Source organism: Roseibium sp. (genome assembly GCF_965229775.1).
Taxonomy (GTDB): domain Bacteria; phylum Pseudomonadota; class Alphaproteobacteria; order Rhizobiales; family Stappiaceae; genus Roseibium.
Map to the genome: position 1 here is coordinate 864,106 of NZ_OZ245929.1, position 57,037 is coordinate 921,142.

Annotated in this window: 53 protein-coding genes, 1 tRNA gene, 1 other RNA gene and 1 riboswitch (1 of these 56 cut by a window edge); of the genes, 16 read left to right on the forward strand and 39 right to left on the reverse strand. The window is 61.0% G+C overall.

Annotated features, from left to right (window positions below; genetic code table 11):
• Nucleotides 1–115 precede the first annotated feature (115 nt).
• The gene (locus ACO07N_RS03715) at nt 116–1,084 is read right to left on the reverse strand and encodes an MBL fold metallo-hydrolase (RefSeq protein WP_421979740.1); all 969 of its coding nucleotides are present in this window, start codon (nt 1,082–1,084) and stop codon (nt 116–118) included.
• A gap of 302 nt (nt 1,085–1,386) precedes the next feature.
• Here ACO07N_RS03715 and ACO07N_RS03720 point away from each other — a divergent pair, with 302 nt between their 5' ends.
• Nucleotides 1,387–2,280, forward strand: a complete 894-nt coding sequence (locus ACO07N_RS03720) for a LytTR family DNA-binding domain-containing protein (RefSeq protein ID WP_421979741.1) — start codon at nt 1,387–1,389, stop codon at nt 2,278–2,280.
• 14 nt (nt 2,281–2,294) lie between these two features.
• Here the strand turns inward: ACO07N_RS03720 and ACO07N_RS03725 are convergent, their stop codons facing one another.
• From ACO07N_RS03725 to ACO07N_RS03755, 7 genes are all read right to left on the reverse strand, one after another.
• The gene (locus ACO07N_RS03725; RefSeq protein WP_421979742.1) at nt 2,295–3,179 is read right to left on the reverse strand and encodes a CheR family methyltransferase; all 885 of its coding nucleotides are present in this window, start codon (nt 3,177–3,179) and stop codon (nt 2,295–2,297) included.
• Nucleotides 3,176–4,396, reverse strand: coding sequence for a protein-glutamate methylesterase/protein-glutamine glutaminase (locus tag ACO07N_RS03730; RefSeq protein WP_421979743.1), 1,221 nt, complete (start codon nt 4,394–4,396; stop codon nt 3,176–3,178). The genes ACO07N_RS03725 and ACO07N_RS03730 overlap by 4 nt, the downstream gene beginning before the upstream one ends.
• 22 nt (nt 4,397–4,418) lie before the next feature.
• Nucleotides 4,419–4,784 (reverse strand): response regulator, encoded by a 366-nt coding sequence (locus tag ACO07N_RS03735; RefSeq protein ID WP_306144202.1) that lies wholly within the window; start codon nt 4,782–4,784, stop codon nt 4,419–4,421.
• A gap of 33 nt (nt 4,785–4,817) precedes the next feature.
• On the reverse strand, nt 4,818–5,315 hold the full coding sequence (locus ACO07N_RS03740; protein ID WP_421979744.1) for a chemotaxis protein CheW: 498 nt from the start codon (nt 5,313–5,315) through the stop codon (nt 4,818–4,820).
• On the reverse strand, nt 5,312–8,110 hold the full coding sequence (locus ACO07N_RS03745) for a hybrid sensor histidine kinase/response regulator (RefSeq protein WP_421979745.1): 2,799 nt from the start codon (nt 8,108–8,110) through the stop codon (nt 5,312–5,314). The genes ACO07N_RS03740 and ACO07N_RS03745 overlap by 4 nt, the downstream gene beginning before the upstream one ends.
• Before the next feature lie 133 nt (nt 8,111–8,243).
• The gene (gene chpT / locus ACO07N_RS03750) at nt 8,244–8,888 is read right to left on the reverse strand and encodes a histidine phosphotransferase ChpT (protein WP_421979746.1); all 645 of its coding nucleotides are present in this window, start codon (nt 8,886–8,888) and stop codon (nt 8,244–8,246) included.
• A gap of 209 nt (nt 8,889–9,097) precedes the next feature.
• Complete coding sequence (locus ACO07N_RS03755; protein WP_421979747.1) at nt 9,098–9,511, reverse strand: YHS domain-containing (seleno)protein; 414 nt, start codon at nt 9,509–9,511, stop codon at nt 9,098–9,100.
• 196 nt (nt 9,512–9,707) lie between these two features.
• Between ACO07N_RS03755 and ACO07N_RS03760 the strand changes: the two genes are divergently transcribed.
• From ACO07N_RS03760 to ACO07N_RS03775, 4 genes are all read left to right on the forward strand, one after another.
• A complete protein-coding gene (locus tag ACO07N_RS03760) occupies nt 9,708–10,313 on the forward strand; it encodes a DUF1134 domain-containing protein (protein ID WP_421979748.1) in 606 nt (201 codons plus the stop codon).
• 141 nt (nt 10,314–10,454) lie between these two features.
• Nucleotides 10,455–11,804 (forward strand): hypothetical protein, encoded by a 1,350-nt coding sequence (locus ACO07N_RS03765; protein WP_421979749.1) that lies wholly within the window; start codon nt 10,455–10,457, stop codon nt 11,802–11,804.
• A gap of 57 nt (nt 11,805–11,861) precedes the next feature.
• Nucleotides 11,862–12,632 carry a DeoR/GlpR family DNA-binding transcription regulator gene (locus ACO07N_RS03770; RefSeq protein ID WP_421979750.1) on the forward strand — a complete coding sequence of 257 codons (771 nt, stop codon included), beginning with the start codon at nt 11,862–11,864 and terminating at the stop codon, nt 12,630–12,632.
• An 11-nt stretch (nt 12,633–12,643) separates the two neighbouring features.
• On the forward strand, nt 12,644–13,597 hold the full coding sequence (locus tag ACO07N_RS03775; protein WP_421979751.1) for a sulfotransferase family protein: 954 nt from the start codon (nt 12,644–12,646) through the stop codon (nt 13,595–13,597).
• Between the two features lie 16 nt (nt 13,598–13,613).
• Here ACO07N_RS03775 and ACO07N_RS03780 read toward each other — a convergent pair.
• Both ACO07N_RS03780 and ACO07N_RS03785 read right to left on the reverse strand, forming a co-directional pair.
• Nucleotides 13,614–13,689, reverse strand: a tRNA-Glu gene (locus ACO07N_RS03780).
• A 152-nt stretch (nt 13,690–13,841) separates the two neighbouring features.
• Nucleotides 13,842–14,198: a hypothetical protein gene (locus tag ACO07N_RS03785; protein ID WP_421979752.1), complete on the reverse strand. Its 357-nt coding sequence runs from the start codon at nt 14,196–14,198 to the stop codon at nt 13,842–13,844.
• Between ACO07N_RS03785 and ACO07N_RS03790 the strand changes: the two genes are divergently transcribed.
• On the forward strand, nt 14,197–15,222 hold the full coding sequence (locus ACO07N_RS03790) for an RluA family pseudouridine synthase (protein ID WP_421979753.1): 1,026 nt from the start codon (nt 14,197–14,199) through the stop codon (nt 15,220–15,222). The two genes, ACO07N_RS03785 and ACO07N_RS03790, sit on opposite strands and share 2 nt — an antisense overlap.
• Nucleotides 15,223–15,397: 175 nt before the next feature.
• Nucleotides 15,398–16,288 carry an RNA polymerase sigma factor RpoH gene (rpoH, locus tag ACO07N_RS03795; protein ID WP_319384083.1) on the forward strand — a complete coding sequence of 297 codons (891 nt, stop codon included), beginning with the start codon at nt 15,398–15,400 and terminating at the stop codon, nt 16,286–16,288.
• A gap of 114 nt (nt 16,289–16,402) precedes the next feature.
• Here the strand turns inward: rpoH and ACO07N_RS03800 are convergent, their stop codons facing one another.
• The 5 genes from ACO07N_RS03800 to ACO07N_RS03820 all read right to left on the reverse strand — a co-directional run bounded on the left by ACO07N_RS03800 (nt 16,403) and on the right by ACO07N_RS03820 (nt 23,599).
• A complete protein-coding gene (locus tag ACO07N_RS03800) occupies nt 16,403–17,344 on the reverse strand; it encodes an ABC transporter substrate-binding protein (RefSeq protein ID WP_421979754.1) in 942 nt (313 codons plus the stop codon).
• A gap of 22 nt (nt 17,345–17,366) precedes the next feature.
• The gene (locus ACO07N_RS03805) at nt 17,367–18,122 is read right to left on the reverse strand and encodes an ABC transporter permease (RefSeq protein WP_421979755.1); all 756 of its coding nucleotides are present in this window, start codon (nt 18,120–18,122) and stop codon (nt 17,367–17,369) included.
• 230 nt (nt 18,123–18,352) lie between these two features.
• Nucleotides 18,353–18,459: riboswitch (TPP riboswitch) on the reverse strand.
• A gap of 338 nt (nt 18,460–18,797) precedes the next feature.
• Nucleotides 18,798–20,594 (reverse strand): hypothetical protein, encoded by a 1,797-nt coding sequence (locus ACO07N_RS03810; protein WP_421979756.1) that lies wholly within the window; start codon nt 20,592–20,594, stop codon nt 18,798–18,800.
• Between the two features lie 245 nt (nt 20,595–20,839).
• A complete protein-coding gene (locus tag ACO07N_RS03815) occupies nt 20,840–22,132 on the reverse strand; it encodes an adenylosuccinate synthase (RefSeq protein WP_421979757.1) in 1,293 nt (430 codons plus the stop codon).
• Between the two features lie 195 nt (nt 22,133–22,327).
• Complete coding sequence (locus tag ACO07N_RS03820; RefSeq protein WP_421979758.1) at nt 22,328–23,599, reverse strand: MFS transporter; 1,272 nt, start codon at nt 23,597–23,599, stop codon at nt 22,328–22,330.
• 169 nt (nt 23,600–23,768) lie between these two features.
• Between ACO07N_RS03820 and ACO07N_RS03825 the strand changes: the two genes are divergently transcribed.
• Nucleotides 23,769–24,680 carry a DMT family transporter gene (locus ACO07N_RS03825; RefSeq protein WP_421979759.1) on the forward strand — a complete coding sequence of 304 codons (912 nt, stop codon included), beginning with the start codon at nt 23,769–23,771 and terminating at the stop codon, nt 24,678–24,680.
• A 116-nt stretch (nt 24,681–24,796) separates the two neighbouring features.
• On the opposite strand, the gene serA is transcribed toward ACO07N_RS03825, so the two are convergent.
• The 18 genes from serA to ruvC form a co-directional block, all read right to left on the reverse strand.
• Complete coding sequence (gene serA / locus ACO07N_RS03830) at nt 24,797–26,383, reverse strand: phosphoglycerate dehydrogenase (protein ID WP_421979760.1); 1,587 nt, start codon at nt 26,381–26,383, stop codon at nt 24,797–24,799.
• A gap of 75 nt (nt 26,384–26,458) precedes the next feature.
• Entirely contained in the window at nt 26,459–27,637 is a 1,179-nt protein-coding gene (locus ACO07N_RS03835; RefSeq protein ID WP_421979761.1) for a phosphoserine transaminase, read from the reverse strand.
• 155 nt (nt 27,638–27,792) lie between these two features.
• Nucleotides 27,793–28,587, reverse strand: coding sequence for an outer membrane protein (locus ACO07N_RS03840; protein WP_421979762.1), 795 nt, complete (start codon nt 28,585–28,587; stop codon nt 27,793–27,795).
• A 214-nt stretch (nt 28,588–28,801) separates the two neighbouring features.
• On the reverse strand, nt 28,802–30,145 hold the full coding sequence (gene glmM / locus ACO07N_RS03845) for a phosphoglucosamine mutase (protein ID WP_421979763.1): 1,344 nt from the start codon (nt 30,143–30,145) through the stop codon (nt 28,802–28,804).
• A gap of 174 nt (nt 30,146–30,319) precedes the next feature.
• Complete coding sequence (gene ftsH, locus ACO07N_RS03850; protein ID WP_421979764.1) at nt 30,320–32,236, reverse strand: ATP-dependent zinc metalloprotease FtsH; 1,917 nt, start codon at nt 32,234–32,236, stop codon at nt 30,320–30,322.
• Between the two features lie 181 nt (nt 32,237–32,417).
• Nucleotides 32,418–33,782, reverse strand: a complete 1,365-nt coding sequence (gene tilS / locus ACO07N_RS03855) for a tRNA lysidine(34) synthetase TilS (RefSeq protein WP_421979765.1) — start codon at nt 33,780–33,782, stop codon at nt 32,418–32,420.
• Nucleotides 33,766–34,728 carry a tol-pal system protein YbgF gene (gene ybgF, locus ACO07N_RS03860; protein WP_421979766.1) on the reverse strand — a complete coding sequence of 321 codons (963 nt, stop codon included), beginning with the start codon at nt 34,726–34,728 and terminating at the stop codon, nt 33,766–33,768. Before ybgF ends, tilS begins: the two co-directional genes overlap by 17 nt.
• Before the next feature lie 256 nt (nt 34,729–34,984).
• On the reverse strand, nt 34,985–35,470 hold the full coding sequence (gene pal, locus ACO07N_RS03865; RefSeq protein WP_421979767.1) for a peptidoglycan-associated lipoprotein Pal: 486 nt from the start codon (nt 35,468–35,470) through the stop codon (nt 34,985–34,987).
• A 153-nt stretch (nt 35,471–35,623) separates the two neighbouring features.
• Nucleotides 35,624–36,940, reverse strand: a complete 1,317-nt coding sequence (tolB, locus tag ACO07N_RS03870) for a Tol-Pal system beta propeller repeat protein TolB (protein ID WP_421984374.1) — start codon at nt 36,938–36,940, stop codon at nt 35,624–35,626.
• A gap of 74 nt (nt 36,941–37,014) precedes the next feature.
• A complete protein-coding gene (locus tag ACO07N_RS03875; RefSeq protein ID WP_421979768.1) occupies nt 37,015–37,944 on the reverse strand; it encodes a cell envelope biogenesis protein TolA in 930 nt (309 codons plus the stop codon).
• Nucleotides 37,945–37,950: 6 nt separating this feature from the next.
• Complete coding sequence (gene tolR / locus ACO07N_RS03880; protein WP_421979769.1) at nt 37,951–38,403, reverse strand: protein TolR; 453 nt, start codon at nt 38,401–38,403, stop codon at nt 37,951–37,953.
• Nucleotides 38,404–38,406: 3 nt separating this feature from the next.
• Nucleotides 38,407–39,114, reverse strand: a complete 708-nt coding sequence (gene tolQ / locus ACO07N_RS03885; protein ID WP_319384100.1) for a protein TolQ — start codon at nt 39,112–39,114, stop codon at nt 38,407–38,409.
• 266 nt (nt 39,115–39,380) lie between these two features.
• The gene (ybgC, locus tag ACO07N_RS03890; protein ID WP_421979770.1) at nt 39,381–39,845 is read right to left on the reverse strand and encodes a tol-pal system-associated acyl-CoA thioesterase; all 465 of its coding nucleotides are present in this window, start codon (nt 39,843–39,845) and stop codon (nt 39,381–39,383) included.
• Between the two features lie 81 nt (nt 39,846–39,926).
• Nucleotides 39,927–42,038 carry a methyl-accepting chemotaxis protein gene (locus ACO07N_RS03895; RefSeq protein ID WP_421979771.1) on the reverse strand — a complete coding sequence of 704 codons (2,112 nt, stop codon included), beginning with the start codon at nt 42,036–42,038 and terminating at the stop codon, nt 39,927–39,929.
• Nucleotides 42,039–42,155: 117 nt separating this feature from the next.
• A complete protein-coding gene (gene ruvB, locus ACO07N_RS03900) occupies nt 42,156–43,196 on the reverse strand; it encodes a Holliday junction branch migration DNA helicase RuvB (RefSeq protein WP_421979772.1) in 1,041 nt (346 codons plus the stop codon).
• A complete protein-coding gene (locus tag ACO07N_RS03905) occupies nt 43,186–43,431 on the reverse strand; it encodes an endonuclease (RefSeq protein ID WP_421979773.1) in 246 nt (81 codons plus the stop codon). Before ACO07N_RS03905 ends, ruvB begins: the two co-directional genes overlap by 11 nt.
• Nucleotides 43,428–44,045: a Holliday junction branch migration protein RuvA gene (gene ruvA / locus ACO07N_RS03910; protein ID WP_421979774.1), complete on the reverse strand. Its 618-nt coding sequence runs from the start codon at nt 44,043–44,045 to the stop codon at nt 43,428–43,430. Before ruvA ends, ACO07N_RS03905 begins: the two co-directional genes overlap by 4 nt.
• Entirely contained in the window at nt 44,042–44,557 is a 516-nt protein-coding gene (gene ruvC / locus ACO07N_RS03915; protein ID WP_421979775.1) for a crossover junction endodeoxyribonuclease RuvC, read from the reverse strand. Before ruvC ends, ruvA begins: the two co-directional genes overlap by 4 nt.
• Nucleotides 44,558–44,745: 188 nt before the next feature.
• Between ruvC and ACO07N_RS03920 the strand changes: the two genes are divergently transcribed.
• A complete protein-coding gene (locus ACO07N_RS03920; RefSeq protein WP_421979776.1) occupies nt 44,746–45,507 on the forward strand; it encodes a sulfite exporter TauE/SafE family protein in 762 nt (253 codons plus the stop codon).
• A gap of 617 nt (nt 45,508–46,124) precedes the next feature.
• Here the strand turns inward: ACO07N_RS03920 and ACO07N_RS03925 are convergent.
• The 6 genes from ACO07N_RS03925 to ACO07N_RS03950 form a co-directional block, all read right to left on the reverse strand.
• The gene (locus ACO07N_RS03925) at nt 46,125–46,871 is read right to left on the reverse strand and encodes a YebC/PmpR family DNA-binding transcriptional regulator (protein WP_306144239.1); all 747 of its coding nucleotides are present in this window, start codon (nt 46,869–46,871) and stop codon (nt 46,125–46,127) included.
• Nucleotides 46,872–46,970: 99 nt separating this feature from the next.
• Nucleotides 46,971–47,801, reverse strand: coding sequence for a TIGR00282 family metallophosphoesterase (locus tag ACO07N_RS03930; protein WP_421979777.1), 831 nt, complete (start codon nt 47,799–47,801; stop codon nt 46,971–46,973).
• Between the two features lie 14 nt (nt 47,802–47,815).
• Nucleotides 47,816–48,394: a 5-formyltetrahydrofolate cyclo-ligase gene (locus ACO07N_RS03935; protein WP_421979778.1), complete on the reverse strand. Its 579-nt coding sequence runs from the start codon at nt 48,392–48,394 to the stop codon at nt 47,816–47,818.
• Between the two features lie 51 nt (nt 48,395–48,445).
• Nucleotides 48,446–48,599: non-coding RNA, 6S RNA (gene ssrS / locus ACO07N_RS03940), on the reverse strand.
• A 91-nt stretch (nt 48,600–48,690) separates the two neighbouring features.
• Nucleotides 48,691–49,071 (reverse strand): cell division protein ZapA, encoded by a 381-nt coding sequence (locus ACO07N_RS03945; RefSeq protein WP_421979779.1) that lies wholly within the window; start codon nt 49,069–49,071, stop codon nt 48,691–48,693.
• A gap of 21 nt (nt 49,072–49,092) precedes the next feature.
• The gene (locus ACO07N_RS03950; protein WP_319384112.1) at nt 49,093–49,389 is read right to left on the reverse strand and encodes a DUF4164 domain-containing protein; all 297 of its coding nucleotides are present in this window, start codon (nt 49,387–49,389) and stop codon (nt 49,093–49,095) included.
• Nucleotides 49,390–49,808: 419 nt separating this feature from the next.
• Here ACO07N_RS03950 and tkt point away from each other — a divergent pair, with 419 nt between their 5' ends.
• From tkt to ACO07N_RS03985, 7 genes are all read left to right on the forward strand, one after another.
• Nucleotides 49,809–51,797, forward strand: coding sequence for a transketolase (tkt, locus tag ACO07N_RS03955; RefSeq protein WP_421979780.1), 1,989 nt, complete (start codon nt 49,809–49,811; stop codon nt 51,795–51,797).
• A gap of 142 nt (nt 51,798–51,939) precedes the next feature.
• Nucleotides 51,940–52,950 (forward strand): type I glyceraldehyde-3-phosphate dehydrogenase, encoded by a 1,011-nt coding sequence (gene gap, locus ACO07N_RS03960; RefSeq protein ID WP_421979781.1) that lies wholly within the window; start codon nt 51,940–51,942, stop codon nt 52,948–52,950.
• Between the two features lie 105 nt (nt 52,951–53,055).
• Nucleotides 53,056–54,249 (forward strand): phosphoglycerate kinase, encoded by a 1,194-nt coding sequence (locus tag ACO07N_RS03965; protein WP_421979782.1) that lies wholly within the window; start codon nt 53,056–53,058, stop codon nt 54,247–54,249.
• 20 nt (nt 54,250–54,269) lie between these two features.
• Complete coding sequence (locus ACO07N_RS03970) at nt 54,270–54,638, forward strand: VOC family protein (RefSeq protein ID WP_421979783.1); 369 nt, start codon at nt 54,270–54,272, stop codon at nt 54,636–54,638.
• Nucleotides 54,639–54,865: 227 nt separating this feature from the next.
• Nucleotides 54,866–55,933 (forward strand): class II fructose-bisphosphate aldolase, encoded by a 1,068-nt coding sequence (gene fba / locus ACO07N_RS03975; protein WP_421979784.1) that lies wholly within the window; start codon nt 54,866–54,868, stop codon nt 55,931–55,933.
• A gap of 383 nt (nt 55,934–56,316) precedes the next feature.
• Nucleotides 56,317–56,958, forward strand: a complete 642-nt coding sequence (locus ACO07N_RS03980) for a thiamine phosphate synthase (RefSeq protein WP_421979785.1) — start codon at nt 56,317–56,319, stop codon at nt 56,956–56,958.
• Between the two features lie 37 nt (nt 56,959–56,995).
• Nucleotides 56,996–57,037: the 5' portion of a tetratricopeptide repeat protein gene (locus ACO07N_RS03985; protein WP_421979786.1), read on the forward strand. 1,062 nt of this gene lie beyond the right edge of the window; only the first 42 of its 1,104 coding nucleotides appear in the window; the start codon lies at nt 56,996–56,998; its stop codon lies off the right edge, out of view.

The following is a 57,037-nucleotide window of genomic DNA, read 5'->3' on the forward strand; positions in this document are numbered from 1 at the left end:
TTTCACGAAAAAGCCCCGGATGGATCATCCGGGGCTTTTTACGTTTGATCTCGAGGTTCTCACCTTTCAAAAAAAGGCCGGCAAAGCCGGCCTTTTCGATGACATCAGGCGTTTCTCAGAGATGCATCTGGTAGGACGCCGGAACGTAGCGGAAGCCACTGCCGTCAACGGCAACGTAGCCGACCGCGGGGAACGGCATGTGGTAGCCGACAAACGGGATACGGTCGGCCGCGAGCATGTCGAGAACGGACCGGCGGGTCGCCGCTGCGGCTTCCTTGTCCATGTCGAAGCGCACTTCCCATTCCGGACGCGCGAGCGACCAGACATAGTGGTTGGCAAGGTCCGCCGCCAGAAGAAGCTGCTGACCGCCGCTTTCAAGCATGTAGACCGTGTGACCCGGCGTATGGCCGTGCGCATCCATTGCAGTGATGCCGGAGGCAACGGAGCCGCCACCGTTCAGGAAGGTCATCTTTTCCGCGAGCGGCTTCACGTTTTTCGTCATCAGCTTTGTGACGCCGTTGGCTTCCGGATCCATCGCAGCCCAGAAGTCAAATTCCTTCTGCGCGGTCACGTAACGCGCGTTGGGGAATGCAGGTGCGCCCCCTTCCATGAGACCGCCGATATGATCCGGGTGCATGTGGGTGATGACAACGACATCGACCTGCTCGGGGGTATACCCGGCGCTCTCAAGGGCAGCGCGCATGTTGCCCCGTGCGGGACGGCCACCTTCCCCGACGCCCGTGTCAAACAGGACGAGTTCGTTGCCGGTGTTCACCAGCGTCGGCGTGAAATAGGCCCGGAACGTATCGGAGGGAATGAAATTGTCGTCGGAATGAGCAACAAAGGCATCCGGCTCGACATTCATGCCGAATGTTTTCTGCGGTTCGCCGACCGTGACGGCGCCGTCCAGGAGCGTGTTCACTTCGAAATCGCCGACACTGTACCGTGCGACAGGCGCTGTCATGGCACCTTGTTTCTCCGCTGCGGCATGCGCGACGCCGGCTGTCGTCAGGCTTGCGCCGGCGATCGCACCACCTGCGCCCAGGAGCGCGGCCCGGCGCGTCAGTTCAACTTTTAATCCCATTTCAGTCTCTCCGGCAGCCTCGACATTTTCAACCTGGACGACCGAAAAGAAACAACCCGAGGCCAATTCAATTTCAGGATTGCTTCTTTCTGAGCAAGTCGCCCCTGCGGTCAAATTGGCGCAATAGCGGCGAAAGGAAACCCGCTTCTTCTTCAAAGACGTGTTATTTCGCGACTTCTTCAACTGGTTGCGTGTCTGAAAAATTTCATTTTTTTCAATAAATTACATGAAATGAATTTCATGCTTCTTGAATGACACGCCGGTTTGGCCATACTTCGGCAGCCGAAATCGAAAGTCTCTTAATGAACCGGAACTACATAATTCAGGCTTTCCTTCTGGCGCTCGCCGCCGCCTGGCTGCTTGCGTCGACACAGATCCAACGGCCGGACAGCTGGCCGCTCGCGGGACTATATCTCTACTGGAGCATCCGGATTCTGCTGGAAGCCGGTCTTTTCGTTGTTTTCCTGGAGGTGTTCGCAAGGTTGCCCGGCGCCCTGGGCCAGACCCGCTGGTCCGTCGTTCTGGCGGCTGTGGTCAGCCTTGTGCCGTTTGCGCTCGCCGTGACCGCGTTCGATCTCATACTCGGCCTGCCCGAACTCAACGAAATGGTCAGAACCAGCGCATCCACGGCAGCGGCAGGAGGCACGCAATCCGTCGGCCAAACCCATATCGGGTCATTCCTGCTGGAAGTCATTTATTTGTCCGACAACCATTTTGTCCTGTGCGCCCTTTTGACGATCCCGCTGTTTTTCCAGGCAGGGCACTCGAAATCCTCAGAAACGGCCCCCGGCACCGCAACGTTCGGAGACGAAATCGAGTCTGCAGGACACCCGGAGGCAGAAAAACCCGTGCCGGAAAGCGGGTATCAGCGTCATCTCGAACCGCCCCTGACAATGCCGGTCCTGCGCGCCGAGGCGCAGGAACACTACGTCCGTCTGACCACCGCCACGGAAAAGCGGATGGTGCTCTATCGCTTCAACGACATTGTTGCCGAATTGCCGGACCAAACGGGAATGCAGGTGCATCGCAGTCACTGGGTGGCATACGAGGCCATGGCCCGCCTGGTCAAGGATGACAGCCGGCTGTGGCTGGAACTGACGGATGGCGAACGTATACCGGTCAGCCGGAAATATGCCGAGGACGTGCGCGGAAAGGTTGATGCACTGGCACCGGATGCAAAAAGGGCGGCCACCTGACCGCCCCTTGTTCCTTATCGCCGGAAAGCGCCGCCGGCGCCGGCGGCAAGCCGCTGCCCCGCCGGTGTCCCGGCCGCCGCCTGGACGGCCTGCTTCTTCTGGAAGAGGCCGCGTTTGCCGGGAACCGGCTTGAAGGCATCCGTCAGGCCGACCACGGTTTCGGCGGCACCTAGCACCAGATAGCCGTCGTCCGGAAGCGTCCTGGAGAGCCGGCCGAGAATTTCGGACTTGGTCGCCTGATCGAAATAGATCAGGACGTTCCGGCAGAACACGATGTCGAATTCCCCGAGATGCGTGAAGCTCTCGAGCAGGTTCAGCTGCTTCCATTCGATCATCGCGCGCATGCCGGCATTGATCTGCCACATGTCGCCCTTCTGGTCGAAATATTTCAGCAGCATCTGGATCGGAAGACCGCGTTGCACCTCGAACTGGCTGTAAAGGCCGGTCTTGGCCTTTTCAAGCACTTCCTGGGACAGGTCCGTTCCAAGCACCCGTGTCCGCCAGCCCGGCATCTTGGCAGCCTCTTCCTTGAGGCAGATCCCGAGCGAATAGGGTTCCTGGCCGGTCGACGCGGCTGCGCACCAGATCTTCAGCTGGCGGCGCGAGCTGCGCGCATCCAGAAGAGCCGGAAGCATCGTGTCCTTGAAATGGTCAAACGGTGTCTTGTCGCGAAAGAAGAACGACTCGTTGGTCGTCATCGCTTCGATGACTTCCGTTTCAAGCGCCCTGTTGCCACCGCGCTGCAAGGTCTGGATGACCGCGCTCAAGGTCTCGAGCTTGGAGCTGCGGGCGATCGGCTGCAGACGGCTTTCGACAAGATACTGCTTGTCATTGGACAGAACCAGGCCAGAACGCGTCTTGAGAAACGTCTTGAGGAATTCGAACTCACCGGGAGTCATCGTGTATTCCCCTTCAAAACGCGTGATACTTTGGGACCGATCTGGTTCAGCGGAAGAATGTCGCAGCACACCCCGGTCGCCGCGGCGGCACCCGGCATCCCCCAGACGACGCTCGTCGCCTCGTCCTGCGTGATGATGCTGCCTCCGCCCGAGGCGATGGTCTTCACACCGTCCGCTCCATCGTGGCCCATGCCCGTCAGGATGACCGCAAGGCTCGCCGATCCGTAGGCTTTGGCAACACTGTCGAACAGCGGATCGACAGCAGGTTTGCAGAAGTTCACCGGCGGACCGTCCGTGAGGCGGATTTTGACCGCACCGGCGTCCTTCTCGACAATCATGTGCTTGCCGCCGGGAGCGACATAGATATTGCCGGGCTTGAGGATTTCACCGTCCTCGCCTTCCTTGGACGGCCTAAGAGCCGCTTTCCCGAGATGCTCGGCAAGGATCGACGTGAACGTCGGCGGCATGTGCTGGGTGATGACGACGGGTACGTCGTTCATCGCCGTACCGACCTCCTTCATCATCTCCTGAAGCGCCTGCGGACCGCCGGTCGACGATCCCACCGCCAGAATGCGCGGGCGCGCCGAGGAATACGGCCGTGTCTTGAATTTCGGTGCAGCTGCGGCGGCGGCAGGCTGCGCAGCGCCGCGGAAACTTGCCCTGGTATCCGTCGCGGGACGCGCCGAAACAGGTCTGACCGGCTGAGTGGTCTTGCCCGCGCGTGTTTCCGCGCGCATGGTCCGTGCCGGGCCGCGCATCCGGATCGCGCGCGCGCCGAGTGCCTTGACTTTCTCGATCAGCTCGCGGCGGAAATCGACGGAGGTGGTGACTTCGGAATTGGACTCGGGCTTCGGCACATAGTCTGCAGCGCCGAGCGACAGCGCCTTCAGGCTGATTTCCGCATTCCGCCTCGTGAGCGTCGAGGCCATGATAACAACCAGGTCGCGCTTCTTGGCGAGCATGAGCGGCAGCGCGGTCATGCCGTCCATTTCCGGCATCTCGATGTCCAGGACGACGACGTCCGGATTGCTTTTTTCGATATCCTCGACGGCGAGTTTGCCGTTCCGGTGAGAACTGACGACCTTCAGACCCTTGTCGTCTCCGAGCCAGCGGGTCAGAAGACCGCGAATGACGACCGCGTCGTCGACGACCATGACCTTGATAGGGTCACTGCCGGGGTTAGCGCCCACAGGAGCACTTCTTTGCGCTAATGCCATAAAAGACTGCCCAAACTCGAAACTAGATAAGACCGACTTCCTGAAACTTGGCTTCGACGATTTCCCTGTCGAACGGCTTCATGATGTATTCGTTCGCCCCGGCGCGAATTGCGCGGGCAATGTGTGCGACGTCATTTTCCGTGGTGCAGAAAACGACCACGGGGTTTTCACCGCCCTCTTCGGTCCTGAGACTGGTCAGGAATTCCAGCCCGTCCATGACCGGCATGTTCCAGTCCAGCAGAATTGCGTCCGGCATTGTCTTCCGGCAGGCGTCGAGCGCTTGTTGCCCGTCTTCCGCTTCTTCGATTTCGAAGTTCATGTCTTCGAGGATCCGGCGGGCCACTTTACGGATGACACTCGAGTCATCAACGACGAGGCACTGTTTCATCACCTGTTACTCCACTCGTGGGCCATTGGCCCGTTACGCTGCTGCCATCGGTTCGGTAAACATTGCGCCCAGAAGACGGTCGACATCCAGGATGACCATCAGCTGACCGTCGAGGCGGTGGACACCACCCGAAATTTCCGCCCAGCGGCGATCCAGGTTCGACGGGTTCGATTCCGCCGACGCGGCCGGAAGGTTCAGGACTTCTCCGACCGTATCGATCACGAGGCCGTAACTTTCCTGCTTGTATTCGATGCCGACCGCCATCATCTGCTCGTCTTCGAGCGGTGGCAGATGCAGCCGGCGGCGCATGTTGATTGCGGTAACGATCCGGCCACGCAGGTTGAGAACACCCTGCACTTCCGGGGCAGACATCGGGACGCGCGTCACGCTTTCCGGCACGAAGACATCATGAACCTGGGAGATCGGCAGGCCGAACAGCTGTCCGCCGATGACCACGGTCACATACTGGATCATGTCGCTGGCGGCGTTCTCATCCGTGTCCGCATTGAGTTTGTGTTCCAGCACACTCATGCTGCTACTCCCAGTTCATTGGAGAAGACATCTTTCAGGGCGGCAATCAAACCGGGCCGGTCGAATTTCGCGACATAATCGTCAAACCCGGCCTGGCGGCCGCGCTCGATGGACGCCGGCGTCACCAGCGACGAAAGTGCGAGCATCGGGATATCGCGGAACCGCGGGTCGCGCCGCAGGGATTCGCAGAACTCGAAACCGTTGATTTCGGGCATCTCGATGTCACTGACGATCGCGTGGTACTTGTCGCCGTTTTCCAGCAGCTCGAATGCCTGCTGCGGGCCGTTACACGTTGTCACGTCGTATCCTGCCGCTTTCAGGACCGGTGTCAGCATGTTGCGGAAGAAGGAGCTGTCATCCACGAAGAGAACTTTCTTCGTCAACGCCTCGATATCCATCTCCTTGCGCATGAACCAGTCTTCGAAAGCCTGCGGCAGGTAGTAACCCAGATCGATGATCTCGGTCGCCCGTTCCTTGACGACCGCGGAGCCGAGAATGCCCGGGCGTTCCGATCCGACCTCGATGTTCATGCGGTCTTCGACGATGTCGACGATCTCGTCGACAACAAGACCCATGGACCTGCCGGCGTCGGAGAAGACCAGCATCGGCTGGGTCCCTTCCGTCTTGTGGCAGTCGCCGTCGTTGACATAGACCAGCGGCATGAGCGCGCCGCGATACTGGACGAGATCCCGGCCGTTGGAACGCTCGATCTTCGACACCTCGAATTCCTCGAGACGCGTGACCAGCGACAGCGGCACCGCCTTGGGTTCCGGCGCACCGGCGCGGAACAGGAGCAGCGAAATCGAATTCTGTCCCGTCATGGCCTTGCGGTGCAGGTCATCCTGCTCCTCTTCCTCGGACTCCGCGACCGAGCTCGATGCGTGGCTCGCCATCGCACCGGCAATACCGTTCGGATCGATGATCATGATCACCGAACCGTCGCCCAGAATGGTGTTTCCTGAGAACATGTTGAGATTGCGGAGCATGGTCGACATCGGCTTGACGACGATTTCCTCCGTGTGGAAGACACCGTCCACGACCACACCGAATGTCTGGCTTCCGACCTGCATGACGACGATGAAACCGTTGTCCTCGTCGATCGCCTTGTCGACATCCTCGCCTTCATAGATGCCCAGAAGCTGGGACAGATGCACCAGCGGCAGCAACTTGTTGCGCAGGCGCAGGACCGGCGTGTCCTTGATCCGCTCGATCCGGTGTTCCGAATTGGTCTGGACGCGGACAAGTTCCACGACCGACAGCTGCGGGATCGCAAAACGGTCGCCGCCCGCCTCGACGATCAGCGTGGAAACGATCGCAAGCGTCAGCGGGATCTTGATGATGAAGCTGGAGCCCTTGCCGGTCGCCGACCGCAGGTCCACGGTGCCGCCGATCAGCTCGATATTGTTGCGCACCACGTCCATGCCGACACCGCGTCCCGAGACGCTGGTGACTTCGGCGGCAGTGGAGAACCCGGCGTGGAAGATGAACTTGTGGATCTGCGAATCCGTCATCTTTTCGACTTCGGATTCCGAGGCCAGCCCCCGTTCCAGAACCTTGGCCTTCACCCTGTCGACGTCGATGCCCTTGCCGTCGTCGCGAACCTCGATGATGATGTGTCCGCCTTCGTGATAGGCGGCCAGGGTGATGATGCCCTTCTCGGGCTTGCCGGCGGCGCGCCGCTCTTCCGGACGCTCCAGGCCGTGGTCGGCCGAGTTGCGGACCATGTGCGTCAGGGGATCCTTGATCATTTCAAGGACCTGACGGTCAAGTTCGGTATCCGCGCCGATCATTTCCAGGTCGATCGGTTTTTCGAGTTCCTGGCTCAGGTCGCGGACGATGCGCGGCAGTTTCTGCCAGGCGTTGCCGATCGGCTGCATCCGTGTCGCCATGACACCTTCCTGCAGTTCGGCAGTCACGTTGGACAGGCGCTGCAGCGGCACCTTGAATTCGCTGTCTTCGTGCCGGCGAACGATTTCAAGAAGCTGGTTGCGTGTCAGCACAAGCTCCGAGACCATGGTCATCAGGTGCTCGAGCGTATCGACGGCAACGCGGATGCTCTGGTTGGAAACCCCACCGCCGGCAGCTTTCTTCTCACCGCCTTCGCCGCCGGCTTTTTTCGCGGCAGCTGCCTTTTTCGGCTGTTCCTTGGGTTCGGCCTTGGCGGCCGCAGGCGCCGGGGCAGGCTCTTCTGCCTCCTCGGGCGCTTCCTCGACTTCGATGACTTCCGCTTCGGCAACCTCGACCTCGATCTCGGTCTCCTGGAATGCGCGTTCCAGTTCGTCGAGGGAGACTTCCCCTGGCCTCAGCGGGCGCTCAAGGGTCTGCTCGGAAGTGTCTTCTGCAGCCGGTTCTTCGGCTTCGGCTTCCTCGGGAGCTGCCTCGGCTTCCTCGACTGTCTCGCCAGCCATGGCTGCATCCGCCTTGGCCGACATGTTCTCAAGCTTGCCGATCAGTTCGCTGTCGTCGCCTTCCGGTTCCTCGCCCTCGGCAGCCTCGAGATCGCCGAGAATATCCTTGATCTGGTCGATGGAGATCAGGATCAGGGACACGGCTTCCTGCGTGACCGGCGCGCCGTCGCGAAACTTGCCCATGAGCGTTTCAGCTGCATGGGCAATACCTTCAAGCCGGGGAAGGCCCAAGAAACCGCAGGTGCCCTTGATGGTATGCACCAGACGGAAGATATTATCCAAAATAGTCGCGTTGTTCGGTTCCTGCTCGAATTTAACGAGCTCTACGTCAACAACATCGAGACTCTCGTTCGTCTCGGTAATAAATTCCCTGAGGAGGTCGTCCATGGCCTGCTCTCACCCGACTTGTTACTGGTTCCGCATCCTGAAACGGATGTCTGGACCGGAAAGTCCATGAGAGTAGGTTGACGGCAAAGAGTTAAGATACGCTGAAACGAGCGGACACTTTTGTCGCAGTCGATCAGACCTTTGGCAGGGCCGTGATTTTTACCAATTCTTCTTGTTTATCTATTGTTAATACCATGTTCGATTCACGCGCCAGAAGCAAAGTATAGATCGGCTGAACCGAATGGGCATCGATCCGTTCGGGCTCCTCTCCGTCAAGCGTTTCCTTCATTCCGAGCGGGATACGCGGATTGAGACCGCTGGCAGACAGAGTGAAGGACGGCGACTGCGGATCACCCTCCATCTCGACCTTGATCTCGCCACCGCGCGGAACGCATTGGTTGGCGATGAGAATGAGGTTAAGCAATAGTTTGACATAATTTTTCGGCATCAGGTGCCGGGAAACTTGCCAAACTAGATCGGATTTTTCGTTTTCCATAAAGCCTGTGGCAACAACCTGGGCATCACCCAGATCGATCTCGGCGCCGGCGGAACCGGCCGCGCCGAACGCAAGGCGCGCGAATTGCAGTTTCGCCGATGCCTGGCGTGCACTCTTTCGAATGAGATCCATTGCGAAATCGCGCATGTCTTCGGAGCCCTCTTCGTCAAGGACTTCAAGACCGTTCGTGATCGCGCCCACCGGGCTGATGATGTCGTGGCAGACGCGGCTGGCAACCAAAGCGGCAAGGTCCAGAGAGGAAAGCTCTTTAAGTGCTGACATGACGTTGTAAGGCTCTTCTGAAAGGGTCTAAGCGAAATGCTGATTCGCCTTGCTTTGCGCAAGCGTTACACATCCGCAAAGCCGCTGCCAAGACAACGCCGCCACGCAAACGGGATCATCCAGATGAAAGTTGCCTGTTTCCCGGATTTCAGCGGAAAAGGCCGACCCTGAGCGGAATCTGTGCTCCGGCAATTGAACGGAAAATGAGTCTATAACGCGGGCGTGCAGCCGGTGCTGCGCGCATTGGATTGCGCTTCCTTGGCCAGCTGCGCCCCGTTGGTCACAAACAGGAAGCGATTTACGACGGAATGGAAAAAGACAAGCCGGCCTTCCACGACCGCGTAGATGAAGGGATTTCCGGCCGTGGCAAACCCTTCGGACAGCGCGTAGCCGCCGCAACCGGCGAACATGGGCGCATAGGTTTCCGGATTGCGTTGAAAGGCGGCCATGTTGCCTTCGTTGACAAAGACCCACTCCGCGCCGCCCCAGGCGATTTCGTTTTCCCTGTCGCCCTTGCGCGGGCGGCCGTCGACGAAATAGCTGACCGGGTCGTGCCCTCCGATGGCATAACCGGTGATCGGGTCAGGAACGAAAAGCTGGGGACGCGCGCCGACTTCATACACAAAAGCACCCAGAAGGGCACAGATCGAAACGGAAAGACATATCCATGTCTTTTTTTCAGGCCAGCTTTTCATCGATTCGGCTATGTAGGGTACCGAGGCTTGCGCGAATCAGTTGATTCTATTGCGATCCAGCGTACGGGCTGAGGCACTTGAAAACAATGCGCCTCATCCGGCAGATGATGAGGAGTCCCAATAAATGGCAAAAAGAGACCGGCAAGTGGCATCCCTGTTGAAAGCTGCGTTTTTGTGCTTTTGTCTGATTGCCGTACCCAACTTCGCCATGGCTCAAACGTCCGGTGCGGAACCGATCGACAGTGCCCAGACCTACGATGAAGACGAGATCCTGAAAACCGGCCACGAGTTCTTCGGCTCCGTCTCCGGCGGTCTCGCCTCCGTCATCGAACGGGCCTTTTCAAGATACGGAGAACCCAACGGCTACATTCTGGGCGAGGAAGGATCGGGAGCGTTTGTCGCCGGCGCCCGGTATGGCGAAGGCCATCTCTACACGCGCAACGCGGGAAACCACAAGGTCTTCTGGCAGGGGCCGTCACTTGGATGGGATTTTGGCGCCGACGGTGCCCGGGTGATGATGCTTGTCTACAAGCTGCCGACCGTGGATTCGATCTACGACCGGTTTGCGGGCGTCAACGGGTCCGCCTATCTGGTTGGCGGTGCCGGCATGACCGTCCTGTTGCGGAACGAGACGATCCTCGTTCCCGTGAAAGCGGGTGTCGGCGCGCGCCTCGGCCTGAACATGGGCTATCTTAAATTCACGCCGAAACCGACCTGGAACCCATTCTGATCGGCTGCTTCCACTACCTTGGACAAACAGGGGTTTGATCCTGCAGGCATTCGTCGGCTCTTGGCGAAACGGCCTGTGTCGTCTAATGATTGAATATGGAATTGGGAGAACCACCGGGAACCCGACGTGATTGAAGCGGTCATGTATATTGCACTGGGGTTTTGCGCGGCCGGCCTGATCGGTCTTGCGATACTCCCTGCCTTCTACCGAAGGGCCTCCCGATTGACCGAAGAAGCCCTGCGCGCCGTCAATCCGTCCAGCTACGCCGAAGTCAGGGCTGCACAGGACCAGGCAAGGGCGCGCCATGCCATCGAACTCAGGCGCGTTGAACGTCAGCTTGACGAGGAACGCGCGAAAGCCGCCAAGCATCACCTGGAAGTCTCTCGCCTGCGAACGGAAATCGATGGCTTGAACCGCGGGCACAAGGCCCAGGTATCCGGACTGGAAACCAGGCTTGGCGAACTGCACGGCGACCAGAAAGCCGTCGATCTGCTGTCCTCCGAGGTGAAAGCACTGAAGGAGAAGCTTGCGGAAACGGAATCCGCGCTCGCCGAGAGCTGGAAGACACAGGCGCCGGAAGCCCCCGCTCAGGAATTTGAAGACACGTCCGGACAAGGCACGGACTGGCTTCCCGCTGCTGGCACCATGGCACTTGCCCAGATTACCGGACTGGAAGCGGAAGTCGCGACGCTCAAGTCGCGCTTGTCCAAGTATGAGCCGGTCGGAAGCCTGCAGGCGGACACGACGGAAAACAGCCCGCATATCTCCAGGCTTGCGGAGCTGGAAGCACAGCTTGTCGACACGGAATCGAAATACGTGACTGCACAGGCCGAAGTAACCAGGCTTTCCCTGCTGCTGGAGGCCGGACAGCCCGACCAGCCCGGCCAGCCTGAAGAAAGCGGGGAACTTTCCAGCGAACAGTTGGAAGAAATCGACGAGTTGAAACGCGTGAATGTCCAGCAGAAGGCCGAACTCGTCGCAAAGGAGCGCTCGCTGGACAGGATGGCAGGTCAGCTTGAGAAGCTTCGCAGCGATCTCGTGCAGGCGCCCGGCCTGATGGAACTCCGGCAGGAATTCAAGGCCCTCGCCGCCCGACTTGCCGGTACCGTGGCCACTCAGGCATCGGCCAGCACCGGGCCGGACGCACAGGCTGCAACTGCCGGAAGCGGCGAAGAACCTGGGAAGAACAGGACGCGGCAGGTGGTCGTGGCAAACAGCAAATCCACCAAGCCGCGATCGATCAAGGTCAGGGCAACGAAAATTGCGCCCGGAAAGAAAGCGGAAGATGCGTCCTCTGCCAAGTCCTCCGAGATCGCGACTGCTGCAGAGGCGCTTGTGAGCAGGATCGTTGCCTCTAATCGCAAGAAAGATACCGAGGAAAAAGACGCGGCGGCGGAACTTGCGCCGGACACCGACAGCAAGGCGGATACCACACCGGAAACCGACCCCGAAGACAGACCCACCAAACAAAACAAGAAAGATGTTGCTTGACCGTCGCGATCACGGGATTGCGCGACGTCGGATCACTCTCCTGAAAGCCTCCCCTGAATGCTGATTGAACGTCACAATGCAATTCTCGAACTTGCGCGACAGATGGGACGCGTGAGCGTTGACGATCTGGCACAACGGTTCGATGTCAGCCCGCAGACCATCCGCAAGGACCTGAACGAACTCTGCGAGCGGCGCTTGCTCGCCAGAACGCATGGCGGCGCGCTTTTGTCCTCGGGCATCGAGAACGTCGGCTATGAAGCCCGCCGTATCATATCCAGCAAGGAAAAGGCGGATATCGGCGAAAGCGTCGCCGCGCTCATTCCGGATAACACCTCCATCTTCATCAATATCGGCACGACGACGGAAGCCGTCGCCCAGGCCCTGCTTCAGCACCGCGGCCTGATGGTGATCACGAACAACATCAATGTCGCCAGCCTGATGCGCGGCTATTCCCAGATCGAAGTGGTGATCGCAGGCGGTGTCTTGCGTCATTCCGACGGCGGCATCGTCGGCGAGGCGGCGGTGGACTTCATGCGCCAGTTCAAGGTCGACTTTGCGGTCATAGGCGCATCGGCCGTCGATCCGGACGGATCGCTGCTCGATTACGATTACCGCGAGGTCAAGGTGACCAAGATCATCATGGACAACGCCCGCCACGTGATCCTCGCCGCCGACAGCACGAAATTCGAGCGGACAGCGCCCGTGCGGGTCGGGCATCTTTCCCAGGTGTCCACCTTCGTGACAGACTATTGTCCGGATCCGAATTTTGCGAAGATCGCCCGCGATGCGGAGGTCAAGCTGATCGAAACAGGGCAGCAGACCTTCTGAACCCCGGCGCGTTGCCGTTCGGTTCGGACCGCAGTGCACCGACAGGAAAGACCAGCCGGCCGGAGGACAAGCTGACCAGGGACAAACACCCATCCGCGCAAGGAGAGCCGGCTTCCGGCCACCTCGTTTTCCTGTTGTCGCCGATCGGCATGTCCGGGTCGAACTATCTCCGCAATCTGCTTGTTGCCGCCGGACTTTGCGCGGTTCCCTCGCACCCGGTGCTGCGGCGCGAGGACTGGTTTGTTCACGGATCCGACCACCTGCAGAGCTACATTTCGGATCTCGCTCATCACTGGACGAATGCCAGCGACGGCACAAGGTCACAGGAGATCCGCGCAACAGGCAACGAGATCCTGGAAGGCTTCGGCAACGTGCTCGCAGGGCTCGCAGCGGCGGATAGCGGCAAGCGGACCATCCTGAAGACACCGAGCACCCGGAACCTGGAAAACCTGGAAATCATGTTCCCCGGTGCCAGGGTCATCTTTCTGATACGCGACGGCCGGGACACCTGCTTTTCCAGGCTCAGGGCCGGATACGAAAAGAACCTTGAGGAGAGCGTTCGCTTCTGGTCGACGAGGGCGAGGCACATGCTGCGTCACGAAGAAAAAAGCCGGACCGGGGGCCACGGTGCAACGCGGCCTCTTTGGGTCCGCTACGAAGACGCCGTCGAAACGCCGGAGACAGTCCTCGACCGGGTTGCCCTCTATCTGGATACCCGTCGCGACACAGCCAACGATGTCGACGCGGGCCGTCTGCCGGTCTTCGGATCTTCCGAATTCGGGCATGGCGAGACTGGGGACTTCGCCAAGGTGACCGTCGCGCGGCCCGATGATTTCAATCCCGTCGGCCGCTGGAAAAGCTGGCCCAGGGTGACAAGGGAAATGTTCCACGAGATTGCCGGAGACGAGCTGATCGAACTCGGCTATGAGGCCGACAACACCTGGTGCACCGCGCCGGACGGATGAATTTCCTGGAAAAGAGTGGCACGCCCAACGGGACTCGAACCCGTGTTTCCGCCGTGAAAGGGCGGCGTCCTAGACCGCTAGACGATGGGCGCGCAGTGGCTCGAAACATGTCTGCATCAAGCCGAGGTCCGTGCGTATAAGGCCGCGCGCCGAAAGACGCAACCCCTTTTTTCGCCTTCCTGTCACGCCCCCCGGAAATCCTGTCAATCGACAGCAGCCTCGACCGCCCTGCTCGCATTGCCGGCTAACGCGCGACAAAATCCGTGCGGCCGATCTGTTTTCCGCTGACGGGATCCACGCGCAGAAGAGCCGTCTTGCTTCCTTCGCGGACCAGAACGAAAACGACGCCGTCGGAGACGGTGGCCTGCAGCACCTCGGCGTCAGGGCCGACAACGATCGTCGACGCGAAGGCATCCTGGGAAATATCGGTGTCGTCGGTGTTGATCTTGTAGAGAATTGCTGCAAAGACAGCAAACAAGCCCGCGAACATGATCAGCGACGAACCGAAAAGCAGACGCTTCAGTCTTGCCTGGATGCGTTCGGCAGCCGGATCGAGCGGCGGTTCGTTCTGGTCCTCGTCCCGTAAGTCAGGGTGTGACATGACAGATGTTTCCCATGAAGATCCGGTCGGCCCCGACACGGATTTCAGATTGACAGTAGATGCAGCCGATGCCGGGAAACGGCTGGATGCGGTTCTGGCAGCGCATCTGGACGCGCTGAGCCGCAACAGGATCCAGTCCCTCATCAAGTCCGGAGACGTCACCGTCGGCGGCGCGAAAATAGTGGAACCGAAATTCCGGGTCAATGAAGGAGATGCACTCACCTTGACGCTGCCGGAACCGGAAGATCCCGAGCCGAAGGGCGAGAACATTCCCATCCAGGTCGTCTACGAGGACGAACATCTCATCGTCGTCGACAAACCTGCCGGGCTTGTCGTCCATCCGGGCGCAGGAAACTGGACGGGCACGCTCGTCAACGCGCTGATCCATCATTGCGGTGACAGCCTCTCCGGAATCGGCGGCGTCCGCCGGCCAGGGATCGTGCACCGGATCGACAAGGACACATCGGGCCTGCTGGTGGTGGCGAAAACCGATCAGGCCCACCAGGGCCTCGCCGACCAGTTTGCCGATCATGGCCGCAGCGGCCCCCTGGAGCGGGCCTATGCCGCGATCGTCTGGGGAGCCCCTGCGAGCCTGAAGGGCACGATCGACGCCAACCTGGCCCGTTCCCAGAGCAACAGGCAGAAAATGGCGGTGGTCAAGACCAGCGGCCGGCATGCCGTCACGCACTGGCAGGTCAGGGAGCGCTTCGGTCCCGCCGAACAGGCGGACCTCGCTTCACTGATGGAATGCCGGCTGGAAACCGGCCGTACGCACCAGATCCGCGTTCACATGGCCCATATCGGGCATCCCCTGATCGGCGACGAGGATTACGGCTCCGGTTTCAAGACCAAGATCAACCGGCTGCAGGACCCTCTCAAATCCGTCGTATCCGGGTTCACAAGGCAGGCGCTTCATGCCGGATTGCTGGCATTCGAGCATCCGGCAAGCGGTGAAACCCTGCGCTTTGAAAGCCCTTATCCTGCTGATTTTGAAGAACTTTTGACTTCGTTACAAAAATTTTAGGATGGATTTGCGCGAACGTGCCATGCAATCGGCAATTTCCAACCTATATTAGACTCTCTTGTGTGCCTTAACGGACACGATTCTGCGTCCGCCTTTCCTCTGACATGGAGTGCTTGCGTAAACCGGAGCAGCTGGAGGCAGGGAGGATGCGACATGACGAAAGGGGGTGCATGATATGGCCCAAAACGTACCGACGCTCACAGCCGGGGAAGGTGGCCTCAGCCGCTACCTGGACGAGATTCGCAAGTTTCCCATGCTGCAGCCGCAGGAAGAGTACATGCTCGCCAAGCGCTACAAGGAGCATGAAGACCCTGAAGCTGCGGAACGCCTCGTAAATTCCCACCTTCGACTGGTTGCCAAGATAGCCATGGGTTATCGCGGTTACGGCTTGCCGATCGGCGAAGTCGTGTCGGAGGGCAATGTCGGCCTGATGCAGGCGGTCAAGCGTTTCGAGCCCGACAAGGGGTTCCGCTTGGCGACCTACGCCATGTGGTGGATCAAGGCGGCCATCCAGGAATACATCCTGAGATCCTGGTCGCTGGTCAAGATGGGCACGACTGCCAACCAGAAGCGCCTGTTCTTTAATCTGCGGCGCCTGAAAGGCAAGATCCAGGCTCTCGACGAGGGCGATCTGAAGCCGCATCAGGTCAAGGAGATTGCCACGCGCCTTGGTGTTTCCGAGGAGGAAGTGGTGTCCATGAACCGTCGTCTCGGCGGCGACGCCAGCCTCAACGCACCGGTGCGCGCCGAAGCCGACGCCGGCGAATGGCAGGACTGGCTCGTTGACGAAAGCGACAGTCAGGAAACCCTGCTGGCCAACCAGGAAGAGCTGGACATGCGCCGCAAGCTTCTGAGCGATGCCATGGATGTGCTCAACGAGCGCGAACGCCGCATTTTCGAAGCACGCCGCCTAGCGGAAGACCCGATGACGCTGGAAGATCTTTCCGGTGAGTTCGGAGTCAGCCGTGAGCGCGTGCGCCAGATCGAGGTGCGGGCCTTCGAAAAGGTTCAAAAGGCGGTGCGCAACAACGCACGGGCACAGGAACACCAGCAGCCCGTCGCCTGACGGCACGAAGGCAAGAGAGACAAAAAACGCCGGGGCGGAGCCCCGGCGTTTTTGTTTTGTGGCGGCGATTGCAGGCCGGTCATGTGAGTGACCGGACCTACTGCGGCCCGCGTGTCACCTGATCTCGACCGCGTAGGTCTCGACCGGAACCACCTTGCTGATAAGCCCCGCCTCCGCCATGAATTCGGCAAAGCGCTGATAACGGCCCTCGTCCAGGGTTGCGGGGCGCTTGGCAAACCGCGGCAGCGTATCCGCCCAGGCGCGCCGGTTCAGTTCGTCGTTCAGTTCCGGATAGGCCTTGATGAAGGCATCCCAGGCATCTTCGGGATGGTTCGTCAGGTAGACCGTGGCAGCCTCGATGGCTGCGAGAAATTTCGCGAAACGCGGATCGCCCGTCTTGTCCTTGTTCACGACATAGATGAGCTCATCAAAGATCGGCACGCCGTTTTCTTCCGGAAAGAACGCGACGCCCTTTTTTCCCTCGATTTCAAGCTGTGTCAGCTCGAAATTGCGGTACGCGCCGATCACGGCATCCACCTGCCCGGACATAAGCGCAGGTGACAGCGAGAAATTGACGTTGATCAGTTCGACATCATCGACACTCAGGTCGACCGATTTCAGCATTTGTCCGAGCATTGCGTCCTCGAATCCTGAAACCGAATACCCGATTGTCTTACCCTTGAGATCCTCAAGCGTCTTGATCGGACCATCTTCCAGCACGATCAGCGAATTCAGCGGCGTCTCGACCAGCGTACCGATCCAGGCAACCGGCAGGCCTTCCTCGATCTGCGCATGCAATGTGGGCTGATAGGAAATCGCGATGTCGCCCTGCCCGGCCGCAACCAGCTTCGGGGGCATTGCGGGATCGGCAGGCTCGATCAGTTCGACCTCCAGGCCCTCTGCCTTGAAAAACCCTTTCGTCTGCGCGGTGATGACAGGCGCATGATCCGGGTTGGTGAACCAGTCGAGCAGAACGGTCAGCTTGTCCGCGGCGTGGACCGGAGCGGTTGCGAGCAGGCCGGCCGCGACAGCCAGGGACAGGACTTTGTTTTTCATTCATTCCTCCAGGAAAAGGCAGTCAGTTTTCGACCTGCCAGGGGACAATCATCCGGGCAAACGCGTCAGCCGCGGCCCGGAGCAGAAGAACCATCACCGCCAGCAGAATGAGGGCCGCGAAAGTTTCATCGGTTTTCACGCGGGCATTGCTGTGCAGCATGACAAAGGCAAGCCCTCCCTTCGCGCCCACCCATTCGCCGACGATTGCCCCGATCGGGGCAAAGACCGCCGCGATGCGGATACCCGAAGCGAGCGCAGGCAGGGCGGCTGGAAGGCGCAGCATCCACAGTTCGGAAAGACGGGGCAGCCGGTACAGCCGGGCAAGGTCGACCAGGCCCGGGTCCATCCGGCGCAGACCGTCATACATGGTTGAAGTCACGGCGAAGAAAATCACCAGGACGGCCATGACGATCTTGGAGGCCAGTCCCCAGCCCAGCCACAGCACCAGGATTGGCGCGATCGCGAAAACCGGAAGGGATTGCGTCACCAGGATCAACGGCAGCAGCGCGGGGCGTGTTACCGGAAACGTCCAGAGCAGAATGGCGCTGAACGCCCCTGCCAGAACCCCCAGCACGAGCCCCAGAACCGTCTCGTACGCGGTAATGCCGGCGTGATGCAGGAAGAAGTCCGGCTTCGACGCGAAGGCAGACCAGACTCGCTCCGGCCCGGGCAGCATGTAGGGTTCTATGTTCAGCGTCCGGACAAGCAGCGCCCACAACGCAATGCAGATGACCAGACCGATGGCCGCCTTGGCGCTTGAGAAAACAAAGGCCTTCATGTTGCGGCTCCGTCCGAAGGAGCCGCAACATCAGCGTCTGCATCAACGGCCAGGTACTGACAAAAGGTCAGATCTGAACACATCAAAGGATCTCCCGTCCGGGAACCGGCACCTCTCGCAATGCATCTGATGCGAGATTTTCCGACCCCTGGGCCGCCTCGGACAGGCACACGATCCGACACGATCATGCGTCCGCCGACACGGCCGAAATTGACATTGGAGATCCGGGAATAGGCTAAGGATTCCGTCCCTTCGCCGGCATGACCCGGATCAGGTTCTAAGGGTTCGGCACCACGCCATCTCAGTTCCGGAAACCGGAACACCCCTCGGACCAAGACGGAACATGCCTTGCCCCGAAGAAAAAGGCAAGCCGTCAAACAGCAACTTTAAAAAGACTAGGGTACGGACTCATAAATGAGACTGAAATGGCATGGGAAATGGCGAGATCCCGTTAGGAAGGGTGTGCGGAGCGGGCTTTCTGCCCGGTCAAGCACGCTGACAACACGGGGTGAAGCCATTTCCATGTCCTTCGGATTTGACCGGATCGCGCCTCCCCGGCGTCGCGAAAGGCTCGAAAATGAACCACATTTCCTGCGCTTCCGCTCCTTGAGGAGAAGCGATCCGCCTCAAACCATTTCGGCCTCATTTATGAGACAGTACCCTAGAGTCCGGACCCTATCCCGCTTGCCAGGCCGCGACGGCCCGTTCCACGGCGTCCGAGCCATCCGCACCCTTTTCCAGAGTCAGAATGCCACGCTTGCCGTTCTCGTACAGCATCGGGATATCGATCCAGCCGCGTTCCCGCAGAAGGTTCAGGTTGCGCAACTGCTCGTTCGGAAGGTTCGACAGGGCAATCCAGAAAAAGCCCGGCTGCACCTTGACTGACGCACCGATCAGGGCATCGCCGCGCGCTTCCTCGGTCGGTTTCATCACCAAGCCGGGAACATTCACGACATCACCGGCAGCAAAGCTTTCCGGGAAATCATACTTGATTTCGACCAGGTGGCTCGCCGGAAGCGAGGTGTCTTCATTCGGCTTGATGCGAATGTCGACCTTCACGTCACGCTCCGGAATGTCGATCGAAGCGGTCAGGACCGATTGCTGCTGACCGTCGAGGTCGGTCTCTTCGGCAACGCCCCAGACAACGGCACCCTGGGAAGCGGTTCCAGCGCCGCCCGCGTCTTCGCCTTCCTCGTAAAGGATCGAGCGCTGTGCACCATCGCCCACAGGAGCCGCCGAAGACGGCGCCGGAGCAGCAGCCTGCTGCTGCGTATCCACCGCAGCCACATCGCTCTGTTGAGGCGCTTGCACGGCCTCGGTTCCCTGGCCGGATGGCACGGCCGCCTCCGGCTGGACCGGGACGGGTTGCACAAGTGCTGGAACCTGCTGATTTCCTGCGGTGATCGCGGGTTCGGCCGGAGCCGGTACGGGCTCGTTGGTTTGCGGATTGATCGTTGTTGTCGTCACTGTGCGCGCATCGGGCGCAATCACTTCTTCATCGCCGCCGTCTAGCAGACGATCGGTGTTTTTCGTGCCCGAGTCCGGGTCCGACTCTGCGACCGGAGCCGGTTCGGATGTCGATACGCCGGTCTGGGATGCATCCGTTGACTGGGTTTCACTTGTACCGGCCTCTTCCCGATTGATCGAAATCAGATTGTCGAGCGGGAGGAAGAAATAGGCACCGGCACCCAGCAGGACCGCCAGCGCGACGACCGCCAGCGAGATCGGGACAACGCGGCTGGAAGACGAACCACCCTTCAGCGCGTCGGATGCACGCGGACGCTCGCGCTTCGGGCGGGTCCTGGGCTCCGGCTCTCCGTCCGGTCCGTCCGCATAAAGCGGCGGTTCGTCGGAAGCGGTCACGTCGCCCGTGTTGTCGGAAACCGGCTGATCTGCTGGTGCCTCATCCGCAAAAACCGGCTCCTGGCGCGGCTCTGGAGCCAATGGCGCGGCGCCGGTTTCTGTCGTCTCGACCGCTTCCTTCGCGTTCTGGACAGCCTGGTTGGCTGCCGAACCGAGGGATTCGGCTTCCGACAAGGTCTCCTTCAACGGAGAGGGTATATCTTCCGCGCCAGCAGTGTCGGCCACCGCTTCGGGCACGCCGGCGGACGGCTCGGACGGAACCTCGGGTTCTGCTTCCACGGGTGCGGACGGTTCGGCCGCTGCCGGTTCCGCTTCGGCCGGCGCAGTTTCCGGCGTTTCCACTGGCGGAGGCGTTGCGGGAGCAGCGGCGACGGCCGCCGGTGTCAGACCGAGGCTTTCGCGCGCGGCTTCCGCCTCGACCTTCCGGATCGCTTCTTCGAGCCGCAGCTGTTCTGCGGTGATCTCGGATGGAGACAGGGGCGGCTCGTAGGCCTTCAACTGGTTGACGATGGCATTGCGAGCACGGCTGTAGACGCTCCGGCGCGCCGCACCGTTGCTTTCGGGCAAAGACGCGATTGTTTTCTTCAGTATTGAATAGTAATCAGCCATCTTCCTGCCTACCGGCCACGTGCATGAATCATTTCCGCCAGCCCAATCACTTCAGGCTTATAGCAAGTTTTTGAAGACCGGTGCCAATTCTTCATACTTGCATGAACTGAAAACCATGCTCGGCTTTATTCTATCACAGTCTAGAGGACGCATTTCGGCGATGCGTCCAAGCACTCGTTTCTTGCGAATGGTGATTCGCAGTTATGTATCAGCCAACTGATATTGACCGCGTTCAACCTCAGATCTCAATCCTGGAAAGGATTCTGCACAAGAATTGTGTCATCTCTTTCCGGGCTGGTGGACAGCAACGCGACCGGTGCACCGATCAGTTCCTCGACGTGACGCACATACTTGATAGCCTGCGCCGGCAGCTCCCCCCATGTCCGGGCACCTTCCGTGGATTCCTTCCAGCCGGGAAGCGTTTCGTAGATCGGAATGACCCGTTCCTGAGCGCCTTGCGACGCCGGCAGGTAGTCGATCCGTTCACCGTCCAGATCGTAGCCGATACAGATCTTGATCTCGTCGAGGCCGTCGAGAACGTCGAGCTTCGTCAGGGCGATCCCGTTGATACCGGAGGTGCATACGGTCTGGCGTACCAGAACGGCATCGAACCAGCCACAGCGCCGGCGCCGGCCGGTCACGGTTCCGAATTCATGGCCGCGGGTGCCGAGAAACTCCCCGACCTCGTTTTGCTGCTCCGTCGGGAAAGGCCCCTCGCCCACACGTGTCGTATATGCCTTGGTGATCCCGAGGACGAAGTCGACGGAACCAGGCCCGAGGCCGCAACCGGTCGCCGCCTGGCCTGCAACGGTGTTCGAGGACGTCACGAAGGGGTAGGTGCCGTGATCGATGTCGAGAAGGGCGCCCTGCGCGCCTTCGAAGAGGATCCGCTTGCCCTTGCGGCGCAGGTCATCGAGCAGGTACCAGACCTTGTCCATGTAGGGCAACACCTTGTCCGCGACGCTCGCAAGTTCGTCGTAGATCGCCTGAGCCGAAACTTCGTCCTGGCCCAGTCCGCGGCGAAGCGCGTTGTGGTGGGTCAGCAGGCGGTCGATCTTTGCCGGCAGCGTGGTCAGGTTCTTCAGGTCCATCAGCCGGATCGCGCGGCGTCCGACCTTGTCTTCGTAAGCCGGGCCGATGCCCCGCTTGGTCGTGCCGATCCGGGTGCCGGTGTTCGAGTTTTCGCGCAGCGCATCCAGTTCCCTGTGAAGCGACAGGATAAGCGTCGCGTTTTCCGCGACACGCAGGGTCTCCGGTGTCACGACGACACCCTGCCCGGCCAGCCGTTCCACCTCTTCGGCAAGGGCGTGCGGATCGAGCACGACACCATTGCCGATGACCGAAAGCTTGCCGGGACGTGCGACACCCGACGGCAACAGGGACAGTTTGTAGCTGACGCCATCGATGACGAGCGTATGCCCGGCATTGTGACCGCCCTGGAACCTCACGATGACATCAGCCTGCTCCGACAGCCAGTCGACAATCTTGCCTTTGCCTTCGTCACCCCATTGCGAACCGACAACAACCACATTCGCCATCTAGTCTTTGCTCTCCTGAAAGCAGATCTGCACCCCCGGAGCCTGTCCGGTGCGCCAACACGACAAGCCCCGGCAACCGGACCGGGGCAAACGGCGCGGACTATAGACAGGTTTGTGCGAGCTTGCGAGTCCGCGCGCGCAGTTTATGTCGTGCCGGGATGCATTTAGGCACTGCTTATAAACGCATCTTTGGCGTCATTTGGGCGCAGAGCCGCTTTCATCGGACTTTTCGCCCCTCGCCAGCCGGTTCATCATCGGCGATGTTCTCAGCAACCAGACGAAACGGCGCCTCTGATCGGCCGGAACCGCATCACGGCGGAACATGCGGACAATGATGAACAGAACCAGCATGAGGTGCAGCGTTGCCGTATAGACGAAGAAGGAAGCCGGCCCGAAAGCGCCCATGAGCACGGAAGCGACGAAAGGCCCGATCATCGCCCCTGTGCCGAAGGCGAGCATGATCCCGGCGGCAACATCGATGAACTGGCCGGGTTTTGCGTGGTCGTTGCCGTGCGCAGCCGAGAGCGAATAGAGCGGCAACGCGAATCCGCCGAACAGGAAGACGCCGATGAACAGCTCGGTTTGCGTCATCGACCGCGCGATGAAGAGGCATGCAGCGCCTGCACCCACTGTGAAGCCGATCAGAACGAACCTTCTGTCGACCCGGTCCGAAACCCACCCGGCCGGATACTGGAAGATCGCGCCTGCAAAAACCCAGATTGCGATGAACGCCGCAACCGTCTCGAGCCCGAGACCGATACTCTCAGCATAGATCGGGCCGATCATGCGAAACGCACCATTCGTGAGGCCGATGGTGAAAATGCCGACAATGGCGACCGGGGAAACCTGCCACAGCATCAGCGGATTGACGAGCCTGGCAGGTGGTGCCGGCGGGTTGCCGCCGCGCGCGAGCGAAATCGGCACGACGGCGAAACAGAACAGAACGGCGAGAACCATCAGAATGTCGGAACCGGATGCCCCGAAGACCGGCAGGATGAATTGACCGCCCATGACCGCGCCCAGGTCGACGATCCGGTAGATTGAAAGAATGCGTCCGCGCGAGGTATTGGAGGCAATCGAGTTGAGCCAGCTTTCCAGCACCATCGCCGTCCCGCAGAAGGCCGCTCCGCTGACGAAGCGTGCGAGCATCCACGGCCATCCGGCCGGCGCGAAGGCAAGTGCGAGAACGGCGATCGCGCTGATGGATGCAAGCGCGGCGAAGACCCGGATATGGCCTGCCCGGGCAATCAGGAACGGAGCGAGCAGAACGCCGGAAATGAGCCCGGCGAAGTAGAGCGACCCCAGAAGACCGATGCTTGTGTCCGGAAGTCCCTCGACACGTGCGCGCACGGCGATCATCGTCATGGACAAGCCGTTGGCGCCCAGCAGGCAGGCCGCCGCGATCAGCAACGGGTACAGCCGTCCGGCCTGTGCCGGGGTCTCGGAGGATTGATCGGTCTGCGTCATGTAAGAGAAGGTTCCTGAAGCTGCCGGGACCGGCAGGAGACGTCCGACTACATTGCCGAACTGAGACCGTTGCGCAAGCCGCTCCACCAGGATCGGCTCGTTTTTCGGGTGTCTGCCGGCGCACCATCGTGATAACCGGGGTGCAGTTCAACCGGGAATGATGAATCGGATGTCACTTCGAAACTGGATCATGCTGGCAGTGCTGGGCGCCATCTGGGGCGGCTCTTTCCTGTTTGCGAAGGTCGCCGTTGCCGAAATTCCACCCTTCGTTCTGGTGTTCCTGCGCGTGTCCAGCGCCTGCGCCGTCCTGCTCGTCGTCCTCTGGCATCAGAACCTGCTTGGACAGTTGAAGTCGGGCCTGGCCGTGCCCTTCCTGCTCATGGGGCTTCTCAACAATGCCATACCCTTTTCCCTGCTGTTTCTCGGCCAGACGGAAATCGGTGCGGGGCTTGCCTCGATCCTGAACGCGACGACCCCCATTTTCACCGTGATCGTCGCCGGGCTGCTGACCGGGCAGGAAAGCCTGCCGCTGAACAAGATCGCCGGCGTTCTCCTCGGCGTCGCCGGCGTCGCGATCATGCTGTCGAGCAGCCTGTCCGGTGTTGCGAATGATCCCGTCTGGGCCCAGCTGAGCTGTCTGGGAGCCGCCGTGTCCTATGCCTGCGCGGCCACATACGCGCGCCGCTTCAAGGGCGTCCGCCCCCAGGTTTCCGCAGCCGGCCAGTTGCTTGGATCGAGCCTGATCATGTTGCCGGTAGCACTCTACTTCGGAACCGGTTGGAGCATCGCCGAAACGAGCCTGACGGCCTGGGCCAATGTGGCCGCCCTCGGCATCGTTGCGACCGCACTTGCCTACCTGATCTATTTTCAGCTCCTGGCCGATGCCGGTGCCACCAACGCCTCGCTCGTGACGCTGATCGTCCCGGCCAGCGCCCTGCTGTTCGGATGGCTGATCCTGGGGGAAAACCTCAGCGCCCTTCAGCTGGCCGGCTTCGCGGTTCTCCTGATCGGATTGGTTGCACTCGACGGCAGGGTGTTCCGTCGGCAGAAACCGGCATCCGCCGGTGGTGAACGGACCTGACGCTTCCTTCGCGCCCACCACTCGATTCTCCGCCGGCATCGCCCACAGGACAATCATGAAGGACAAGGCCCTCTCCGGGCCTTGTCACTGAGACGGCTTGAGATATCGCGAAGTGGCTAGAATCTCAGGTCTTTCACCTGCTTGACGTGGGAAACCGCTTCCAGCCGCTTCATGACCGCGGTATCGACCTTTCCATCCACTTCCACGAGACAGATCGCATCGGCACCCGGGGCCTGCCTGCCCAGATTGAAGGTCGCGATGTTGACACCGCTGTTGCCCAGTTCCATACCGAGCTGGCCGATGAAACCCGGCTTGTCTTCATTGGTGATGTAAAGCATGTGCTCGCCCAGTTCGGCTTCCATGTTGATGCCCTTCACCTGAATGATGCGCGGCTTTCCGTCGGCAAAAACGGTCCCGGCAACCGAGCGTTCCTGCCGTTCGGTGATGACCGTCAGCCGGATGTAGGTCTCGTAGGCACCCTGCTTGTCACGGCGGATTTCTTCCACCTTGATACCGCGGTCCTTTGCCAGGATCGGCGCTGAAACCATGTTCACCGTCTGCAGCAGCGGCGTCAAAAGACCGGTGATGGCCGCCGCTGTCAGCGCCTGGACATTCATCTCTCCGACGGCACCTGCATATTCGAGCTTGACGCCTTCGATCCCGGTCTCGGTCAGCTGGCCCGCAAACGAGCCGAGCTGTTCGGCGAGACGCACGAAAGGCGCGAGCTTGGGCGCTTCCTCGGCGGAGATCGACGGCATGTTGAGCGCATTGCGCACGGCGCCTTCCAGCAGATAGTCGCACATCTGTTCGGCAACCTGCAGCGCCACGTTCTCCTGGGCCTCGGACGTGGATGCGCCGAGATGCGGGGTGGATACGAAATTCGGCGCTCCGAACAGGATGTTGTCGCGCGCGGGCTCATCCACGAATACATCGAACGCGGCACCGGCGAGCTTGCCCTCGTCGAGGGCCTGTCTGACAGCCGCTTCGTCCGCGAGACCGCCGCGGGCACAATTGACCAGGTAGGCGCCGGTCCGCATTTTCGAAATCGAGTCGGCGTTGATGATATTGCGCGTCTTGTCGGTCAGGGGCGTATGCAGGGTGATGACATCGGAGCGGGCAAACAGATCGTCCAGCTCCACCTTTTCCACTCCGAGAGAAACGGCGCGTTCCGGCGTGAGGAACGGGTCGAAGGCGACGACTTTCATCTTGAGGCCGATCGCCCGGTCCGCGACGATCGATCCAATGTTGCCGCAGCCGACGAGGCCGAGCGTCTTGCCGGTGAGCTCACGCCCCATGAAGCGGGACTTTTCCCACTTTCCGGCCTGCGTGGATGCATCGGCCGCCGGGATCTGGCGCGCCACGGCCATCATCATCGAGATCGCATGTTCGGCCGTCGTGATGGCATTGCCGAACGGGGTGTTCATCACGATGATGCCGCGGGCTGTCGCCTTGGGTATGTCGACATTGTCGACGCCGATACCGGCCCGGCCGACGACCTTGAGATTGTCGGCCGCAGCGATGATCTTTTCGGTCACCTTGGTCGCGGATCGGATCGCCAGCCCGTCATACTGACCGATGATCTCCAGCAGTTTTTCCTTGTCCTTGCCGACATCCGGCAGGAAATCGACATCCAGGCCGCGGTCCCTGAAGATCTGTACGGCAGCGGGTGAAAGCTTGTCGGAAATAAGTACCTTGGGAGCCATATTGACGTCTCCTTGAATGCAAATAGGTGCCGGACGGCGCGCCGCCCGGATGGTCTGTCATGATTGGAGACGTGCTCAGGCTGCCTGAGACAGGTTCGCCTTTTCGCTTGCATGCGCCCAGTCGAGCCATGCGGTCAGCGCCCTCAGATCGTCTGCCTCGATCGTTGCACCTGCCCAGATCCTGAGGCCCGACGGGGCATCGCGGTAGGCACCGATATCGAAGGCCACCCCTTCGCGGTCGAGACAGGCCGCAACCGACTTGGCAAAGGCCGCTTGCCCCTGGTCGTCCAGGGCGAGAATGTCCGGATCGGTGATCTTCAGGCAAACAGAGGTGTTGGAGAGCGTCGCCGGATCGGAAGCCAGGAATTCGGCCCAGGCGGACAGGCCCACCCAATCGGCCAGAACCTTGAGGTTTGCATCGGCCCGGCCTCTCAGCGCAGAAAGCCCGCCTATGCCGTCGGCCCAGTTCAGCGCATCGATATAGTCCTCGACGCAGAGCATCGACGGTGTGTTGATCGTTTCGCCCCTGAAAATGCCCTCGATCAGCTTTCCGCCCTTGGTCAGGCGGAAGATTTTCGGCATCGGCCAGGCCGGCGTATGGGTTTCTAGGCGCTCCACCGCGCGCGGGCTCAGGATCAGCACGCCATGCGCGGCTTCCCCGCCCAGCACCTTCTGCCAGGAGAAGGTCACCACATCGAGCTTGTCGAACGGGAGCTCCTGCGCGAAGGCGGCCGACGTGGCATCGCAGATCGTCAGCCCCTGCCGGTCGGCGGGAATCCAGTCGCCGTTGGGGACACGAACGCCGGACGTGGTGCCGTTCCAGGTGAACACGACATCCTTGGAAAAATCGACGGACGCGAGGTCGGGCAACTCGCCGTAGGCAGCCTCCAGAACCCTTGCGTCCTCAAGCCTCAATTGCTTGACCACATCCGTGACCCAGCCCTTGCCGAAGCTTTCCCAGGCCAGCATCTCGACACCGCGCGCGCCGAGCATCGACCACAGCGCCATTTCAACCGCACCGGTGTCCGATGCGGGCACGATACCGATCCTGTAGTCCTCCGGGACCTGCAGCACCTTGCGGGTGAGATCTATCGCTTCGGCAAGCTTCGCCTTGCCGGGCTTGGCCCGGTGCGAACGGCCGAGGGGCGCATCGGCAAGACCTTCCAGCGACCAGCCGGGTCGCTTGGAGCAGGGTCCGGATGAAAAATGGGGATTGGCCGGACGCACGTCCGGCTTTACGGCAAGCTCTGTCATATCTGTCTACCCTCGCAGATAGTTGCCCCTCGTTGGGGAGGGGTGTCCCACCTGCGGGAATAGAACGTTCCGCCGCCGGGGTCAATTCACTTCCCTCTAAAACGCGAAATGGCCGGTCTGACAGACCGGCCATTGCAGCTTCGAAGCGACCTGGATCAGAAATTGCTGCTGATCGGGCCCTTGTCGTAAATGATCGGTGCCGGAGCATGCGTCGTGTTGAAGGTGTAACGGGCACCGAGACGGAACTCGTGCGCGGACAGATCTTCATACTCGATGCGCGAGGTCTGGCCTGCAGTGGTGAAGGTCTTGGACTGGGCGTCGCCGATATTCAGGTAGCGATAGCCGCCATCAAGCGCGAAGTTCTGTGTGATGTCATAGCTGGCACCTGCCATCAGCGCCCAGGCAAAGTTCCACTTGCCATCGCTCTCATAGGTACCGGTCGAACCGTCCGGGTTGCGGAAATTGATATCGCTTGTCGACACGTAGGACGCACCGATACCGGCGCCGACATAAGGCGTGAACCGGTTCCAGGTGGCAATATCGACATAGCCGTTGACCATGAACGTCCAGACGTCGATGTCCGCTTTCTCGACCGAGTATCCGGGCGATCCGCACACGCCGCTACAATCGGCCTTCGCGCTGACTTCGGTCGGGAATTCGTAGTCGATCGTCAGATCCGTGCGGAAGTGGTTGTTCCACTTGTAACCGACACCGGCACCGATCATGAAGGTTCCGTCCATTTCCTCGTCGAAGAAATCGATTGTTCCGTATTTGATGTCGGGGGCCTGATAGATCTTGTATCCGATATCACCGCGCAGGTACCAGCCACCGACGGCGGGCACTTCCGGGATATGTTCGATGACCGGGGTCGGCAAATCCGCGGCAAAACCAGTTGTGGAAAGCGCGACTGCAAAGCCGGTCAAAGACAAACGCTTGAAAAATGATTTCATGTCCTCGTCCTCTTCCAGTGAGCGTCCGCTTTATGATTGCCGGACACATCAAACTTGGAAGCATACTGACGCGAATTCATTAAAGGTGGCTTAACTCTGTTCTTTAACCGTGTTTTTTTACCTTAACAAAAGCTTAATCCGAAAAGAAAACGCGGACACCCAGGCGCAGCTCCGCTGCGTCACGGGAGATCAACTTGTTCCGATTGGGTTTTCTTCAGGCAGCGGCTGTCGCGACAACACCGGCAATGTCATTGACGACCTGTTTAACGAGATCCGCATCATCCCCTTCCGCCATGACGCGGATGAGCGGTTCGGTACCGGAGGCCCGGATGACCAGACGGCCCGATGTTCCCAGCCGTGCTTCGCCGTCCTCGATGGCCATACGGACCCGCTCCTGTTCCAGGGGCTTGCCGCTGCTGTAGCGGACGTTCTTGAGGATCTGCGGGACAGGTTCGAAACGCCGGCAGACCTGGGATACGGGCTTGTCCTGGTCCTTGACGCAGGCCAGCACCTGAAGCGCTGCAATCAGGCCGTCTCCCGTGGTCGCGAAGTCCGACAACACGATATGGCCCGACTGTTCGCCGCCGACATTGAACCCGTTGGCGCGCATGTGTTCGACGACATATCTGTCACCGACCCTGGTGCGCGCGAGGTCAAGACCGATGCTGCCCAGATAGCGTTCCAGTCCGAGGTTGGACATCACGGTGGCAACGATGCCCGAACCGGAAAGCCGCTCGCTCGCCTGCCAGGATTGCGCGACGACCGCCATCAGCTGATCGCCGTCCACTTCCTGGCCGTTTTCATCAACGATGATGACACGGTCCGCATCGCCGTCGAGCGCAATGCCGATATCCGCGCGCACCTCGTGAACCTTCTTCGAAAGCGCGTCGGTCGATGTTGAGCCGCATTCCTTGTTGATGTTGAACCCGTCCGGTGTCACGCCCATGGAGATAACGTCGGCGCCCAGCTCCCAAAGAGCTTCGGGTGCCACCTTGTATGCCGCCCCGTTGGCGCAGTCGATCACGACCCTCAGACCCTCCAGGCTCATTTCCCGGGGCAGCGTTCTCTTGGCGAATTCTATGTAGCGCTGCTGCGCACCGTCGATCCGCTTTGCCCGACCGAGGTCTCCCGGTCCGGCAAGGGTCGAGGTGAGATCGCCTTCGATGAGCTCCTCGATCTTCCGTTCGATCTCGTCGCTCAGCTTGAAGCCGTCCGGGCCGAAGAACTTGATCCCGTTGTCGTGATAGGCGTTGTGCGATGCTGAAATCATCACACCGAGATCGGTTCTGAGCGAGCGTGTCAGCATAGCGACGGCGGGCGTCGGCATCGGACCCAGGAGAAAAACATCCATTCCGACAGATGTGAAACCGGCAACCAGGGCCGTTTCCAGCATATAGCCCGACAAACGCGTGTCCTTGCCGATGACAACGCGGTGCCGGTGGCGTCCGTTCTTGAAGACAAGGCCTGCCGCCATGCCGACCTTCAAGGCCATTTCGGCGGTCATGGGGTAGGAATTGGCTTGTCCGCGAATGCCGTCGGTGCCGAAAAACTTGCGCATCTGTCATGCCTATCTGAAAACGTCGTCTGCGCCCTTTTATCGCAAAAGGAAGCGGGCGTTCTTCAAAATATGTGAGCAAATATTACTATTCACTGACGATCCACAACCGCGCTCAAAATAAAACTGCCCGGCAATGCCGGGCAGTCTCGATCTCTTCTTTCAGGCAGGAAGGCCTCAGGACGGTTGAGGCTCCATTCCGCCGCTCGGCTCGTCACCGCCGCGCTTTGCGCCTGCGGTCGGAACCGCGGAGGACCGTCCGATCGGCTGATCGTCGTCCGTGTCGCGCACCGGCGGTTTGCCGTCGAGCAGATCCTTGATCTCGTCGCCGGACAGGGTCTCATACTCCAGAAGGCCCTTGGCGATCGTGTGAAGCTGGTCTTCATGATCGCGCAGGATCTTGTTCGCAGTTTCATAGCCCTGATTGACGAAGGACTTGATTTCCGCGTCGACGATCTTCTGGGTTTCGTCCGACACGCTCTGGTTCTTCGCGACGGAGTGTCCCAGGAATACCTCTTCCTGGTTTTCGCCGTAGAGAAGCGGCCCGAGTTTGTCGGACATGCCGAACTGGGTGGCCATGGCACGGGCGAGCTTCGTCGCCATCTGGATGTCGCCCGATGCGCCGGAGGTGACCTTTTCGTAGCCGAAGATCATTTCTTCCGCGACGCGTCCGCCCATGGCGACGGCGAGATCCGCCTTGCACTTGGCGCGGGTCAGGGAGACCTGGTCCTTTTCCGGCAGCCGCATCACCATGCCGAGCGCACGTCCGCGCGGGATGATGGTCGCCTTGTGGATCGGATCCGATGCTTCCTGGTGCAATGCGACCAGCGCGTGGCCGGCCTCGTGGTAGGCCGTCAGTTTCTTCTCTTCCTCGGTCATGACGAGCGTGCGGCGTTCCGCACCCATCATCACCTTGTCCTTTGCGTCCTCGAACTCCGCCATGGTCACGAGACGCTTGGAGCGCCGCGCCGCCAGGAGGGCGGCCTCGTTGACGAGGTTCATGAGATCGGCACCGGAGAAGCCCGGGGTGCCGCGCGCAAGCGTCTTGACGTCGACGTCCGGAGCCAGCGGCACTTTCCGCATATGAACCTTGAGGATCTTCTCACGCCCGGTGATGTCCGGGTTCGGCACGACGATCTGGCGGTCGAAACGGCCGGGACGCAGCAGTGCCGGGTCCAGGACGTCCGGACGGTTGGTCGCGGCGATGATGATGATGCCTTCGTTCGGCTCGAAACCGTCCATCTCGACCAGCAACTGGTTGAGTGTCTGCTCGCGCTCGTCGTTGCCGCCGCCAAGTCCGGCGCCACGGTGACGACCGACCGCGTCGATTTCGTCGATGAAGATGATGCAGGGCGCGTTTTTCTTCGCCTGTTCGAACATGTCGCGCACACGCGAGGCACCGACACCCACGAACATTTCGACGAAGTCCGAGCCCGAAATCGTGAAGAACGGAACGTTGGCTTCGCCTGCCACGGCGCGCGCGGTCAGCGTTTTACCCGTTCCCGGAGGACCGACAAGCAGCACACCGCGCGGAATACGGCCGCCAAGCCGCTGGAATTTCTGCGGATCGCGCAGGAACTCGACGATTTCCTGAAGGTCTTCCTTGGCTTCGTCGATACCGGCGACGTCTTCGAACGTCACGCGTCCGTGCGCTTCGGTCAGAAGCTTGGCCTTGGATTTGCCGAAGCCCATCGCCTTGCCGCCGGATCCCTGCATCTGACGCATCACGAAGATCCAGATACCCAGGATGATCAGCATCGGCAGCCATGAGAACAGGGCACCAAGAAGCGGTGAATTCTCCGCAGGCGGGTTGGCCTTGATCAAGACGCCCTTGCCGCGAAGCTCGTCCACATACTGCGCTCCGTCCGGCGCATAGGTCTGGAACGCGCCGCCGCTGTTGTACAATCCGGTGATTTTCTGTTCCTGGATCGTGACCGACCTGACCTCGCCGTTATCGACCTGCCTCATGAAGTCGGAATAGGCGATGTCATTCGTGGCACCCTGCTGCGCAGGGCTTTGAAACAGCTGGAACAATGCGATCAACAAAAGGGCAATGATGACCCAAAGAGCAAAGTTGCGAAAATGTGCGTTCATTTCGTTCCCTTAACCGCCCAACGCGACTTACTGCACGCGGTTACATTTCTCTTAGAGCGAAGATAGGTCGCCCAAGGCCCGCTGCCAAGGCGGTGCGCCATAATGCGCATATGCGCTGACTAATTTATTAAGCCCGGACCTCTATCAGAAGTTCTTGGAGAGGAAAACCGCAGAATTCCCTTCACAGGTCCCCTTGACCGTCCCTGCCGTCCAATAATTTACCCCGTATCGGCAGTCTCTCCAAATCCAAGCTGCAGCTATGGTTATTTTCACCAGTGCCCGTTTTTAGGGAGACGGCCTGTGCCAGAAGCCCGCCTTGGGCATTCCACACGGCGGGTGAACACTCGAAAGCCGACTTAGGCCATCCCTGTGGCCAGATGATGTCTTTCGAACTGACGGGGGCATGCATCAGCGGTCCGAGCCGCAGTCCGATGCCCCGCGCCCCGGCAGGACCGGCGTCAGGGACAGCGTATCGGTATCGATGATCCCACACGCCGGCACCTTCAGGGTCCGGCAGCGTTTCCGGCGGGACCCGCCCCGGTTCGCGCCAGCTCCACACGAACGTGTCGCCCGCCTCGAACATCGCGCCGCTGAGCGTCTGCCGGCCGGACGCAGGCGAACAGAACAGATCGTCAAGGGTTTCAATCTGCCTGAGGCGCGGCTCCGGCCGGCGGCCCGTCACGATCCGGACCATCTCCTTCAACAGCCGCTGGCGCAGATCCTCCGGCAGCGCCCTGTAGGCGGCGCGGTTCAGGCGCGCCGGTCCGGCGGGATGATTTTCCAGAAGTCTGGACGCGATGTCCTGCACGGCGCCCTCGAGCACCACGCGTGCCCGGCGCATCCGGCCCGCGGTTTCGGCAAGGCGGTCCGCCGTCAGGCCTTCGTCCTCGAGCAGGCCCATGATGCGGCGGAGCCGGCTCCTTTTGTACTTCCCGTCGTCGTTGGTCGGATCCTGGCACCAGCTGAGGCCGCGTTCCCGCAGGCTGGCTTCGAGCCGGTTCTTGCGCACGCCGAGAAACGGGCGCAGCAGTCGCAAGCCTTCCGGACCTTCGGGTTCGTCGATCGCCATGGCACTCAACCCGGACACGCCGCTGCCGCGCGTCAGCCGGTCAAGGAAGGTTTCGGCCTGGTCGTCCATGTGATGCCCGAGAACAAGCGCCTCGGCACCCGTTTCGGCAATCCGGCGCGCCATCAGGGCGTAACGCGCGCGCCGCGCTGCATCCTGCACGTTGCTGAGCGGCTTGATCCCCTCCCAGCGCAGGGTGTTGAATTCAAGGCCGTGCCGGCGGGCGGTTTCGCAAACGAACCGTGCTTCAGCGGCGCTTTCAGGGCGCAGACCGTGATCGACGACAAGAACTTCCGCGCAGCCGCTCCATCGATTGCGCTGACGCCACTCGTCAAAGAGAACCAGGAGACAAAGGGAATCGGCTCCGCCGGACACGGCGAGTGCAAGATTGGAAAACGAATTCAGTCTTGAAAAAAGCGCATCGGCCTCGTCAGCGGAAAGCCCGCCCGGTTCGTGGCCGTTGTCAGGAACATTGTGCACGGACGCGTTCATCCCGTGCCTGAGACAGAACTGCCGGTGCCGCATTGGGGAACTTGTTCAACAGTTCCGAAAACGTCGCACACGCGGCATCGGCTTCACCCAGTCCGCGCAACGAGACGCCCAGCTTCAAGAGGCTGTCCGGGCTTTTGTCGTTGCCGGGATAGTCCGTGTAGGTCTTGAGGAAGGCATCGGCCGCACCGCGATAATCCTGCTGCGCAAGAAGACTTTCGCCGAGCCAGTACTGCGCGTTTGCGACGAGGCTGCTGTCCGGGTAGGTCTCCAGAAAGGTTCTGAACCCACGCTCCGCACCTGGATAGTCGCCGTTGACCGCCATCGAATAGGCAGCGTCATAGTCGGAGTTCGGGTCGCCGCTGCCGATGATATTGGCAATCGCGTCGTCTTCCGTTCCGATCGATGGGCCGGGAACGAGCTCCTGCCCGGTCCCCGGGATCGTTTCCAGGCCGTTCGCCAGGGCGGACAGGTCAATCGGACCGTCACCCGGAAGACCCGGCTGCTCCTCATAACCGCCGCTCTGGTCCCAGGCGCCGTCGCCGGACCCGGTGGCGGGCAAAGTGGCCACGCCCCCGTTCGGGGCGACCAGCGTCCCGGTCTGCGGTGTTCCGTCAGCCGCCAGGCCGGGGGCCGTGCTGCCCGGTGCACCGGTCGGCGAAAATTCCGACCGCTTGCCCGGTGTGCCGCCTTCCAGCTGCTGGAACCGGTACTCATTGTCTTCCTGCATGCGGCGCATCTGATCCTGCATCTCGCGCATCTGGTAGGACAATTGCTCGATCTGTCCGGTCAGCGCGCGGATACGTTCTTCCAGCTGGCCGATCCGCACGGATGAATCGTCCTTCTTCCGTCCGAAAAGCTGGGCTTCGGACGGGCTCGCCGAGACAACAAGGGCCAGCATCACGAACATGCCGGCCAGTGTCTTGAATTTCTGCATTCGGTCCTCCGGGTCACAGACGCGTGGGCAAAGACGTGAGCGTTGCGGCAGGAATCTGTCCTGCATCCAAGCAACCGTCTTGCATAAGCAAGTCTTAGCCATGCCCGGCTCTGCACTCAAGGGACAGAGCGCCCGGACTTCGGCCAAATTTTGACGATCCGCGTTCTGAACGGCAGAAAGCGGCGATTTGCACCGCGGAAAACCAAAGGGCCGGCTCGAAAGGCCGGCCCCGTCATGTTGTCATGATCAGCGCGGTTCAGTTCGTGGCGTTGCTCAGCACCGTGACCGCACGCCGGTTCTGCGACCAGCAGCTGTTGTCGTTGCACACGGCGACAGGGCGCTCCTTGCCATAGGAAATCGTCTTGATCCGCGATGCGCTCACACCCTGTGCGACAAGGTAGTCGCGTGCCGCCTGTGCGCGGCGTGCACCCAGGGCAATGTTGTACTGGCGGGTGCCGCGCTCGTCCGCGTGCCCTTCGACCTGGATCGTGTACTGCGAGTACTTGTTGAGCCACTTGGCCTGACCCGACAGGGTTGCCTGCCCCTGGGCGTTCAGCACCGACTGATCCTCTTCGAAGAAAACCCGATCGCCGACATTGACGACGAAATCCTGGCCCGTGCCGGGCTTCACGTTACTGGAAAGCCCATCCGGCTTTGTCTGGGCACATGCGGCCGCAAACAGGAGCGCAAAGCAGACGACAAGCCATCTTGCTCCCTGGCCGGCAAATTCTTTGTTCAACATTCCCGTCTCCTACATCCCCAGCCCGTCAACCCGACTTCGGTTCCATCCGGTTTTAGGTAAACGCTTTCTAGCCAAACCTGGTTAAGGGCGTCTTTTCAAACATGGTTAACAGCACATGAAACGCCGGTTTCCGAACCGCGTCACGACGCGGTGTCAATTGATCAGCGGCGACCAGGACGGATCGGACGCAAAGGCCGGCGTGTCCACGCGCTGTTCGTTGTATCCTGTAAGGTCAACCGTCCAGACCTGCGGTCCGCCGTTGGCACCCGGCGTGTCGCGGAAAAACACCAGCACACGGCCATTGGGAGACCAGGCGGGGCCTTCGTTGTGATAGCCCTCGGTCAGGATCCGCTCTCCCTTGCCGTCCGGGTTCATGACACCGATCATGAAGCGGCCCTGGTGCTGCTTGGTGAAGGCGATCAAATCTCCGCGAGGTGACCAGACCGGCGTCGAGTATCGCCCGGGGCCAAAGGAAATGCGCCGGGCCTCGCCGCCACCGGCATTCATGACATAGAGCTGCTGGCTGCCGCCCCGATCGGATTCAAAAACGATCTGGCGCCCGTCGGGCGAAAAGGACGGGCTGGTATCGATCGCGGCCGTGTTGGTCAGACGCGTTGTTCTCCGGGACCGGAGATCCATCATGAAAATGTTGGCATTGCCGCCCTGCTGAAGGCTCATGACGACGCTTTGACCGTCCGGCGAGAAACGGGGCGCGAAGGTCATGCCCGGAAAGTTGCCCACGATCTCCCTTTGCCCGGTTTCGATATTGAGCAGATAGACGCTCGGATCGGCACCGCCGTAGGACATGTAGGTGATTTCCTGGCTGGTCGGCGAAAACCGCGGTGTCAGCACGAGATCGTCGCCCCGCGTCAGGTAACGCACATTGGCACCGTCCTGATCCATGATCGCGAGCCTCTTGACCCTCTTGTCCTTCGTCCCCGTCTCGTCGACGAAGACGATGCGCGTGTCGAAATATCCCTTTTCACCGGTCAGGCGCTCGTAGATGGCGTCGGAGATGATATGCGCGAGGCGCCGCCAGTTCTCCGGTGTCGTGTAGAATTGCTGCCCGAGCATCTGCTCCTGCGCGAATACGTCCCACAGGCGGAATTCGGCACGCAGCCGGCCGTCCGGCTGCTTGATCACGGTTCCGGTCACGAGCGCCTGTGCGCTGATCTGGCGCCAGTCCCCGAAGCGCGGTGTCGAATTCACGCTCATGTTCTTCTGAATGAAACTGGCCGGATCCAACGGGTTGAACAGACCGGAGCGCTTGAGGTCCGCGGAAATGACGCCCGTCATGTCCGCCGCCAGCTTGCTGTCCCCTCCCTCGGCCGAAAAGTCGGGAAGCGCGATTGGAAGGGGTTCGATGTTTCCGCCTCGAATGTCGATTTCCACGAGTGCGTGGGCCGATTGAAGCGCGAGCAGGAACATGCCGAGGGCAACGGCGAGGGTTCGTGATGCCGCGATCGTCATCGCACCCATTCGATCAAAGCTGTTGGTCTTCATTGTCAAGCCTGGCCTCCTGCCATTCAAGCGCGTTCCGTACGCTAGCCATTTGGATACAATGTTGGCTGCATTGTGTTCCAACCGTTCGGTCCGTCGTATTTTTCGCGCGGAAGGATCGAGAAACCGTCTTCCGCATCGACCCTGTACACCGCTCTGAGCGCGGCCGATGCCAGTGCCTGGAATCGTGGATCGGGATGAGAATTTTCCACCGTCGGCGCACCGGAGAGCTTCCCCTGCGGCGACAGTTTGAACCGGATGATTACCTTCAGATCCGACGGGTACTGGTCCGGCAGGCGGCTCCATTTCTCGCGGATCATCTGGGCAATCACGTCTTTTTCGTTGGCCGACAGCCCGGCATGCTGGACACCGTTCCGCGTCCCGGCCGATGCCGGTGCCTGCGAAGTGGACGTGTTCGCCAGCGCCTGGTTGACCTTGTTCAGGAGATCCGGATTGTCGGCGACCTGGATTTCTTCCGGCTTCTGCTCCGTTCGGGTCGGCGGTGCGGGCTTGGAACGCGGAACCGCGCTCGTGACGATTGGCTGCGGTTCGGGCGGTGCCTGCTGCGGCTCCTCGGCCGGCTCCGGCTCGGGTGCGGGTTCCGCGACGGGGGCGGGCGCCGGGGCGGGCTCAGGATCGGGCGCCGTCACGGGTTCCGGTGCCGGTGCGGGCGCAGGGGCCGGTGTCGGCGGCGGTGGCGTGGCCGCGACCGGTGCAGGTTCGGGGGCCACGGTTTCAGCCGGTTCGGGAGGTTCGGGCTGCGGCGTCTCGACAGGCTTCGGCGCCGGAGCGGCTTCGATGTCGCCGTCGGTTTCACCGATCTGAATTTCGGTAAGTTCGCTCAGCGACACCAGTTCCACCGGAAGGGAATCGACGACGGGTTCCGGAAAGCTCTCTGCGCCCGGCAAGGCCACCAGGCCCCAGACCAAAATAACCGTATGACCGGTCAAAGACGCGATGAGACCTGCGCGCATGACGCGTTACGAGTCCCGTTCTTCCAGAGTGACAAGGCCCAAGCGTTTGAAACCGGCCGCGTTGATGCGGCCCATGAGTTTCATCATTGTTCCGTAATCGGCATCCTGGTCACCGCGCACATAGATACGCTCTTCGTATCCATTGGCCGCGATGGCCTCGAGTTTCGGCACCACTTCATCAATGGCAATCGGCGTGTCCTGAATGAAGATCTCGCCGGTGGAATTCACGGAGATGGTGATCGGCTCCGTATCGCCTTCAAGCGCCGTGGCCTGCGTTTCAGGCAGGTCGATCGGCACACCGACCGTCAACAGCGGTGCCGCCACCATGAAGATGATGAGAAGCACCAGCATGACGTCAACGAATGGCGTCACGTTGATTTCGGTCATCAGGACCGCGCGTCTGCGGCGGCGCCCCCGGCGCCCGCCTCCAGCCTGCCCGCTACCGACCTGCATGGCCATGTATCAGCCCCTTTCGTCGATCTGTCTGGACAGGATGGCGGAGAACTCGTCCGCGAAACCTTCCATGCGGGCGACGGCCTTGCCGACATCGGAGGCAAACTTGTTGTAGGCAATCACGGCGGGGATCGCGGCCAGCAGCCCAAGCGCGGTCGCAAACAGCGCTTCGGCAATGCCCGGAGCGACAACGGCAAGGTTCGTGCTTTCCGATGCCGCGATGGCCTGAAACGCGGTCATGATGCCCCACACCGTTCCGAACAGACCGATGAACGGAGCCGCGGATCCCACGGTCGCAAGGATCAGCAGGCGGCTTTCCAGCCGCTCGGCCTCGCGCTGGATCGTCACGTCCATGACCCGGTCGATGCGCTGCTGCAGGGACCCGATCGCAGGTTTGGCGCCTTCGTGGCTGCGCTTCCACTCCCGCATCGCCGCGACGAACAGGGCAGCCATGGAGTGGTTGACCCGGTTGTGCAGGGTCCCGTAGAGCTCTTCCAGCGACTGGCCGGACCAGAACACCGTTTCGAACCGGGTCATCTGTCGCCGTGTGCGGCCCATCAGCAGGACCTTGTCGACAATGATCGCCCAGCACCAGACAGATGCTGCCAGGAGGCCGATCATCACGACCTTCACGACGAAATGCGCCTGCCAGAACAGCGAGAAAAAAGAAATATCGCCTTCCGGCGCCGCCAATGTCGATTGGACAAGTGTTTCCATAAATTCAATGACCCCTTGGCCGTCTGACGTTGTCTTTTCCTATGTCTCCGGGCTCTGCCGCAACAGGCCGGACTCAGTACGCCAGCATTCGATCGCCAGCCGCCTCTGTGACGTTTGAATTTGTCAAAACTGGGACTTTGCCGCGTAAAGCGCGTCCTTCTTAAAAGGAATCAATTAAGGTTACTGCAAGATTAACGCGGCGATCTGTTTTACAACATTTTACCGAGATCTATGGGCCGGTTGGCCATAACTCTCGGCAGAATCATTCATTCTACGGAAAAATCGCTGGGAGCGTGCGCCGCGAGTTTTTCGGACAGCGACACCGGCAACCGGGTCGGCCGCCCCTCGCTGGTGATCACGGCCACGGTCACAGCGGCGGAAACCAGGAGTTCCTCGCCCCGGTATGCCAGCTGATCAAGCTTGATTCTCGCTCCGCGGTATTCGGACAGGCTGGTATGGATCTCGAGCGTGTCGTCGATGCGGGCCGGCTTTTGAAAGTCGATGGTCATCCCGCGCACGGCAAACGCAAGCTGAGCACCGTACCGGCCATCGGCGAGCGCCTTGTGATGGATGCCGATGAGGCGCAGAAAATCCGAACGCGCACGTTCAAAAAAGCGGACATAGGCGCCGTGATAAACAATGCCGGTAAAGTCGGTGTCTTCATAGTAGACACGGACGGGAAGCACGTGACCGCCGTCTTCGAGGCGTCCAGACAAGTCCGGCCAATGCATTGCGATACTGTCCTCTTGTTCAAACAGACAAGGGCCGCCCGGTCATCTGCCCGGGCGGCCCTTCCATAGCTAGGCGCTGACTTACGCCGCTGCAACCTCGGAGAGGAATTTCTCGACGGAAGCCCGCAGATGTTCCGCCTGCTGCTTCATCTCGATGGTTGCCTGCAGCATGTCGCCGACAGCGGCCGAGTTTTCCGCGACGCCCTGGTTCAGGGAGACCACGGTCGTGGCCACGCTGCGCGTTCCGTCCGCTGCCTCGGCAACATTCCGGGAAATCTCGCTGGTTGCCGAGCCCTGCTGCTGAACCGCATCCGAAATCGTCGTGGTGTAGGAATTGACCTCTTCCACCGACTCCGAGACGCGGGCGATCTCCTCGACCGCTTCCGACGTGGACGCCTGGATCGCGGAGATCTGCGCAGAGATTTCTTCCGTTGCCTTGGCCGTCTGGCCGGCAAGCGACTTCACCTCGGACGCGACAACGGCAAACCCCTTGCCGGCATCGCCCGCCCGTGCGGCCTCGATGGTCGCGTTCAGCGCGAGCAGGTTGGTCTGTTCCGCAATCTCGGAGATGAGCGACAGGACGTCGCCGATCTTGTTTGCCGCTTCGGCAAGACCAGAGATTTTGGAGTTCGAGCTTTGCGCCGCCATCGTCGTCTGCTCGACGATTGACGCCGTCGTTTCGACCTGCCGCGAGATTTCCGAAATGGAGGCGTTCAGCTCTTCGGTTGCCGAGGCCACCGCCTGAACGTTCGAAGAGGCGTTCTCCGACGTTGAAACCGCCGTTTCGCCCTGCTCGGATGCAGAGGCCGAGCGTTCGTTGAGCGCAGAGGACACGTCCTCGACACGGGCGATATTGGTTTCCACCAGCTCCAGCACCGACTGCGATTCGGCGCGGAAATCCGCGATCAGGGAATCGATCAGTTTCTCGCGCTTTTCGCGGGCGATATGACCGACCTTGCGCTCGGCCGCGAGACGCTCCCGCTCCACGGAATTGTCCTTGAAGACCTCGATACAGCGCGCCATCCGCCCGATTTCGTCCTGCCGCTCCGTCGCCTCCACGGCAACCTCGAGATCGCCGTCGGCGATCCTGCTCGCAGCCACCGCGAGGTTCTCCAGCGGCGCGAACATGCGGCGCGTGACCCACCAGATGAGGCCGACGATCGGAACAAGACACAGGAAGCCGGAGATGACGGCACCATAGGTGATCCGGTCTGCTGCGGCGGAAAGTTCGGTCTGCTTGACCGCCTGAACAACGCCGTAGGGTGTGCTTTCGAACGTGTTCGTGGCCTCGGCGAACCGGTAATCGCTGCCATCCAGACTGATCAGGCTGTCACCCAACGAGATGTCCGCAATGGAGTGAACGATGGCAGCGTTTCCGGTTGCGTCGAGCTTGACCAGTTTGCCGAAGGCATCGACGAGAAAGATCTGTTCGCTCTCACCGATACCAGTCGGCTCGTTCAGAAGCGCGGCCAGTTTTTGCATGTCGGCGGTGAACGCCACAGCGCCGAAGAAGCGGTCGAGATAGAACACCGGCGCGGCCAGCACGAGTGAGACCGACCCGTCGGCACCGGCCACGAAGCCGGAGGAATAGATCTGTCCGGCTGCAAGGGTCTCGGCCTTGGCCGCCTCATAGAGGCTGCCCATCGCCAGTTGCACCGGGCTGCCCTTTATGTCCGCATCCTCGACATGGAAGGCGAACTCGGGTCCCTTCTTGTAGGTGTAGGTGATGAAGCCGTCCGGGTTGGCGAGCGCCGCGTCGGAAAACAGGCCCTGCGAGATCACGTCCTGATAGACCGGGTGAACGACCTTGTGGTTGTTCACGTAGTAGTTCGACTCCTCCGGCTCGGTCAGAAGGTGACGTTCGTGCGGCGGATGCGGATTGTCTGCCACGAAGATCTTGCGAAGCGTCTCTTTCTGACCCTCCTTGAGATTCTTCCAGCCGACCATTGTCTTCATGAGGCTGTCCTTGGCCTCTTCGAGCGAGACAAAGAACTTGGCACTGTAGAGAATCTGGTCGAGCGCCAGCTCGAGAACTTTCTGTTTTGCCTTGGTCGCGCTCTGCAGACTGTTGTCCGCCTGACCGTTCGCGACATCCCGCGACAACGTGGATGTCACTGTTACGATCGCCACACACATGGTGAGCGCACCGGCCAAGAACATGAGAGCCAGTTTGGATGAAAGGCGTTTGCGCATCGTGTCCCCCGAATAATTACGGGGACAATACGAATAAATTCGCCAACAAATGCTTAACCATACCACTCATCCGTGTAATCGGGCGGTGGCAGCGGCCATTTAATTCATGCGGACAGGTCACTCGGGATCGGTGAAGAGGCCCATTTGCGAAATATCGGACTTCTCGGGAACGGCAAGGCCGAGATGCGCAAACGCCATCGGTGTCAGCAGACGCCCCCTCGGAGAGCGCTGCAGGAAGCCGTTCTGGATGAGATAGGGCTCGACGATTTCCTCGATCGCGTCCCGGGGTTCGGAGAGCGCGGCCGCGATCGTTTCGATGCCGACGGGGCCGCCGCCGAAATTGACGGCAATCTGGTTGAGGTATCTGCGGTCAAGACCGTCAAGACCGGCGCTGTCGACCTCAAGCTGCAGGAGCGCCCTGTCCGCAAGGGCGCGGTCGACGCGATCGATGCCCTCCACGACGGCGAAATCCCGGACCCTGCGTAGGAGCCGGCCGGCGATCCGCGGCGTCCCGCGCGAGCGTTTCGCGATTTCGCGCGCGCCGTCCTCGGCCATGCCGATGCCGAGGATCGAAGCCCCCCGCTTGACGATGTGTTCCAGCTCTTCGACCGTGTAGAACTGAAGACGGACCGGGATGCCGAAGCGGTCCCGCAAGGGTGTCGTCAGCAGTCCGAGACGGGTCGTCGCCGCGACCAATGTGAACTTGGCGAGGTCGATCTTCACCGAGCGCGCCGCTGGCCCCTCGCCGATGATCAGGTCGAGCTGGTAATCCTCCATCGCCGGATAGAGCACTTCTTCAACCGCCGGATTGAGGCGGTGGATCTCGTCGATGAAGAGAACGTCCCGTTCTTCCAGGTTGGTGAGCAGCGCGGCCAGGTCCCCGGCCTTGGCGATGACGGGACCGGAGGTCGCCCGGAAATTGACGCCCAGTTCCCGTGCCATGATCTGGGCCAGCGTCGTCTTGCCGAGGCCGGGCGGACCGACGAACAGGACGTGGTCGAGCGCTTCGCCGCGCGCCTTGGCTGCCCCGATGAACACCTTGAGATTTGCCCGCGCCTGCGCCTGGCCAACAAAATCATCCAACACCTGCGGGCGCATGGTGCTGTCGATTTCGTCGCCGCGAATTTCGGGCGTCACGATCCGGGGTTCATCCGACATGGCTTACCACAACAAACAGGAGCACGATGAGCAGGACCGACCACGCGACCCTGAGCGCGTAGAATTTGCGGAACTGGCTGCGCACGAAAGGATCATCCGTTTCGATGCGCCGTCCCTTTATGGCAAAGGGCCGGTCTCCGACCGTCTGCGAAAACTTGTGATCGAGATACATGATCCCGCCAATGCCGAGAACAACGAAGACAACCGCAATCACGGCATAGGCAAGAGCGATCATCCGGCAAGCTCCTTCAGGCCGAGACGAATCAGGGTTTCCGTAGAGGCCTCCTCGCCGGCCGATTGCATGGCCTTGGCGACCGCCGCACTCGCCTGCGCCTGTGCGTAGCCGAGATTCACCAGGGCGGACACGGCTTCCGCCACCGGACGCGCGGCGACATTATCCGAAACGCTTTGCGAGACCGCGATCGTGCCCTGGTCAACGCTGGCAAGGGTGGGAGCCTTGTCCTTGAGCTCGCTCAGGATGCGTTCGGCAACGCGTTTGCCGACACCGGGCGCCCGCGAAATGGTCGCCTTGTCGCCGAGCGCAATTGCGTTGGCGACTTCACTTGCCTTCAGGATACCCAGGATGCCCAGCGCGACCTTGGCACCGACACCCTGAACCGTCATCAGGATGCGGAACCATTCCCGCTCCGCTTCGTGGCCGAAACCGAAGAGGCGGATCATGTCTTCGCGCACGATGGTCTCGATGAACAGGACCGCGGCTTCGCCCGGCCTCGGCAAGCCCTGCAGGATACGGGAAGGACAATGGACCTGATAGCCGACGCCATGCACATCGAGAATGACGTGGTCTTCCCCGTAACTGTCGATGGTGCCTTTCAGTTTGCCGATCATGCCGCCCCCTGCGCCATCAGGCGTGCCGTCCCGCTGCCGCGGTGTTGTGCATGGCAGATGGCGATGGCGAGCGCATCGGCGGCGTCGTCGGAATTGAAGGTCGCCTTGGGCATCAGGATCTTCACCATCGCGCGGATCTGCTCCTTTTCGGCATGGCCCGTGCCGACGACGGTCTTCTTGACCAGGTTGGGCGCATATTCGGCGACCGGCAAACCGGCAAGGGAAGGCACGAGCAGCGCGATCCCGCGCGCCTGCCCGAGTTTCAGGGTCGCCCCGGCATCCTTGTTCACGAATGTATGTTCCACTGCCGCTTCCATCGGATCGTGCTGGCGGACGATACTGGACAGTCCGTCATGCAGTTCGACCAGCCGTTCGGCCAGGCTTTTCCTGTTGTCGGACGTGACCGTGCCGGACGCTATGAAAGACAACCGGTTTCCGGCCGTCTCGATCATGCCCCAGCCGGTGCGCCGCAATCCCGGATCAATCCCGAGCAATCGAATCGCATGTGTCATGGAACAAAGCGGTAACAAAACTTGAGCACGGACGCCAGCGAAAGCGGGAACCCTGAGCCGAAAGACTGTCCAAAACCGGTCCGGCGGCGCCCGATCGGCGAAGTTCCCCGGGAATTGGTCGCAATCGTGGAAAAAGCGATCAATGATGGCATGATCATCGCCCTGATTCCGACGCCTCGAGAGCCTTGATGTCCGGACTGTTCGACACGTTTCCACCAGACCTGCTCGTGTTCCTCGCCCTGGTCTTCTTCGTCGCCGGATGCGTGCGCGGCTTCACCGGCTTCGGCGCCGGCATGATCTTCATCCCGATTGCCACCAGCATCGTGCCGCCTGCAGTTGCCGCAGCCACCTTTCTCTTCGTCGACAGTATCGTCACCCTGCCGCTGCTCGTCCGCGCGGTGAGAAGCTGTATCTGGCAAACCGTGCTGCCCGCCGTTCTGGGAGCAATCCTCTTTGTTCACCTGGGCGCCTGGCTGCTTGCGACCACCAACGTCCTGCTGCTGCGGTGGATCATTTGCGCGATCGTGGTCTGTCTTCTGGCGCTGCTCGTCTCCGGCTGGCGGTATCAGCGTCCGCCCCATCCGGCGGTGTCATTTGCAACGGGCGGTGTGTCGGGCGTTCTGGGCGGCATCTCGCAGGTCTCCGCGCCGCCTGTTGTTGCCATGTGGCTTTCAAGTTCGAACGATCCGCAGGTTGTCAGGGCCAACCTCATCGTCTTCTTCGCCCTGGCAAGCGTGGGAACCTTCGCCGCCTATCTGATGCATGGGTTTTTCACCGCTGACGTCGCCCGCCTGCTGATCGTCGCCGTTCCGGTCTATGGCCTGGCGATCTTTCTCGGGGCCCGGGGTTTCGGCAAGGCCCGGCCGGATTTCTACAGAAAGACCGCCTATGTCCTGATCGCGCTCGCCGCGCTGACCAGCATGCCCGCGCTCGACACTCTGCTACGATGACGCGCCTCCTCAGGATGAGGTTTGCTTCCGCAGATGTCACCCCGGACGCAGCGCAGCGCAGAGCCGGGACCCACTCGTTTCCAGAGCGGTACGAAACGAGCAAGCCGGCAGCCGGAACCTGTTGGCATTGCAAGCGGTGATGAGAGTAGGCCCCGGGTCTCACTGCGTTCACCCGGGGTGACGAGGGTGGATTTGCATCATGCGCGGAAATGGCCGCAACCCGGTCACCTCTCCCGGTGGGAGAGGTCGGCCTGAAAGGCCGGGTGAGGGAGCAGAGCCATCAATGCTCCTCAACCGTTCGCCCCCTCACCCTAACCCTCTCCCGGGGGGAGAGGGGAACCGGGGCGGCGATCGATGGCCCCGCAACCTGCACCGTCCCGGACAAGATCCGGGACCTGAACACGGGTGGCGGGAGGCCCCGGCTCGGGGCCGGGGCGGCGATGGCGGGTGCAACAAGCTCCCGCCGTCATTCCGGACAAGTGCAGCTGATGCTGCACGCTGATCCGGAATGACGGGTTCCCGGCATTTCGGCACTAAGCGAATAACGACACCTGAAAGCTGTCCTCAAAAACAAAACCCCGGCTGTGCCGGGGCTTTCAAGCTGAGACGAAGCATACTCAGGAGGCAAGCGCCGCCATGGTTTCCTCGTCGACATCGAAGTTCGAGTAGACGTTCTGAACGTCGTCATCGTCTTCGAGCATGTCGATCAGCTTCATCAAGGTCTGCGCCTTGTCCGCATCGACCGGCGTCAGGTTCTGGGGCTTCCAGATGATCTTGGTGGAATCTGCCTCGCCCAAGGCTTCTTCAAGCGCCTTGGCGACATCGTTCAGATCTTCGAAGGCCGCATAGATCGTGTGACCGCTTTCGTCGGACTGTACATCTTCGGCACCTGCCTCGATGGCGGCTTCAAGCACGGCTTCGGCCTCACCGGCCTCGGGCTTGTAGATCACCTCTCCGACGCGATCGAACATGAAGGAGACGGAGCCGGTTTCGCCGAGCGAACCGCCGCATTTGGTGAAATAGGACCGAATGTTGGAGGCCGACCTGTTGCGGTTGTCGGTCAGCGCTTCCACGACGACGGCAACGCCCGCAGGCCCGTAGCCCTCGTAGCGGATCTCTTCGTAATTGTCGCCATCTCCGGACTGGGACTTGTTGATCGCCCGCTGGATATTGTCCTTGGGCATGGATTGCGCCTTGGCGTTTTGCACGGCCAGGCGCAGGCGCGGGTTCGAATCCGGATCCGGATCGCCCATTTTGGCGGCGACGGTGATTTCCTTGGAAAGCTTGGAGAACATCTTCGACCGCGCCGCGTCCTGGCGGCCCTTGCGGTGCATGATGTTCTTGAATTTTGAATGGCCTGCCATGGCTCTTCTCGGCTCTTTGGATCTGATCTTGACGAAAACTGCGCCGCTTATAGGCAAATTGACGCTGAAAATCCAGCACCCTCGCGATGACCGGACCGATCAGTCCGCACTGGCCCAGAAATCGGGCAGGACCGGCTCCAGAAGGCCGCCGATGCGAATGGGTGCGATCCGTTCCGCGAGGCCCGTCCGCTCATCGGTCTCGATGGCCACGCCGCAGATGGTCGCCACTCCGGACGCGGGCGCGAAGCGCGAGCCCGGGATCTTGCGCTGGAACCGGTTCACCGGCTCGTCCTTTTCCATTCCCAGAACGCTGTCATAGGAGCCGCACATGCCGGCATCCGACATGTAGGCGGTGCCGTTTTCCAGGATCTGGTGGTCGGCCGTCGGAACATGGGTATGGGTGCCGACCACAAGGCTGACCCGACCGTCCAGGAAGTGTCCCATGGCCTGCTTTTCACTGGTCGCTTCCGCATGCATGTCGATGATGATCGCGTCGGCGACATCGCCGAGGGGACAGTCATTGACCACCCTGTCGATCGCGGCGAAAGGATCGTCCATCGCGTCCATGAAGACCCGGCCCATGACATTCGCCACCATCACCTGGGCACCGTTGCGGGCCGTGAAAAGATGGGCTCCGCGCCCGGGTGTTCCGGCAGGATAGTTCACAGGACGCAACAGCCTGTCCTGGCGCTCGATATAGACAAGCGTGTCGCGCTGGTCCCAGACGTGATTGCCGGTGGTCACGACATCTGCGCCCGCATCGAGTACATCTCTCAGGATCGCTTCGGTGATGCCGAACCCGGCGGCCGCGTTTTCGCCGTTGACGATCACGAAATCGAGCTGGTTGTCTTCAACCAGACCAGGCAGACGCTCGATCACCGCGGTGCGCCCGGTCCGGCCGACCAGATCGCCAAGAAACAAGATACGCATATATCCTCGCCAGATCAGCCGAACGACCGGTAGCCCCGTTCGGTCAGAATTCCGTTCAGGGGCTTGTCATGCGCTTCCGCAGGCACGCGGTCAACCTCCTGAAGCGAAAACGCGACACCGATACACAAAACCGGTCCGGATTTCTGAAGCGCTGAGATCGCCGTATCGTAGAACGCCCTGCCGTAGCCGATGCGGTTCCCGGCGCCATCGAACCCGGCCAGCGGCATCAGGAGCACATCGGGTCGGACTTCTTCCGCCGCTTCACTCGGCTCCCGGCACCCGAAGCCGGCTTCGACCAGCTCCGTGTCTCTTTCAAGATGACGGAAAATCAGGCTTGGCCCGCTCATGACGGGCAGGCTCAGCTTGTGGCCTTTCTGGCGCAAGAGATCGAGCAGCGGCCTGGGGTCTATCTCGTCGCGGATGGGCCAGAACCCGGCAACAACCGCGCCCGCCGGCAAGGGAAGCGTGTGGCCGTGATCGACCAGTTGAAGACTCTTCTCGATCCGCTCCAGCGCATCCATGTTTTTTCGCCGGGAAAGCACCTCTTTTCTGAGGCCGGCTTTCGCGGCTCCAGGAGTTGAAACGTCGTTCATGCCTGTGAAAAGATCCCGGTCTGCATTGAAATCTCTGGTCGCCGTGGAGTGAGCGCAGCCGTCCGACCGTTGGAATTGCAATCCCGGGAAACCTACAATGTAGGTGGGCGCCGTGTGCAACGGACCACGGCCCGGAGCAGGGACAGCTCCCGAGGGAATGCGTAAGGCCCCGGGGAAATATTCCTGACGTATCGGGCAGCCGCAGGTACCGCATATAGCCCCGCACCAGATGAATTACCAGTGCACCTTCGGCATCATCGATCGTGAAAGTGTGTTCGCCGTGGATCGCGTCCGGCTCAGGAAGGATCCTGGGGACGCAGACTGTTGGTCAGGCCCTCGGCGAGGCTCTCGATGCGGGCAGCCGCCGTGTTGACGGCACGGGAAAGCTCTTCCTCGTTCTGGCTCATGTTGTCGAGCGCGTCGACCTGCTGCTGCCGGGCTTCGGCGAGCTGCGTTTCAAGCTCGCCCAGCTTGCGTTCGAGCTCCGACAGCTGGTCCGTTGCCATGATGCCGGCCATCACCGTCAGACGCTGATCACCGATCTCTCCGAACGCGCCCTTGAGTTCATTGATCCAGCCGTCGAAGCGGGCGGCCAGACCCATCAACCGGTCTTCCTCGCCGTCGTCGCAAGCCATCCGGAACGCCTTGCCGTTGATCGTGACCGTTATCTGCGCCATGCGTCGTCGCTCTCCCGTGGGTCAGCCCCCGTGCGCATCCAGTACGCTTCGGATGGTTTCCATTGCGGAAACGAGCCGTCTGGATACATCCTTGTTGGCTTCCTCGAGCCGCGAGGCCCTTGCCTGGCTCTCATCAAGAGACGCGGCCAGTTGGGACCTGTCCTCGCCCAACCGCTGCAAGTCGTCCTGAAGGGAATTCAGCGACCTGTCCGCATCCATGCGGCGCTGGACCGCTGTCTCCAGATGCCCGACAGCCGCATCGAGCCGCTTTACCGCATCTGCCAGGCTGGTTTTTTCAACGAAGTCGATTTCCGCCATTATTTTAAGCCGTCCTGATGTTTTCGTGCGGCGGCCCGCTTTGATATCCCCGTCCTAATTTGAAGGAGTCTTGATGTTTTCACCCAGGAAGCGATCAACCGCTCCAACCCGCGCTGCCCGGCGCGTGAGAGCTCGCTTGCCATGGTGAAAAAGCAAATCCTCGTCAGAATATCGAGATTAGGCAACGGGACTTGCCCCAGTCAATGGCACCATTGGCAGAATCCTCAACTCTGTATTCCCCGGCTTGCCGTTTTCATAACTGCGTGTGCTTTCCGCAGCTTTATTGACTCGGTGCGCGTTCCTGATATTTGTCTGGCGCCTGAGCGGAACTGACAGCCGTCATTTCCGGAACGCACCGCAATTTACCGCGCCCGGCACCAGTCTGGCGTCGGAGGCTTCACAGCAGCAACGGGATAGTGATGACCGATCTTGAAAAACACCATCGCATGGCAAACGCGATCCGCTTTCTTGCAATTGATGCGGTGGAAAAAGCGAAATCCGGTCACCCCGGGCTGCCGATGGGTGCGGCGGATATCGCAACGGTGCTGTTTACCGAATTCCTGAAGTTCGATCCCACGGCCCCAGACTGGGCGGACCGGGACCGCTTTGTTCTGTCTGCCGGGCACGGCTCAATGCTGCTTTACAGCCTGCTCTACCTTCTCGGCTACGAAGACTTCACGCTGGACGAGCTCAAGAACTTCCGTCAGCTCGGCTCGCGCACGGCCGGTCACCCCGAATACGGTCATGGCGCCGGCATCGAAACCACGACCGGTCCGCTCGGTCAGGGTTTCGGCAACGCCGTCGGCATGGCGATCGCGGAACGGCTCCAGGCCGACCGGTTCGGAAACTCGCTTGTCGATCACTACACCTACGTCCTTGCCGGTGACGGCTGCCTAATGGAAGGCATCAGCCAGGAAGCGCTGACACTTGCCGGCCATCTCAAGCTGAACAAGCTGATCGTCTTCTGGGACGACAACGGCATCTCGATCGACGGCAAGGTCGAGATCACCGACAGCACCAACCAGCTGGAACGTTTCGAAGCCTCGGGCTGGAACACCCTGAGCGTCGACGGCCACGATCCGGAGGCGATCGCCGCTGTCATCCGTCAGGCCCGGGAAAGCGACCGGCCGACGCTGATCGCCGCCAAGACGACGATCGGATTCGGCGCGCCCAACAAGGCCGGAACCGCCAAGGCGCACGGCGCACCGCTCGGTGCCGACGAAATCGCGCTGACCCGCGAAGCACTCAACTGGCCGCACGAACCCTTTGAGGTTCCGAGCGACATCCTGGACGCCTGGCGCATTGCCGGTCTGAGATCCGCCCATGCGCACAAGGACTGGCAGAAGCGGTTTGCAGACGCCGACACGGAAGCCCGCGCCGAATTCGAACGCCGCAACCGCGGCGACCTGCCGTCCACCTTCACCCAGGCCGTGCTGGACTACAAGAAACAGCTTGCCGCCGACCAGCCGACCATGGCGACCCGCAAGGCGTCCGAAGCCGTCCTCAATGTCATCAACGAGGTGGTCCCCGAGACGATCGGCGGCTCCGCTGACCTGACCGGTTCCAACAACACCAAGACATCGCAGACCGTGCCGGTGACACCCGACGATTTCTCGGGCCGCTACATTCACTACGGGATCCGTGAACACGGCATGGCGGCCGCGATGAACGGCATGGCGCTGCATGGCGGACTGATCCCCTATTCCGGCGGCTTCCTGATCTTTTCCGACTACTGCCGTCCGTCGATCCGCCTCGCCGCCCTGATGAAGCAGCGCGTCATCCATGTCATGACCCACGATTCCATCGGCCTGGGCGAAGACGGACCGACGCACCAGCCGGTCGAGCATTTCGCGGCACTGCGCGCGATCCCGGACCTCACGCTGTACCGCCCGGCGGACATCACCGAGACCCTGGAATGCTGGCAGCTTGCACTGGAAGACCGCAACGGTCCGTCCGTTCTGGCGCTCACCCGCCAGAACCTGCCATCCGTCCGCAAGACCTACGAGGACAGCAATCAGTGCGCGAAGGGCGCTTATGTGCTCGTGGACACGGACGATGACGCGGCCGTCACGCTGTTCGCTTCCGGGTCCGAAGTGGAAATCGCGGTCGACGCACAAAAGGAACTTTCCGAGGCCGGCATCGCCGCAAGGGTCGTTTCCGTACCGTCCTTTGAACTTTTCGAAGCCCAGTCCGACGACTACAAGGCCGACGTGATCGGCGACAGTCCCGTCAAGGTTGCCGTGGAAGCAGGCATTCGCATGGGCTGGGACCGCTTCATCGGAAACGACGGCATCTTCATCGGCATGACGGGCTTCGGCGCAAGCGGCCCCTACAAGGCGCTTTACGAGCATTTCGGCATCACCAAGGACGCGGTTGTCGCCTCGGTGAAGGCAAGGCTCGAAGCCTGAGCGAATTCAATGCCCGGTCGCTTTTCCTCCAAGAGGGGCCGGGACCTGAGCACATGAGTGCTCTCAATCGCAACCACCCTCAGGTGGTTCACCATTCGGCGTCCGGTTCTTCGAAGGACGCTCAGGATTGCGGGAGTGGAAAATGGTTACCAAGGTAGCAATCAACGGTTTCGGCCGCATTGGCCGGAATGTTCTGCGGGCCATCGTGGAAAGCGGCCGGACCGATATCGAAGTTGTCGGGATCAACGATCTGGGGCCGGTTGACACCAATGCGCACCTGCTGCGGTACGATTCGGTGCATGGCCGGTTCCCGGCCGAGGTCGTGGTCGACGGCGACACAATCGCGGTTGGCGGCGGCAAGCCGATCAAGGTCACGGCGATCCGCGACCCGAAAGAGTTGCCCTGGGGCGAACTCGGCGTTGAAGTCGCCCTGGAATGCACCGGCATCTTCACTGCCAAGGAAAAGGCATCGATGCACCTGGATGCCGGCGCCAAGCGCGTTCTGGTCTCCGCTCCGGCCGCCGGTGCCGACAAGACCATTGTCTTTGGCGTCAACGACAGCGCCCTGACCGCCGATGACCTCGTTGTGTCCAATGCGTCCTGCACCACCAACTGCCTGTCCCCGGTCGCCTATGTGCTGAACGAAGCCATCGGCATCGAGCACGGCTTCATGACCACGATCCACTCCTACACGGGCGACCAGCCGACGCTGGACACCATGCACAAGGATCTCTACCGCGCGCGTGCTGCGGCCATGTCCATGATCCCGACGTCGACGGGTGCGGCCAAGGCGGTCGGCCTGGTGCTGCCGGAGCTGAACGGCAAGCTGGACGGCGTCGCGATCCGCGTTCCGACCCCGAACGTCTCCGTTGTCGATCTCAACTTCATCGCCTCGCGCCCGACGACTGTCGAGGAAATCAACAGCGCGATCCGTGAGGCTGCCGACGGCAAGCTGAAGGGCATCCTCGGCTACACGGACGACAAGCTGGTGTCGATGGACTTCAACCACGACAGCCACTCCTCGGTCTTCCACACGGACCAGACCAAGGTGCTGGACGGCACCTTCGTCCGTATCCTGTCCTGGTACGACAACGAGTGGGGCTTCTCCAACCGCATGGCCGACACGGCCATCGCCATGGCGAAGCTGATCTGAGACGCAGAGCGGATGGCTCACCATTCGAAATAACGCCAGCGGCGGATGCGGCTTCACCGCATCCGCCTTTTTTGTCCGACCCGTGTCTGACTCCAGGAAAAACTCATGGCTTTCAAAACTCTCGACGACCTGTCCGGCCTCAGCGGCAAGCGTGTGCTTGTGCGTGTCGACCTGAATGTTCCGATGGACGGTGACAGGGTCACCGACACGACGCGCATCGAACGTGTGCTGCCGACCATTCGCGAACTCTCCGACAAAGGCGCCAAGGTTGTCCTACTCGCCCATTTCGGCCGCCCGAAAGGCGAGCGCGTTGCGGACATGTCGCTCGCACCCGTTGCCCCGGCTGTCGCGGATCTGCTCAAAAAGCCGGTCGCCTTTGCCGAGGACTGCATTGGCGAGCCGGCCGCGACCGCAATTGCGTCAATGTCGGATGGCGACGTGTTGCTGCTGGAAAACACCCGCTACCACAAGGGCGAGGAAAAGAACGATCCGGAGTTTGCCCGGGCCTTGGCCGCGAACGGCGACATCTATGTCAATGATGCCTTCTCCGCCGCGCACCGCGCCCATGGCTCCACCGAAGGTATTGCAAAACTACTTCCCGCCTATGCGGGCCGCACCATGCAGGCCGAACTCGAGGCCCTCGGCTCCGCGCTCGGCGAGCCGGTCCGGCCGGTGCTGGCTGTCGTCGGCGGCGCGAAGGTCTCTTCCAAGATCGATCTGCTGGAAAACCTCGTCTCCAGGGTCGACATGCTGGTGATCGGCGGCGGCATGGCCAACACCTTCCTGGCCGCGAAGGGCACTGATGTCGGCAAATCGCTGTGCGAACATGACCTTGCGGACACGGCCAAGAAGATCATGGCCGCGGCCGACGCGGCAAACTGTGAAATCGTCCTGCCGGACGATGCCGTCGTTGCCAGGGAATTCAAGGCCGGAGCGGACAACGAAACGGTCTCGCTGGACGCCATTCCCGCCGACGCAATGATCCTCGATGTCGGCGCTGCGTCGATCAGGACCGTTACGTCGAAGATCGATGCGGCCAGGACCCTCGTCTGGAACGGTCCGCTCGGCGCATTCGAGATCGAACCCTTCGACAAGGCGACGGTCGCCGCTGCCCGGCACGCGGCTGAGAACACCGGGGCCGGTAAGCTGAATTCCGTTGCTGGCGGCGGGGATACGGTCGCAGCACTCAATCACGCTGGCGCAGCGGCAGGTTTCTCCTATGTATCCACTGCAGGTGGCGCCTTCCTGGAATGGCTGGAAGGCAAGGAACTTCCCGGCGTCAAGGCTCTGGAAGCCTGAGACACGAACAGGAGGAAAGAATGCAGCGCTGTTTTGCGAACATCCTGACCGAAGAAGTCGCGGCAACCGCCGCCTTCTACGAGACGCTGCTCGGCATGACGCCGAAGTTTTCCTCCGACTGGTTCGTCAATCTTGCGGACCCGGACAACGACGCCATCGAACTCGGCGTTTTGAAACAGACCAGCGAGATCGTTCCGGCCAGGGCCCAGAAGGCACCGGCCGGGATCATGCTGACATTCGTCGTGGACGATTGCGACGCCGTCTACGAGAAGGCGCAGGCCGCAAATGCCGTGATCGTCGAACCGCCGCGGGAAATGCCTTACGGCCAGCGCCGCATGGTCCTCAGGGACCCCGCGGGAACGTTTGTCGACATCAGTTCGCTCATGTGACGTGCCGGTTTTCGAAGGTTTTCCACCTGAAATTAATTCGTGATCCGAATTAATTGTGCTCGCAAATTTTCGCCATGCGCTTGTATTTTAATTGATTTAAGCGGGCGCGCCGCTCTTTCCAAGCTTGAGAATCTTGCTAGAACGACCACAGATTGACGTCGTGCCGCGACGTATTTCAGACTTCCAGGGTCCGCGGCAGGCGGAAAACCGATACCGGGAGACAATTGATGGCTCGAATTACCCTTCGCCAGTTGCTTGATCACGCTGCTGAGAACGACTACGGCGTTCCCGCATTCAACATCAACAACATGGAGCAGGCTCTTGCGATCATGGCGGCGGCAGATCAGACAGATTCGCCCGTCATCATCCAGGCTTCCCGCGGCGCGCGTGCCTACGCCCACGACGTGATGCTGAAGCACATGATGGACGCCGTCGTCGAGATCTACCCGCATATCCCGGTCTGCGTTCACCTGGACCACGGCAACGCGCCGCAGACCTGCATGACCGCAATCCAGGCTGGCTTCACATCGGTGATGATGGACGGGTCCCTGGAAGCGGACGGCAAGACCCCGGCCAACTGGGACTACAATGTCGGCGTCACCAAGACGGTTACGGACATGGCGCATCTCGGCGGCATCTCAGTTGAAGGCGAACTCGGCGTGCTCGGCTCGCTCGAGACCGGCATGGGCGACAAGGAAGACGGTCACGGCGCCGAGGGCAAGCTCAGCCACGACCAGCTGCTGACCGACCCCGCCGAAGCGGTCAAGTTTGTCCAGGAAACCAAGGTCGATGCGCTTGCGATTGCCATGGGCACCAGCCACGGCGCCTACAAGTTCACGCGTCAGCCGGACGGCGAAATCCTGGCCATGCACGTGATCGAGGAAATCCACCGGCGCCTGCCGGACACCCATCTGGTGATGCACGGCTCTTCATCCGTGCCGCAGGATCTGCAGGACATCATCAACCAGTATGGCGGTGAAATGCCCCAGACCTGGGGCGTGCCGGTGGAGGAGATCCAGCGCGGCATCAAGAACGGTGTCCGCAAGATCAACATCGACACCGACAACCGCATGGCGCTGACCGGCCAGATCCGCCGCGTGCTGAGTGAAAACCCGGGTGAATTCGACCCGCGCAAATACCTGAAGCCGGCCCGTGAAGCGATGCAGAAGCTCTGCGTGGAGCGTCTGGAAGCCTTCAACACGGCCGGTCAGGCCGCGAAGATAACCAAGATCATCACGCTCTCCGACATGGCTGCACGCTACGCTGACGGAAGTCTCGACCCGAAAATCGGCTAGAGCATCGGGCGATAAGTCTGCATCATTTGACCGTATCTCCTTTGTCTGCTGAGGAGGCGGATTGCGCGCCGTGGTGTTTCCCACCACAAGTGCGATCCAACGATGTCAGCGGGCAAAGGAGACCGGCCCTTCGGGTGATGGAAAGCAGCCCATCGGCAGCGTTGCGCCGCTTGCCCGATACACCGCATCGCTCTGCGCGACGCGCCTTGCCGAATGAGCTGCTTGCCAACATCAAATTGTGCAGACTTACCGCCCGATGCTCTAACGCACCGGTTTTCACCGCCGAGATCGGTGTTTTGTTGAAAGAGGGGCCTTGCGTCCCTCTTTCGCCGTCTTTAGGTGATGGATCCGATGACAAGAACTATTCCTTCAGGATCCGACACGTGAACCGACCCCGCCTTTTTCTCGTAACGCCGCCCCAGTTCGATGCCGATGACATGGCATCGCAAATCGAACAGGCGTTTACCGGCGGCGATATCGCGTGCGTCCTGATTTACATGCCCGGTGCAAGCACCAAGGCCGTGCAGGAGGCCGCGGACAAGCTGGTCCCTGTCATCCAGGCAGGCGGCGCTGCCGCCCTCGTCTACCGGGACACCCAGGCAGCCGGACGCAGCAATGCCGACGGTGTTCACGTCGACACCTCCCTTGAAGACGTCAGGCTTGCCGTGGAGAGTTTCCAGCCCGAGCGGATCGTCGGCACGGGCGGAACCAAGCTCAAGCATGACGCGATGGAGTGGGCGGAAACCGGTGTCGACTACCTGTTTTTCGGCAAGCTCGACCTGGAGGAGCGCGACAAGGCGCACGAGAAAACCCTTGCCGGGGCTGCCTGGTGGGCCGAACTCTTCGAAACGCCCTGTGTCGCGCTGGCGGGCAACACGCTCGACACCTTGCCCGAAGTTGCCGCGACCGGTGCGGATTTCGTCGCCCTGAAGGATGCGGTTTGGCGGTCAGAAGCGGCCATATCCGAGGTTGTCGCCAAGGCCAACGACATTCTGGAAGCGCACCCGTTCCCGGAGGTGCAATAGACGGCAAGCGCCGTCTGCTGAACACGGAGTTGCAACGATGCTGAAGCAAAGCGCCCGTCCCTGCCGTTTTCAGATCGCC

Bases quoted from the DNA above. Each gene is read 5' to 3' on its own strand.
- ACO07N_RS03715 (WP_421979740.1), bottom strand. From the start codon at position 1,084: ATGGGATTAAAAGTTGAACTGACGCGCCGGGCCGCGCTCCTGGGCGCA.
- ACO07N_RS03720 (WP_421979741.1), top strand. From the start codon at position 1,387: ATGAACCGGAACTACATAATTCAGGCTTTCCTTCTGGCGCTCGCCGCC.
- ACO07N_RS03725 (WP_421979742.1), bottom strand. From the start codon at position 3,179: ATGACTCCCGGTGAGTTCGAATTCCTCAAGACGTTTCTCAAGACGCGT.
- ACO07N_RS03730 (WP_421979743.1), bottom strand. From the start codon at position 4,396: ATGGCATTAGCGCAAAGAAGTGCTCCTGTGGGCGCTAACCCCGGCAGT.
- ACO07N_RS03735 (WP_306144202.1), bottom strand. From the start codon at position 4,784: ATGAAACAGTGCCTCGTCGTTGATGACTCGAGTGTCATCCGTAAAGTG.
- ACO07N_RS03740 (WP_421979744.1), bottom strand. From the start codon at position 5,315: ATGAGTGTGCTGGAACACAAACTCAATGCGGACACGGATGAGAACGCC.
- ACO07N_RS03745 (WP_421979745.1), bottom strand. From the start codon at position 8,110: ATGGACGACCTCCTCAGGGAATTTATTACCGAGACGAACGAGAGTCTC.
- chpT (WP_421979746.1), bottom strand. From the start codon at position 8,888: ATGTCAGCACTTAAAGAGCTTTCCTCTCTGGACCTTGCCGCTTTGGTT.
- ACO07N_RS03760 (WP_421979748.1), top strand. From the start codon at position 9,708: ATGGCAAAAAGAGACCGGCAAGTGGCATCCCTGTTGAAAGCTGCGTTT.
- ACO07N_RS03765 (WP_421979749.1), top strand. From the start codon at position 10,455: ATGTATATTGCACTGGGGTTTTGCGCGGCCGGCCTGATCGGTCTTGCG.
- ACO07N_RS03770 (WP_421979750.1), top strand. From the start codon at position 11,862: ATGCTGATTGAACGTCACAATGCAATTCTCGAACTTGCGCGACAGATG.
- ACO07N_RS03790 (WP_421979753.1), top strand. From the start codon at position 14,197: ATGACAGATGTTTCCCATGAAGATCCGGTCGGCCCCGACACGGATTTC.
- ACO07N_RS03785 (WP_421979752.1), bottom strand. From the start codon at position 14,198: ATGTCACACCCTGACTTACGGGACGAGGACCAGAACGAACCGCCGCTC.
- rpoH (WP_319384083.1), top strand. From the start codon at position 15,398: ATGGCCCAAAACGTACCGACGCTCACAGCCGGGGAAGGTGGCCTCAGC.
- ACO07N_RS03800 (WP_421979754.1), bottom strand. From the start codon at position 17,344: ATGAAAAACAAAGTCCTGTCCCTGGCTGTCGCGGCCGGCCTGCTCGCA.
- ACO07N_RS03805 (WP_421979755.1), bottom strand. From the start codon at position 18,122: ATGAAGGCCTTTGTTTTCTCAAGCGCCAAGGCGGCCATCGGTCTGGTC.
- ACO07N_RS03810 (WP_421979756.1), bottom strand. From the start codon at position 20,594: ATGGCTGATTACTATTCAATACTGAAGAAAACAATCGCGTCTTTGCCC.
- ACO07N_RS03815 (WP_421979757.1), bottom strand. From the start codon at position 22,132: ATGGCGAATGTGGTTGTTGTCGGTTCGCAATGGGGTGACGAAGGCAAA.
- ACO07N_RS03820 (WP_421979758.1), bottom strand. From the start codon at position 23,599: ATGACGCAGACCGATCAATCCTCCGAGACCCCGGCACAGGCCGGACGG.
- ACO07N_RS03825 (WP_421979759.1), top strand. From the start codon at position 23,769: ATGTCACTTCGAAACTGGATCATGCTGGCAGTGCTGGGCGCCATCTGG.
- serA (WP_421979760.1), bottom strand. From the start codon at position 26,383: ATGGCTCCCAAGGTACTTATTTCCGACAAGCTTTCACCCGCTGCCGTA.
- ACO07N_RS03835 (WP_421979761.1), bottom strand. From the start codon at position 27,637: ATGACAGAGCTTGCCGTAAAGCCGGACGTGCGTCCGGCCAATCCCCAT.
- ACO07N_RS03840 (WP_421979762.1), bottom strand. From the start codon at position 28,587: ATGAAATCATTTTTCAAGCGTTTGTCTTTGACCGGCTTTGCAGTCGCG.
- glmM (WP_421979763.1), bottom strand. From the start codon at position 30,145: ATGCGCAAGTTTTTCGGCACCGACGGCATTCGCGGACAAGCCAATTCC.
- ftsH (WP_421979764.1), bottom strand. From the start codon at position 32,236: ATGAACGCACATTTTCGCAACTTTGCTCTTTGGGTCATCATTGCCCTT.
- ybgF (WP_421979766.1), bottom strand. From the start codon at position 34,728: ATGCAGAAATTCAAGACACTGGCCGGCATGTTCGTGATGCTGGCCCTT.
- pal (WP_421979767.1), bottom strand. From the start codon at position 35,470: ATGTTGAACAAAGAATTTGCCGGCCAGGGAGCAAGATGGCTTGTCGTC.
- tolB (WP_421984374.1), bottom strand. From the start codon at position 36,940: ATGACGATCGCGGCATCACGAACCCTCGCCGTTGCCCTCGGCATGTTC.
- ACO07N_RS03875 (WP_421979768.1), bottom strand. From the start codon at position 37,944: ATGCGCGCAGGTCTCATCGCGTCTTTGACCGGTCATACGGTTATTTTG.
- tolR (WP_421979769.1), bottom strand. From the start codon at position 38,403: ATGGCCATGCAGGTCGGTAGCGGGCAGGCTGGAGGCGGGCGCCGGGGG.
- tolQ (WP_319384100.1), bottom strand. From the start codon at position 39,114: ATGGAAACACTTGTCCAATCGACATTGGCGGCGCCGGAAGGCGATATT.
- ybgC (WP_421979770.1), bottom strand. From the start codon at position 39,845: ATGCATTGGCCGGACTTGTCTGGACGCCTCGAAGACGGCGGTCACGTG.
- ACO07N_RS03895 (WP_421979771.1), bottom strand. From the start codon at position 42,038: ATGCGCAAACGCCTTTCATCCAAACTGGCTCTCATGTTCTTGGCCGGT.
- ruvB (WP_421979772.1), bottom strand. From the start codon at position 43,196: ATGTCGGATGAACCCCGGATCGTGACGCCCGAAATTCGCGGCGACGAA.
- ACO07N_RS03905 (WP_421979773.1), bottom strand. From the start codon at position 43,431: ATGATCGCTCTTGCCTATGCCGTGATTGCGGTTGTCTTCGTTGTTCTC.
- ruvA (WP_421979774.1), bottom strand. From the start codon at position 44,045: ATGATCGGCAAACTGAAAGGCACCATCGACAGTTACGGGGAAGACCAC.
- ruvC (WP_421979775.1), bottom strand. From the start codon at position 44,557: ATGACACATGCGATTCGATTGCTCGGGATTGATCCGGGATTGCGGCGC.
- ACO07N_RS03920 (WP_421979776.1), top strand. From the start codon at position 44,746: ATGTCCGGACTGTTCGACACGTTTCCACCAGACCTGCTCGTGTTCCTC.
- ACO07N_RS03925 (WP_306144239.1), bottom strand. From the start codon at position 46,871: ATGGCAGGCCATTCAAAATTCAAGAACATCATGCACCGCAAGGGCCGC.
- ACO07N_RS03930 (WP_421979777.1), bottom strand. From the start codon at position 47,801: ATGCGTATCTTGTTTCTTGGCGATCTGGTCGGCCGGACCGGGCGCACC.
- ACO07N_RS03935 (WP_421979778.1), bottom strand. From the start codon at position 48,394: ATGAACGACGTTTCAACTCCTGGAGCCGCGAAAGCCGGCCTCAGAAAA.
- ACO07N_RS03945 (WP_421979779.1), bottom strand. From the start codon at position 49,071: ATGGCGCAGATAACGGTCACGATCAACGGCAAGGCGTTCCGGATGGCT.
- ACO07N_RS03950 (WP_319384112.1), bottom strand. From the start codon at position 49,389: ATGGCGGAAATCGACTTCGTTGAAAAAACCAGCCTGGCAGATGCGGTA.
- tkt (WP_421979780.1), top strand. From the start codon at position 49,809: ATGACCGATCTTGAAAAACACCATCGCATGGCAAACGCGATCCGCTTT.
- gap (WP_421979781.1), top strand. From the start codon at position 51,940: ATGGTTACCAAGGTAGCAATCAACGGTTTCGGCCGCATTGGCCGGAAT.
- ACO07N_RS03965 (WP_421979782.1), top strand. From the start codon at position 53,056: ATGGCTTTCAAAACTCTCGACGACCTGTCCGGCCTCAGCGGCAAGCGT.
- ACO07N_RS03970 (WP_421979783.1), top strand. From the start codon at position 54,270: ATGCAGCGCTGTTTTGCGAACATCCTGACCGAAGAAGTCGCGGCAACC.
- fba (WP_421979784.1), top strand. From the start codon at position 54,866: ATGGCTCGAATTACCCTTCGCCAGTTGCTTGATCACGCTGCTGAGAAC.